This window comes from Terribium retamae (genome assembly GCF_022347545.1).
GTDB classification, from domain to species: domain Bacteria; phylum Pseudomonadota; class Alphaproteobacteria; order Rhizobiales; family Rhizobiaceae; genus Mesorhizobium; species Mesorhizobium retamae.
Map to the genome: position 1 here is coordinate 1 of NZ_JAKREW010000010.1, position 57,062 is coordinate 57,062.

Here is a 57,062-nt window from a genome sequence, read left to right on the forward strand (position 1 = left end):
CTTTCGACACCAATTTCGTGGCGCCGGTGACCAAGTAATCGATCTTGTCTGTTGCCCACATGACCAATGAGCCGGGGGGGGGGGGGCCAAAAGACAACCCCCCCCACCGGGGGCGGCGGCCCCGGGCGGCCGGGGCCGTGGTCGTCTCGCGGCGCCGCCGGCGCTTGCTCGAGGTGGGGCCGGCCTGGGGGCCGGCGGCGGGGCGGGCGCCGTTTTTTGGCGGGCCCCCCGCTTCTCGTAGGAATAAGACGCCTCGAAGGATGCGCCGTCGCCCTGGCTCCAGAAGCCGCGGAACCAGATGCACGGTTTTTGGCGGGTGCCGCCGCCGTAGAGGCGCACAGGACGGGTCTTCAGTCGGACGCCAAGAATCGCGCAGATCGCCACGAAATCCTCATAGACGAATTCGTGCCAGTCATCGGCGCAGGATGTCTCCCGATACCAGGTGCGGGCCTTGTCCTTCGCAGCGTCGGAAAGCTCGTGCAGTCTGTAAACGGTGGTTTCGATGATCTCAGACATTGGGATTGCCTCCGTCGAGGATTTCCGCGAGCCAGCCATCGGTATAGGTCCAGGCGACGGTCTCGCCCTTGGCAAGATCGAGGACATGCGCCCCGCCACCGAAACCGTCGAGGCGCGGCCGTGAGCAGGTGTTGGCGTATTGAAAACCCCAGCGGCCGGTCAGCCCGAACTCCTTCGCGCAAACTTTGACGAACTGGATGAGGCGTTCGGGATCGCCGGTGACGGCATCGCGCATCCAGAGCTGCGTGCCGCCATGCTCTGGCTGGATCGATAGGAGGAAACCGTCGGAAGGCGGATCTTCCGAGGCGCCATCTTCCGACAGGCGATTGTAGAGATCGAGCGCGCGGGCAGCATTGTCGGGCGTGCCGACATCGATAAGGCACGAGAAATGGGTGAAGTAGTCGGCCATGTCAGGCTCCTGAAATGAAAACGCCCGGCGCGACGGCCGGGCTTGAGTTGGGTGTGTGAATAAGTGCGGCGCGCGCGGGCGCGCGCCAGAAGCTGTCCACCAGCCGGCCTTCGAGGACACTGGCGCTGAAGTGCAGGTGTCTGGCCGCACCGCGGTTGTTCAGCCCAGCTTCGGCAAAGGCTCTGCCGCGCAGTCGGCTGGCCTCGGTGACGATCTTGCGGGCCTCGCCGTCGGACGCGACGGGCTCGCACCATCGTATGGCGCCCGTATCGACTTCCCCCGCGGCGGCGAGGCAACCATCGGCGTCTTGTATGACGATGAGACGCGGCGAGAAGGTCCAGGCGTCATTGCCGCCCGGGCCGAGATCATCAAACGCCATGTGGCGCGCCGCCTCGGCGATGGCGCCGTCGAGCGAGTCGCATTGGGCGAGATGAAGGGTGTGGTCGAATGAGATTGGCTCGGCGTCCTGGTCGTCGTCGATGAATGTGGCGATGCCGATGCAAGTGATGCGAAGAGGATATTTCCCTGCGCTGCGCAGATGCGGGATCAGTTGGTCAAACGGGAGCTTTGCGACAGCGATGGTGCTGGCATGCGGGGTAATGGTCATCGGGATCGTTCCTTGACGAACGGCGGGAGCCTCTCTCCCCCACCTCATCCCGTCATGGAATCCCGGCCTTCCTCTCGCTCTTCACGGGAGCGATCGACCGAAGCTGGCTTCGGTTGCGATGCGGTGGCGCTGACCGGGCGCGCAATCGAGGCCCGGATGCTTCTTGCTCCGGGCCGATCGCGGGAGGCGCTTGCGCCTCACTGCCAGGGATCGATTTCGAGTTCGACCATGTCCTCGTCGCCGTCGAATTCGCTCGACACCATGGCGCCGTGGGTGCCGTCTCCTGCCTGGAAGACGACGATTGAGACCATCAGCGTGGCGGCGAGGCTGGCGGCGAAGGCGGTGGCATCTGCGTAGGACATGGTTCCGGCTCCTGTCTTGAGAGGCGGAGGACCATCCCCCGCGCGACAGGCGTCCGAAGTGTCTGACCGGGGCTGCAATCACCGCGCGCGTTCGGGCATGTCCCGAATCCGCGCGGCGGCACGCTCGCGTAAGCCGACCCTTCATGGGTTGATTGATTAGGAACCGGATCAGACCAAGGTTTGCGAATGGAAGCGGGGGTGGTTCTTTGTATCTGACAGCGCGCCGGAAACCTCTTGCGGATGCGTCGCCGCGCCAGCCCCACCTCCTTGCCGGTCTCATCGGATAAACGGCTCGGGCCGGAAGCGGAATGCCTCCAGCCGTGGAAAGGAATGATGGCTGTAGGTGAAGCTGAAGGTCGAACCATGACCGACGCAAGGGGCGCGCAAATCCGCCAAACAAAAAAGCCCGACCACGAGGGCCGGGCGAGTTGCGGAAACGGAGCGGAATGCAGTCAGTAGCCGAAGCGCCAGGACGGCCAGGATTGCCCGTCGTTGGCGGCATTGACGGCGTCGGCGAGATAGTCTGCCTCACCTTCTACAAATACGGGGTCGCGGATCGGCGCCTCGTCAATGACGATGACATCGGAGACGATCCCGTTTTCGACCTCGAAGTGAACGGGTACGAAGTAGGAAAAGACGATGCTCCTGTGGCGTGGTATGATCTTCGGTCATGATGACATCCCGATGTTGAATGGATGCGGGGCGGCGGGTGCCGCCCCGCGAGAGGATCATTCCGCAGCAACGAGCTGCTGGCGTTCGTCGTCGTCCGCCTGGTGATCTTCATCCTCCTCGTCGGTGAGGAAGGCAGGCAGCGCCTCCACCCCAGCCTCGACGGCGGGTTCCGCGTCCTGGCCGAGATCGATCATGCGAAGCGGTTCGGGCAGCCAGCCGGTATCGGCCAGCAGGCGTTCGGCTTCCTTGGCCATGTCGCCCTTCTTCAGATGCTCGATCAGCGAGGCCGCGCGTTCGCCGGCGCCTTCGCGGACTGCCGTGAGGATCCGGAGCTTCGTCACGCGGCTAAGATAGTTGTCGACCGTCGGCCGGAAGCCGGCTTCGATCATGTCGAGGCCGGTGGCGCGCGCCAGTCGGTCGGCTTCGGCCATGCGCCGATCAGGGCTGTGCTGCGAGACGCCCGAGCCGCTGAATGGGTTCGGCCGCTCGTAGAGCGCGTTGACCCCGTAGCTGACACAATGAGCAAGCAGCGCGAGACGGCTGGCGTCGTCGAGCGCGTCGAGCCAGTCCCACAGCGCGTCATCGTCCCCCGGCAAGTCCGCCTCCCAGTCCTCGTGCCGCTGGGCGATCGACTTCGCATAGGGGCTCTCGGCGAGGTCCTTGCCCTGTTCGCGGAAGAAGACATGATTGACCGACGCCTGCAGACTCGCGCCCGATGTGCCCGCCCGCTGGAAGGTGTCGCGCACCAGCTTGTGCAGCAGCGCCGTGAGCGCGACCTGGGGATTGCCACCGACGGCATCGCGGAGCGCTAGCGTGCGATGGGCAGTCAGTTCCGCCACCAGCCTTTCCGGAAGAGGCTTGATGACGTCTTCCTCGTCGTCCTCCGGCTCGGTCGGCTGACCGCCGATGGTGATGACGGCGCGCTGGACCGAAGGAACGGCCTGCGTGCCCTCGGGATCACCACCGGCGTCGGCATCGGACTCGATCTTATCTCCTTCGATGGTTTCGGGCGCTTCGTCCTCGGGGCGAACATGGCCGCGATCGATGACAAGCTCGCCGTCGCGATCGATGCTGACGAAGGCTCCCGCGCGGGCGATCTCGACGGGATCGTAGATGACCGGGCGCTTCTCGAAGGCCTGGAGCTCGGCCTCAATCGCTCCGAGGCGCTGGTCGATCTCATCGGGCAGCTCATCGGTGCCGGCATATTCGACTTCGAGCCGCTCGTGCTCCTCGCGCAGCGCTTCGCGCGCGGCACGCTCCTCCTTGGTGAGGTCGACGAAGCTGCCGGTAAGCGCGCGCAAGCCGTGATCGTAGCCATAGGGCAGATCGACGTCGACCGTCAGCCACTTCCAGCCTTCATTGGCGATCTCGTCTGCGGTCGCCTTCAGCTTCTCGGACACGAGCCGGTCGAGCAGTGCGGGGTCCTGGAGCCAGCCTCCCTCATCGGCCTCGAACAGGTCGCGCAGCACGGTGCCTCCGGCCTGCTTGTAAGCCTCGACACCGACGAACAGGGCCCGCTTGTCGGAGGCCGGGATCGTCGTTTCGGTCAGCAACTGGCGGATATGCCAGGGCTGGCGGTTATAGGAGTGCTGGATCGCCTCCCATATCTGCTCCTGCCGCGCATGATCGGGATTGACGGTGAAGGCCATCAGCATTTCCAATGTCATGCCGTCGGCGGCATAGACGTCGAGCAACACCTGCGAGACAGACACCAGCCGAAGCCGCTGCTTGACGACCTGAACCGTGGTGAAGAAAGCAGATGCGATCTCCTCCTCGGTCATGCCCTTGTCCCGAAGGCGCATGAAAGCGCGGTACTGATCCAAAGGCAGGAGCGGCAAACGCTGGGTGTTCTCGGCCAGGCTGTCGTCCTCGGCGAGAATCTTGGTGGTGGGATCGCGCACGATGCACGGGACGAGACCGTCCTTGGGGAAGCGCTTCGCCTTCACCAGCCGCTCGAGCGCCCGGTAGCGGCGGCCGCCGGCGGGAATTTCGAACATTCCAGTCTCATTGCCATCGGCATCGAGGACAGGCCGGACGTTGAGGCCCTGCACGAGGTCCTCGCGGCGATCGATGTCCTGGGCGAGTTCTTCGATGGCGAGGTTCGCCTCGGTGCGCCGGACGTTCGCCTCCGATAGGACCAGCTTGTTGAAGGGAATGTCGCGCGAGCGCGAGAGGGTGATCTTCTTGGCAGCCTTGGCCATGTCGGTTTCTCCGCGACGGGCGCCGAGAGCCTCTCTCTCGACCCGAACCCGTCACAAAAATCCCATCCTCCCTCTCACTTTCGATCTTGCCGCACATACGATTCCGAATATCACGGGGCGGTCTCGCCCGATCGGCGGGGCGTTGCGGGGCGGCCAGCCCCGCAGAAGGGGTCGAACGAGACGCAAGGCTCGGGCGCAGGGGAAGGCTTTCCCCTCCAGGGCCAGTTTTCAGTAAAGACGTGAAACCGTATGATCGGGTTTTTACGAAACTGGATCGGGAAGATGTGCAAAGACTACGAACGACGCATTCTTTGCGCCGAATACTGAGAGCTTATGCAGAAGCTCGAACTCAGCATGCGTTGACGGTGGGCATGGAGACGATTGCCTGAAGTGGCCGCCGGAGGGGCCTGACTGATGTTGTATGCTTGGGTTAATGGTGAGAAGCGCGCGCCGCTGGCAAAGGGTGAACGCACGGCCTGCCGTGATTGCGGTGGCCTTCTCAGCGCGGTCATGCCGGTCGAAAACGTCCCGCATTGGCGGCACAAGGCCGGCGATTGCGATCCCTGGAGCGAACCCGAAGGACCGTGGCATCTCGGTTGGAAGGAGCTGTTCGATCTTTCGTGCCGTGAGATCGGCCTGGTCGACGGCGCTACGGGCGAACGTCACCGAGCAGATGTCTTATACGGTGCCGGCACGTCGAAGGCGACGGTGCTGGAGCTACAGCATTCTTCCATCTCAGAGGATGAACGAGCCTCAAGGGAGGCTTTCTACAAGCAAGGGCACCGGATGTTCTGGCTGGTTCACATCCACAGCGACAACTCGTTTCTCGGATTTAATTTCGGGATCTCGATGGATTTCACAAAGCGGCCTGTCGAGCTCGACGGGAAGACGTTCTCGGTGATGCGCTGGATGGGGCGCAGTGTTCAATTCATCGAGAAATGGAAGCGCGCCAACGCGCATGTATTTTTCGATTTTGGCGGCCACATTCTCTATCTTGCCAGTGAAACGGTCGCCCAGCGGCTGGGCGGACCATTTCAGCGGGGAGAGTTCGCGCTGTGCAGACTTACGCGCGATGAATTCATCCGTGCCGTCCACTGGGCCGATTGATCGGTGCTGGGGTCACGGTCGTCACTCGACCGTTGACGTTATGTTTCCGGTTTATGTCCCCGCAAGTTAGCGTCGCCTGGGTTAGCCAGATGCCTTCGATCTTGACGACGTCGCCTGGACGGATGTTGAGCCTTTCACGACCGACGGATCGTGCGCCCGGAGGATTGGGGCGCCTGGATACATCTCCCCAAGCCCGAGAAGGATCTGCTTCGTCCGTTGGCGAAAGGGGGCGGCCGATGTTGTCACGGTGCGAGAGGGCAGAGATTGACTCGGACCGGTTACATCAATCCTGTTCACTCGGAAGCACGTCTTGAAAGCCACCATTGCAAAAGCCCTGGTGGTCGGCGAGCGCGCTAAGCAGGACCGGCCGCCAGTGATTGCGATGGAAGGCCCGTCGTTCAACATTGGCCTGTCGGTTGAGGAAGGTACTGACGCTTTCTCCAGCCCCCGCCTCGAATGTCGTCGCAAGCATGACTGCATGGCTGGTCAGATAGGTATTGATCTCTCGTTGGTACCGCTGGTTCAACTTCAGCCGTTCAAGCTGGAATGACAGCCTTGCTCTCAAAATGTCGGGCAAGTCCGCTCCAGGATCGATGTCGTAGTCGATGGTCAACGCGCCGTTCCCGAGGGTCACGGTTGCACGAAGAAATTGAACGTCAGGAAGTTCCTCGAAATAGGGGTGAACGAACTGGTTTTCCGGCTGACCGGCCTCTTGCGTGCTCTTCGATTGATTGCAGTCGTGGCAGAGAGGAACGAGATTACGGACGTAGATGGCGAGCGGCCGGTAAGCCGACTGCGGTAGGTAATGGTCGAGTTCCCGCGGGCCTGTAATGCCGCAAATGGGGCAGTGCTCGACATCGCGCATCAGAATCACGCGGATCGGTTCGAGTTTCCCTCCAGCTTGAGTGAAGCGGTAACTGGCATGGATGGCCGCGTTTAGGTCCTCAGCGAACAGTGGGCCTTTGAGATCGTCGTTGGGCGACCCTCCTGCGACGTCGTAGGCATCGTAGAGCGCAATCAGGCTGTCGAGCTGTTCCGGGGAGACGGCATAGCCATACTGGACGCCCTTCCGTTGATAGATTTCGAGCGCCCGTTCTAATTGCGCCCGTACATCGTCGCGGTTCGGCCGCGGAAGCGACCTCACGATTTCTTTCCTTTCCGGGCGAGGCCGGCCATCACATAGGCGAGGGCTTGGCCGCTGAGTTCGGGGGAGAAGCATTGGTTGATCTCATCGAGGTTGTCGCAACCCTCGATGAGGAGGTCGAGCACATGATGAAAATCTGTCGCGGCCGAAGTCAGCCCGAATGTGCCCTGTGTCAGGATGCCGACATTCTCGCCGAATGTTTCCATCTTTGGGGCACTGATCTCGAAATGATCGCCAATCCTCGCGACAACTCTGACGTGACGGGCGAGTGTCTCCTGGAGGACGACTGGCGAATGCGTCGCGACAATCGCAAAGGCATTCTTTTCCTCAAGGACTATCCGGACGGCGTTCATAAGGGCTGCGGTCAGGGGCGGATGGAGGTGGGATTCAGGCTCGTCGAACAGGACGATGGCCTTTCGGGTCGCATGCGCCACGAGAGAGGTGAGCACATGCAATGCGATCTTGTGTCCAGTGCTCCACCCCATGAAGGCTTGGCGTGGATTGTCACCGAAGAGGTCGACGCGCGTTGATCCGTCCAGATCGATGAAAGACTGGTCGGCGAGCAGTGGCGCAAGCGCGGCATCGAGCAGAGGTCCGTCTCCCTGCCGGTCGATCTGCTCCACGAGTCGGGTAAACTCGTCCGCAAGCTGGTCGAGGGACTTGAGCTTCGTCGTGGTGCGGCGGTCCTCAATCGAGACGATTTGCCGATCCTCCATCGGCGCAGCCTTCGCGTCGACAGCGTCGGCATCGTCTCGAGCTTCGCGAACGACATCTCGAAGGCCGGCGTAGACATAGCGCCCGCTCCCTTTCTCCACATCGGCGGCGATCTGCCGAAGATCGGAATCGAACACGCCGGGGAGGATGAAATTGTCGAATGCGCTGTAGGAGATGGCGATGATGCGCATGAATCCGATCGAGGCCGGCTCAAACTCACCGATCGCTCGGACGGCATCCAATGTTCGCTCGGAGGGTGAGGCGAAAGCGACGCGCGCAATCCGCGAAAGCAGAGTGCTTTTCCCAGAGCCGTTTCTTCCGATGACGACGATGATGCGTCGCGGCAGGATGACACGCGTTCCGCTCGGACCAATGGGCCGTCGCGGACCCATGTAGAACAGTGGCTCTGGAGCATCGAAGTTCAGGATCAGGGGGGAGGTCCAACCGGCAGGCCGAAAGATGAGCGAACCGGAGAGGTCGGCGAGGGCAGCGTAGCTGTTGGAGAAGATGGCAGTCGCATCAGCAAGGAAGCCGTCGTGGTCGCTGTTCTCGCGAAACAGGGACACGCGCCAACCCTCTTCTTGGTTGAACTCATTTCGCAGTCCTGGCGCCGCGACCACATCGCGGAGCGCTGTGACGATGGTGTCTCGGTCCGACCGGGGAATTTCGCTGAGGCGTTGGTAATAATCGAGCGAGTTTCCCACCGAACAAAAGTCGGGCGACAGCTGCTCGAATGGCTGTTTGATCTGAATCGTATCTGAGGCGGCCTGTCCACGTCGTAGTATTTTGACAGGCCCGATCAAGGTCGCAGGTGTGGAGCCTTCCGGCTGATAATAGAGGTGGTAGAGCGTCTGGAAGCTGTAATCGTTCCAATTGTCCTGCTGGAGCGCGAATGTCGATCCGAGTTGTTCGAGTGACCCTCTCTTCGGTGGGAAAACATTGATGACCATCGCCTGAGCCCCTCGCGGTCGGATTGGTTATTGTTCTTTGTCGGCGAGCGAACCGACGCATCACGGCATCGATAAGCTTTGGATGCCCGCGTAGCCCGGCTCCGTGATGTGGAGGGGGAGCAAAGCTGTCCTATAATCAAGGTTCAGTTTCTCCAGAAAAGCCCATTTCCGAAAGGAAGCGGGAGGGGCCTTTCGACCAACCGCGATAGTTTGCTGCTCGGGACAAAATTAGGCGCTCCCGAGTCCGTGTTATTGCAACGAAACAATTGCGCCGTTCTTCTTCCATTTCTGGGGACTCGCCACCTTTGTTGACGCTCTGCCACGACGGCATGATGGATTCGGCGAGTCCCGCAACATAGACGATATCGAATTCCAGTCCCTTCGAGGCATGAACCGTCAGGAGGGTAACGGTCGAGGGATCACGCGGTGGTTCTTTGGAGCGCAGCGCCAGTCCTTGAATCAGCTCGTCCAGATCAATGTCGGCACCCTTTTCAGCCCGGATCTCCTTCACGCATATGTCCCACGCAGCCTTATCGTCTGCCGCGTCGCTCACGACGCCCTCCGCGCTGGTCGCTGAATCGACGAGCACGGGGATCGCTTCTCTAACGACCGGCCGCCACGCTGTACGGGATTGTGCCAGACGAACAGCGAAGGCACCGAGCTTCGCGCCAATCGTATTGCCCATCGCGACGCTGGTTTTTCCCCAATGTTCGAAATTCGATAGTCCTGCTGCCTCTGCCTCGGCGGCTAGGATCGCAGGGTCTAAATCCTGCCCGGCGACGCGGTTGGCCGCGTCCACAAGCACCTTAAATACACGGATGTCCGTCGGTCGCAGGGCCTGGTCGAGGCAGGCCTGCAGCCAAGTAAATTGCGGGGAAATGAAACGGTCTCGCCGTTGCGCGATTACTGCCTTGACACCCTTCGACTGCAAAGCCTGCTGAATGGGGACGAGGAGCGAGCGGGTTCGAGCGAGGACAGCGGTTTTCCCCCATCTCGACGGCTCAGTTTCGGATATCTCGGTCGCCAAACCCTCGCTTTCCGCACTGTCGGACTCGAATAGGCGCAGACTGATCGATTCCGACATCGCAGCTTTAGCTGCCACCAGGGGTTTCTTTCCCGGCGTACGAAAGGTGTTGTGAGCTACCAGAAGATTGGCTGCGCCGACGATCTCTGGCGGGCACCGATGGTTCTCAACAAGCTGAATCAGCTCGGGACGGAAATCGGCACGCATCTTTTCTATTTGCCGATAGCTTGCTCCCGCCCACTGGTAGATGATCTGATCATCGTCCGCCACGGCGAAAAGGTTCTTGAACCCGTCACCAGCGGCGAGCTGGATGAGGCGATACTGTGCTGGTGTTGTGTCTTGGAACTCATCGATCAGCCAGTAGGGGTATGTTCGTCTCGTCCGTTCCGCCACCCCGGGAACGTCTCGCAGAAGTCGACATGCGCCAAGGATCAGACCGTTAAAATCGATCGAATTGTGCTCACCCAGGGCTTGCTCATAAATTTGATAGACGCGCGCGATGGCTTCGCCGCTTCGCGTGTCTCGAAACTGAGACGCTGCTTTTTCTGGCACGACAAGGCGAGATTTCAACTGATCGATCGTTTTGAGCCAGCGAACATCATCTGGGTCGACTGCTTCGGTCTTTGCTGCGACGGCAAGGGCGTCGCTGAGCAGCGCCTCCCGATCCGCATCCTGATCAAAGATCGCGAAGTCGGGAGACATTCCGAGGTGTGAGCCGTGTTGGCGAAGCATTTGCGTGCAGAATGCATGGAAGGTTCCCATGAAGGCACGCTCGGTCAACCCGGGCACGAGTAGCTCAACGCGTTCTCGCATTTCCGCTGCCGCTTTGGTCGTGAAGGTCAGCGCGAGAATGCGGAAGTTCTTGCCACGGCTGTCATCAAGAATTTTGGCAATCCTGGAGGTAAGGACGCGGGTCTTCCCAGATCCAGGTCCGGCAAGCACGAGCACCGAACCATCTCCCCAAACCGCGGCCTCTTTCTGAATGGGACTGAGGCTTGCAAGGATTGCTTCGAGCTCGGGGGTCATTAGGCACCTCCTTTCAGAGATTGAACGAGGTCCACGAATGGTTTCGGCATTTTTAATGCTAGGTCGGCGTCGGTCTCGACTTGAAGCCCCAAGCGGCTCACGCAGGCGATCTTCTCATTCTTCAATCGCTTTAGAAATTCGTCCTGGGGACATGTGAGCGCAGAGTTAGTCGTAGCGTCAGCCAGAATCGTGCGCAGCCGTTCCTCGTGACCGTCAGCGATCAGTTGGCTCTCCAGGTCGTGTGGGGGTGGAAGCGTTGAGACACGCCCGTCGAGGTCGGCTTCCACAAAGCCGCGCTTAATGAGCTGCGCGCGAAATTTTACGGCTTCACCATCTCCGTCCGTAATCATCCACCACGGAATCGCGAACGATGTCGCAAGCGCCGGATAGATCGCGGCGTCTCCGTTGTTTTGAAAGTCGATGACTGCGACGCCGTGACGATCAAGGGGGTAGCCCAAGGCTCGGCCGATCGCGTGCAACAATACGTACTCGGATTGCCCTTCAACGAGGACCCAACGGCGCGCGAAGAAAATCTCGCCCCGGACGCGACGACCAAGGAAAGAAAGTTCGTGCTCCTCTTGCGGCGTCACAAGGCCGCGCGAGCGGTGGCGCAGGTCTGAAATCGCCCCAGCAATTACCGCTTGGTCGCCATTCGCTTTGAAGCAACCAGCCAGTTTCTCAGCAATCGTAGGATCGAACCATGCGGTAGCGTCAATCCTTCCTGTGGCAGGGTTTTTGACGAGCATCGTGCCTTGGTGAGCGGCGAACTGTGTAACGCCGTCGTTCCATGGCAAATCGGAGGCAACCGATCGAGGCATGAAGGCGAGTTCGGTTCGTCCATCTTGCAAACGGACGAGGCGAAGATTGTGCAAGGGCACGTTCTGAACGAAGTAGGGCGAATGGGTCGTGACGAGCTTCTGTCCAGGCAGCTCGCTGACCCGCTCCCACAGAGTCCGCGCGGCTTGCGGATGAAGATGCGCTTCCGGCTCTTCCAGGAGAAAGATAGGTTCGGTGCCAGGCTGTTCTTCTTCGAGTTGCTGAAACGCCGCAGCTTGGAACAGGAAAATGACCGACAGACTCTGAAGACCCTGACCATGGTGATCAAGAGGAAGCCAGGGGCGGAGTTCTTCGTTCTTCAGCACTACCGCAGCACGAGAGATCAGGTCCCAGGTGTTCATCGGCAGCATTCGTAGCCTTGCGTCGCCTTCGCTCTGACCAACGGCTATTTTGGCTGCCTGGCTGATTATCTTCGCGATATCAGCAAGTCGGGGGTCGGCAGCGAGTAGCTTGGTATCGAGACCGTCGAGGGTCGTCTGCACGTCAGCTTCGATGGCGGCCGGTATTCGAATGGACTTGAGCAGCCGTCCCCACAGCGCGGACCGAGGTCCAAACTCGTCGGCGGCGTCACGGAGGGCAGCCAAGTAGAACAAAGGAGCGTAAGCGAAGAAGCCCGACAGGTTCGTGGCGCGTTGGGATTTTTGCGTGAGGGGCTGGCCGGCGGCGTCAAGGAATTCCCAGGCTGGCTCGAAAGCCTCAGACTCCTGGTTCCATTCGCAAGTTACGCGCAGCGAAATCAAGTTGCGGCCAGCATCACTCAAGACGACCAGATCATCCAGGGCCGCGACCATGTCGGCATCCCAAGGTTCGGGCGCCTTTTCTTCCAGACGGAGAAGCACACGAACCGGGGGCGCCGTCTTGGGATCGTGCGTCTCGCCGGGCGAATGAACGTCGTGCTCGGTGAACCCCGTGCCGCGCCGTCCCCAGCGCCGGGATAGGGCGATCCGGACGGCTTCAAGTATCGCAGTCTTTCCGGTGTTGTTGGCGCCGATAAAAACCGTCGTGTCTTCTAGGTCCACGTCAAGGGCTTGAACACATCGAAAGTTTTCAATTCGGACCTGGCTTATTTTCACTATGCTCCCCCCGGAGGTCGATTAGCTGATCTCCAATTTCTATCGGTTTCATCTCTAGCAGCAAGAAACACGGGATCTGCCCAACGCAGCCGGCCGAGAGATTCAGCTGCCCTCGATCGCAAGCGGCTTGCCGCTGAAGACGATGAGGTTGTCCGGCTCAGATGCAAACCACGCGTAGCTGCCCCAGGCGAGGCTACTGACCGTCTTGCGGAAGGGCTGGCCAGCGCGATCAAGATAAGCGGTCACGAAGGCAACGTGCTCGGATGGAAAACCGGCACCCTCCGAAATCTGGAGCAGGGCGGCCTTACGTGCCTCGTTCACCGGTCCATCGGTGTGCACCACCTCAACGAAGACAAGCAGGGGATGGGCAGGACCAAGGTCAACAAGAACTATGTCTGGCAGACTCTTGTCGGCCGGGATCGCTAGGCCGATTGCCTTAGCCAGCTCGTCATCCCGCGCGACAACCTTGTTGCCGCTCTCGCTCAAGGCGATTACGCCGGGTTTTTTGAGGAACTTCGACGCGAAGACCTCGATAACGGCCTTTGAGATGTCTGCGCTGGGGCCAGTCGTCATCCGGCGGGTTTCGCCGTTCGGAAAAGTAACGAGCTCATATTCGCCACCGCCGGCCGCGCCCTTGCGAACGATGGCGATGCGGGCAAGCGCGCCTGCATTAAGGTGCTTTGCCCGCCAGGCGGCCGCCTTTGCGATGAATGTCGCCTCGTCAAGATCGGGTGTCAGCAGGGCCGCGAAGTCGGCCTGCAACGCGTATCGCCCCGCCGGCGATGTCGTTGACAGGCCAGGCCGCTCAATGACGGCGCCATTCTGGATCAACGCATATCGGATCGTGTCGTCGCGGATCGATTCCCGCGTGTTTACTGCGTACCAGCGGCCCGGGACGTCGGCCTTGCTCGGCCGGATCGACGCCTTCGCCCACTCCAGCCGCGCGTCGTCGCCGGTCTGGCCGGCCTGTTGGTCGGTCATGCGAGTGACCTGATCCGGACGTATCCAGCTGTCCGTTCCTTCTACAGCACCGGCGTAAATCATAACGAAGATGGTCTTCGCCGAAATCTCCCAAATCGAGCGATCGCGGTTGGCCGATCCCTCCGGAAAAATCACGGGTAGCCGGGCATGGATTTCGTTCCAAGGCAGAAGCGACGGGAGGCTCATGCCTTAAGTCCATAGGCGCCGCGCAGGGCCTTCTCTATTGCGGCTCGCGTCGCGCCCCGCTGGACTAATTGCTCGATCGGGGCCATGGCGGAAGCCGGGGGCAGAGGGATTGCTTCCAACTCGAAGGCGGAAACGGCGACGCTGCCGCTGATGCAGCGGAACACCTGATCAATCGTCTCGCTATTCAGCACCGCAGCGACGGCGGCCGGCGAGACCTTCGGCGCGCCCATCGCGCGCACCATATTGAGGTGGTTCTCGACGACAACGCCGCCATGCGTCTCGATAAATTCCTGTGACAGCTCGGCCGCGATGAGGCGGCGCAGCTGTTCCTTGGCGGTGGTGCGCTGGACCAACACACAGCTCCGGTCGACAATCAGCCACTCATCGCCCTTTTCCGGCTTGAAGAAGGGAGCGTGATTCTTCTTATCGGCGCGGAACACGAAACGGCCGTCCGCGGTCACGGCTTCCGCCCAAATGAGGGGATGAAGGCCTCGACCGGCTCTCGCGCGCATCTGTGGCTTGAAGCGATTCCATACGAGCGGGCCGGTCGATACTTCATAACCCCAATCGGCCAGCCGAGATGGAAGGTCTTCAGCCGCGGCTATCAGCGGCACGTGCGCCGGCTCCCGCGGCGCGAGCCAAGGCGCAGTCGCGTCGGCCGGTAGGCCCACCTTGCCGTTCTTAGTAAGCCGCGCCTGCCGCTCGCTATCGACGTTGAGATAATGAACTTGAAAACGGGTGCGGTCGCCGCCCTTCTGATAGAGGGCGAGGAGTGTTTCCTGGAGCACGTCTTCAAAGACGCCCTTGCGCGCATGGACGAAGTCGATGGCGACGGGCGGAGCTTCCTCGGCGAGTAAATGCCGGAGCGCTGCGTAATATTGCCCGCCCAACACGCTTGTCGGCGTGAGATAGGCGATGACACCGCCTGGGCGTGTCCATCGCAGCGCGATATCCGTAAACACGCCATAAAGATTGGCATGGCCGTAAAGGCTACGGGCATAGCGAATGCGCTGCGCCGCCGTCAGCCGTACCCGACCATAGGGCGGATTGCCGACGACGAGATCGTAGATCTCTTGTGGTTGCTCTTCGAGCGTGTCGCAGACCTTGACGAATACCGGCACCTCGCGGCCGCTGGCGCGTGCGAGATCGGCAAAGGCGATCTCCAAAGCCGCTTGAGAAAGAGAAGCTGCGTGCGGGTCCAATTCCATCCCGGAAAGCCGGTTGCCGAGTTGGGCGAGGATAAAGGCGGGCTCACTGCCTGCCAGGCTGGTGCGCATCCTGGCTGCCGCTTCCAGAAGGAAAGCGCCACCGCCGCTGGCGGGATCGAGTACCCGAGCCGTCTTCCAGTCAACGCCGCCCTCGGTCGCCAGGTCGAGGAGGCGCCGGGTCAATGCGGCAGGCGTGTAGAACGCGCCAAGGGAACTGCGCTCTTTGCCGGGCAGCAGCGTCGTGTAGAGGCTTGTGAGAGCATTGCAGCCCTCTGTTATAGGCAGGGCTGCCGCAAGGCGGCCCATGGAGTCGGCCAGTTGCTGCGCCGTGGCGTCCAGCTTGCCTCTCGCGATCACAAAAGGCGGACGTAAGTTTACCCCTGGCGCGACTTCGGCGGCGAATATCTCCAGGGCGGCTCGCGCGAATCGCGCGGCGTGGTCGGTACGACGTGGTTCGGGGATTGTTTCAGACCATGCGCGCGCCATGACCCGGGCACGGGCCAATTCAATGCGGACCGGCTCTAAGTCCGAAGCCTCAGGCTTGGTGCGCGTATTCGATTTCGACACGGCCACGTTCATGCTGCTTGGCCTCCCCGGGCATGTTGAACGTCGAGAGCACGATAGAGCGTTGATCGTCCGACCTGCAGCATGCGCGCGATATCCGCAGGGCGCTCGCCGGCCTCCAGCAATGCGCGAGCGCGCCTCAGCTGCTCAGCATTCATCGCCTTCCTGCGCCCGATACGAACCCCGCGCATGCGCGCCGCGGCCAGTCCAGCTTTGGTGCGCTCGGCGATCAGTGCCCGCTCAGCTTCGGCGAGGGAGCCCATGAGGTGAAACACAAAACGACCGCCCGCGGTCGTCGTGTCAATACCCTCGGAGAGGGATTGGAAGCCACAGCCCTTGCCCCCGAGCTCCTGAACAATGGTAATGAGGTGAGAAAGGGAGCGGCCGAGGCGGTCAAGCTTCCAGACTACGAGTATATCGTTTGGGCCGCACTCTTCCAGCGCCTCGTCGAGGCCCGGGCGCTTGGTCGATATCCTGGAGATCTGATCGTCGAAAATCTTCTTGCAGCCAGCGAGGCGCAAGGCGCGGCGCTGCTGATTCAGGTCCTCGTCGTTGGTCGACGCTCGCGCATATCCTATCTTCATGGGCTTGTTTTGGGACAGAGTTTCGGGACACGCAAGCATCTGATTCAATCCTTCCTGCAAACGGTCCCAAAATCAGCCCTTTTCGGGACGGTGTTGCCGTTTGGCAACTTATATTAGAACATAACATGAACATTAGAATAAATCGACGGCAGAGTTTGGCTGCTTTCGTCATGGAGCAGCTCAGGCAGGCCCTCAATTATGTGTTATAACCTCTGATATTGAGCTCTAAAGTCGAGGAAACGTCACGAGCTATGCCACCTGCTAACGCCCAGCGGCGTCGTGCGCTCGACCTTCTGAAGGCCAGAGGGATACTCCGGTTGAGGGATTTCAAGGCGGAAGGAATTGGACCGGAGACGCTGGCCCGCCTTGTCCGGGAGGAGACGGTGGTGCGCCGGGCACGAGGGGTCTATCAACTTCCCGACGCGTCGCTGGAGGCGGCCCACACACTCGCGGAGGCCTCAAGTGTCGTTCCGAAGGGCGTTGTATGCCTGATCTCTGCGCTGCAGTTTCACGAACTGACCCTACAGATGCCATCCGCCGTATGGATGGCGATCGAACGGACCGCCTGGCGACCAAGGATCGATTATCCGCGCATACGATTCGTACGCTTCGCAGAGGTGAGCTTGAACGAAGGCGTCACGCGGCATCGCATTGAGGGCGTAGAAGTGCCCATTACGGACCCGGCCAGAACTATTGTCGATTGCTTTAAATATCGGAACAAGATCGGCCTTGGCATTGCGATGGAGGGACTGCGCGAAGGCCTTCGTCATAGACGCTGCACGCCGGATGAGCTCTGGCGTCATGCGCAAGGGGCACGGATCTGGTCCGTGATGCGCCCTTATGTCGAAGCAATGGTATTCGATGACGCATAGGGTCGAGAACTGGGCTCGCCTGCGGCCAGATAGCATCGGCCTGCGATGCGTGATATGGATTAAGTGACGGTACTTTTCGACTTGAGTCCAGTGCGCTGCCGGGCACGGAAAATCGCGAAAATCATCCGACTGACCCCGATAGTTGGCGAAACCTCAAAAATATTTTTTCGGCGATTTTCCCTTTAAAATCAAAAGCGTAACTTTTTGACGGCCTCAGCGTCGGAATTTCTCCGTGGCCAGAAAATATTTGCCAGCAATTTCAAAGAGTTATATGCTGTTTAAACAATCGAGTGGGAGTGACCTAGCCGCTACTTATGGCACGGCGGCGATGCGCTCTGAGCGTTTTAGCGGGGCGCGACGTCTACATGGTGCACCCCGTGAGGCAGTGGCACACGTCCAAGGCTTTCGAGGGATGGTTTTTGTCCTTCGACGACGCGAAAGACTTCCAGGCCCGGGCCGGTCCTGGAGGTCGCTCCTTTATGTCCTTCGAATACGGTGACCAGCAGATGACTGCCTGACGGGGTAAAGCTTCCACCTTCGGGCAGGACACCCTCGAAGACATAGTCGCCGACCTTCTCGAGCCGGGACGATTCCGGGTCGAAGGTCAGTAGCGAGACCGAGGCCTCTCGTTTGTAGCGTGGCGACTGCGGTGGAAAATTCGTGTCTTGCATGTTGATCGTGGCAACCAACGTTCCAGATGGGCTGACAGCGATGCCTTCAGCCGAGATGCCGGTCTCGTGCGTCATTGCAACTTCGTGACGCGCGGTTGTTGCGCCTTGCTGCGCAAGGCGTATGACCGATAGGGTGGAAGGAGCTTCCGGAACCCGCCCTTCGAGGCTCTTCGCGTTGAAATCGCGTCCCCAATTCGAGGTGAGATAGTGGCGGCCATCCGGCGTAAAACGCCCTACGAATGGATCCTTTCCGACGTCCACGACGTTGTCCCAAAGCTCAGCGGCGAGCTTTCCACTTTCGTGGATCAGTTCAATGAAGGCCACCCTGTTCTGCGTCGTGATATTGACTGCAAGGTAGCGGCCGGAGGGATGCCACTGCACGTTCGTTGCGGTCACCCCGCCACGCGGAGCGTCGGCCGTTCCGGTGACACCGATTTCGGCCAGGTCGAAATGCTGGATTTCACCAAACACCCCGTCGGCGAACGCAACGATCTGCAGCAGGCTGGCTCGAGGTGAGTTGGAAACGATTGCAATCCGACGGCCGTCAGGGCTGACGGCAAGCGCTTCCGGATTGCTCCCGACTTCGGCCGTGTCGGCTAACCGCAGGTCATCGTCATCGGCAAGATCGATGGCGAACAGCCGATTTCCCGGCGGGAGGTCGGCGACTTTCATTCCGCCTGCAGGGCGCTCCCCCAGCCTCTCCGTGACGAAAGCGGTGCGGCCGTCTGGAGCGAGCTCCATAATCTCGGGTGCTGCCGTCACTGAATTCGAGACAGGCAATGCCCTTTGAGTGACTTTCCCGCGTTCGATCGACAGTACCGTCAGCATATCCCGATATCCCGCTTCGGGTGGAGACAGGATCGTATCGGCATAGGTGGAGGCAATGTAATCGCCGTCGGATATTGCGGCCACGTGGCCGGCGGAAACAGGACCGAGGATATCGGGCGACTGAGCCAAGGTGCTGTTGGCGGCGAAAGTCGCCGCGATCCCTGCCAGGCAGGCATGGTTTAGATATGTACGCACGCGTCTAACCTCATTGCTGCATCAACGGTTTTATCCGGCAACGCTAAGGTTGACTGTGATCGTAATCCAATCGGAATATTGTTCTCTGTGAAAGGGAAATATTATCAGGATTTGTCATGGACGTTCGTTCGATGGCTTGCTTCATCGCCGTGGCGGAAGAACTTCATTTCCGTCGCGCGGCAGAAAAGCTCAACCTGACCCAGCCCTCGCTCAGCCAGCGGATCCGTGTCCTAGAGAGCGAGATTGGAGCAACGCTGCTCCTACGTGACCGGCGGTCGGTCGCTTTGACGCCGGCCGGAGCCGCATTCTTGGAGCCGGCGCGCAGGGCTGTGGAGAATGCCAACCGTGCAATAGGCGAGGCCCGCCGTACCCTTGACGGCGAAGCCGGCCCGCTGCGGCTCGGCTTCACAGTGATCGCCTTCTACGGAATTCTCCCGGCCTGCGTTCAGGTTTTCCGCAAGCGGTACCCGAATGTCCGCATCGAGTTGGCGGAAATGAACTCGCCATCCCTCGAGAACGCGCTGCTTGCGGGCGCGCTCGATCTCGGAATCTTGCATCCCCCGCTCGAGCACCCTGAACTCTCGATGCAGCCCTTGCCGGAGGAGCGGCTGTTTCTTGCTATTCCATCGGATCATCCGCTCGCAGCCGAGCCGGTGGTTCCGGTATCGAAACTGGGTGGCGAGCCCTTTTTGATTGCCCCGCGCAAAATCGGTGCCAGTATCTTCGATCGTGTGATCGCGCTTTTCGAGTCCCAAGGGGTCACGCCCAGGATCGTGCAGGAGGTCACGCCCATGACGACCCTTGCAGCGCTCGTCGCTGCCGGCGTGGGGCTGGGCTTCGTGACCGAAGGCTTGTCACGTCTCGACCGTCCAGGAGTGGTTTTCCGCCCGGTCGAACCCGCTGCGCCTGCCTTGCCGGTTGCCGCTGCCTGGGTCGGCCCCGATCTCCTGCCCACTGCGAAACGTTTTCTGGATGTCGTTCTCGGCGTCAGGCGGAGCGGATGACAGGGAAGGCAGATGGCATACTGCGTTCAGGAATAGCTCGGGTGGTCAAGACCGATAGCCTGCTTCACGATAAGCCTGCCGGTAATATTCCTGGATCTGACGATCCTACGTTGGCCATTCTCGCGTGGTAGGAGCGTACAATGTTGCAAGGCCGACGCCCTTTGGTATAGCTTGATCCCTCGGACTGAACCGCAACGCGAGCAGGAAAGGAGTTGCCTCATGATTGTGCTTATCGCCAACGCGCTCCGCTGCGCCGCCGTTCGGCTGCCCTGACGACAGGGACTGATCCGCTTTCGGCTGGCGCCTGATATGGCATCCCGACCGAAAGATTCATCCAAATGTTTGAAACCTATGGCTGGAGCGAAACGCTCCAAAATGCATTCCTGCCGCATGCCGCGTCAGGACTCGTGCCTGGCCGCGTGATCGTCCAGCAACGCGGCCTTTATCGCCTGATCACCCCCTTTGGCGAATTGAACGCCGGTCTCGCCGGCCGCTTTGCCTTCACGGCGCGCGAGACGGAGCATCCTGTCGCCGGCGATTGGGTGGCGGCAGCGGCGCGCCCCGGCGAAGGGGCGGCAACGATCCACCATCTGCTGCCGCGCGCCACCTGTTTTCGGCGCAAGGCGGCCGGCACCGGCGAAACAGCCCAGGTCATCGCCGCCAATGTCGATCTGGCGCTGCTCGTTGCTTCGTTGAACGCCGATTTCAATCCGCGGCGGCTCGAGCGTTATGTTGCCGTGACCCGGGAGAGCGGCGCCACGCCGGTTATCGTCCTGACCAAGGCGGATGCCTGCGACGATCCCGCCGGTCCCATCGCCGCCGCCGAAGCCGTGGCACTCGGAGCCGAGGTGGTCGCCATGTCGTCGCTGACGGGGCAAGGGCTCGATACCGTGCGGCAGCTGATCCTTCCGGGGCGCACCGCGGTGCTGCTCGGCAGTTCCGGCGTGGGCAAGTCGACCCTCCTCAACGCACTCGCCGGCAAGGTTTTGATGGCGACCCAGGCCATTCGCGAGGACGATGCGCGCGGGCGGCATACCACCACCCATCGCGAACTCGTGCTGCTGCCGGGGGGAGGACTGGTACTGGACACGCCAGGCATGCGTGAGCTCGGGCTGTGGGATACAGGCGCTGGTCTATCGGCAACCTTTGCCGATATCGAAGAACTGGCGAGCCGATGCCGGTTCCGCGATTGCAGCCATGGCGGCGAGCCGGGCTGCGCCATCGACGCAGCCCTGCAGGACGGTAGCCTGGCCGAGGATCGCTGGCTGAGCTACGGCAAGCTGCAGCGCGAACTGGCCTATCTCGACCGCCGCGAAGATCCGGCGATGCAGAGCGAAGAACGCCGCAACTGGGTTCGCCGCAACAAGGACTACCGCAGCCGCAAGCGCGAGAAGGACAGAGGCTGGGGGGATGAGTAGGGTTCGTTCGCCCGAATGTGCTTGAGGAGAACTCAAGCAACCAGTTCGTTTAGCTACTGCCGGCGACACCGTGGCATTCGCGTTCTGTGACATCCATTGTGATGGTACCACCGCGGTGCCGCTAGACCTTCGTCTGACAGTTGGCTTCGTCAAGCACGAAAACGATTGGGTCATCACCCACGAACACCATTCGGTGCCGACCAAGGACGAGGTTCTGGTCGGCCCGGACGTCTGATCCGCCCAAGCCGCCGCGTGGTTGGTGGTGTCGCTCGCAATGGTACTTGTGTCATGTTCACCCCTAGAAATCCGTCGCGAGCGGCACGGGGCTAAAGTCGGTTTGCGGCGGTCTTGCCGCGTCTTGCCAGATGAATGATCTGGGCTGTCAGCCCGACCAGCAGAATGGCGAGCAGCCCGCCCTGAGCACCGAGCAGCAGCGGCGACTTCAGGTCGGTCACCAGCGGATGGCCGTCCGGAACGCGGCGCAGGATCTCGGTAACGGTCGGCACCATCAGAAGAAACGCACTCACGCTCAGGCAGATGGTTTCGATATATCGGGCGATACGCATCGGACCCAGCATGCGGTCGATTCCGTAACCTGCAAGCAGGAACAGGAGGGTCAGCGCCCCGATGGCGTAGCTGACCGGTTGATGCGCCACGAAGAAGGCCGTGATCGCACCGGCAAGCATGGAAACAAAATAGACCCCGCCCGCCGCGGATCGGGGGACGATCCGGCCATGGCGGGCAAACATGTATAAGGCCATGGGAATGGCCGGCAGGCTGCCGAGCGTATGGACCCAGCCGAGCGGAGAGATTCCAAACATGAGAGAGTGCCTTTCTTAAAAAGAGGCGGGGAGGGGGAGAATTCTATCTACTAGTTGGTAGGTAGTTAAGTCATGCATCGACATCCTGGAAACGTGTCAGTTTTCAGACGGCGATGCGATCCAGCAAAGGGTGAGTGATTGCGCCGAAGGTGCCGGGATTCCCGTAAGCGCGCGCAGAAAGCATCGCGCCATGCACCGTGGCCATGAACGTTTCAGCTTCCGCCCTGGCTGTCCCGGCCAGGATGAGGCGGCCTTGTGCAACGCCGCGTTCCAGGACGGAGGTGAGCCAGTCCGATAACCCACGAAAATGTGCGCGCACTTCAACAACGACCGCTTCGGGAAGAACCGGAAGCTCGCTGGCGAGCAAGGCGCAGACACAGAAGGGGTGCGTGGCGTCAGCGATACAGCCCTCCCAATAGCCCACATAGGCACGAAGCTGTTCAAGCGGGTCGGAGACATTGCGTTCGAGCTCGGCGAACCCGGCCTGAGCCTCTTCCCGGTATTGTGAGACCAGTGCGCAGACCAGATCTGATTTGCTTGGGAAATGGTGATGGATGCTCGCATTGCGAATGCCGACTACGCTGGAAATATCGGCGTAGCTGAAGCTGTTGTAGCCACCCCTGATGATCAGGGAGCGCGCGCAGGCGAGAATTTCATCGGCCCTAGCTTTTAAGTTTCCCATAGTTTTTCCTACCAACTAGTAGGTAGCCTGTCAATGCGGTCCGGCTCGTTCACAAAGAACGGTACGACGATGGAAGGTGATGATGATTGACGGGCTGGGCCCATTCCAATGAAGCGGTTCGCAAGGCTATCGGGAATTAACCGGTCAAATAGGATTGAGGTGAGCGCAGAGCGCTCACCCGTCGATAGACCTAGTCTCTGAGCAGGTCGAACATCAGCTTGAAGAAGCGATCCGCGTCGACTTCGTAGGCAATGCGCGCATTGTCCTTCTCGCCACGCTCGCCCCAGAAGTCGGCGACCGTCGCGCCGAAGGTGTGGGCGCCCTTGAGGTCCACGGCAATGTGGGCAGGGCGTGTCTTGACCAGGGTCGGATCGATCGCCAGCGCCAGCGCAAGCGGATCGTGCATGGCGCCCCCCACACCCATCGAGTTGCGATGGAGCTTCTCGTAAAACAGCAGCCAGTCGTTGACGAGCTTGCCGAGCGGCGTGTCTATCTTGGCGAGCTCGGCATATTGCGGCTCTTCGATCAGCACCTGCATGGTGACGTCCAGGCCGACCATTGTGATCGGGACGCCAGAATCAAGCACGATCTTCAGTGCCTCCGGATCGCAGAAGGCGTTGAACTCGGTCGGGGTTATGATCTCGCTCTTGCGGTAGAACACGCCTCCCATCCAGATCAATTCCTTGATCTTGGGCAGTACATGGGGGTGCTTGAGGATCATCAGGCCTATGTTGCAGAGAGGACCTGTCGCCACGACGAGCAACGGCTCTGGCGACGCGACCAGCTTTTCGGCCAGGAAGTCGACCGCGTGCTGGTCGACCGGCTTGATGCTTGCCTGTGGCAGATAGGGCGAACCTTCGAGGCCGCTCGGGCCGTCCGCCGTACCAAGCACCAGAGGGCGCGCCAGGGGACGATGGCAGCCAGCCGCGACCGGCACGTCGCTGGCGCCGATATATTCGAGAATGCGCAGTGCGTTGGTCGTCGTCTTTTCCAGTTCGGCATTGCCGCAGGTGGTGGTGACGCCCAGCAGTTCGATGGCGGGTGAGCGATGTGCCATGACCAGGGCGATGGCGTCGTCGTGGCCGGGATCACAGTCGAAAAGAATCGGAGTGGGCTTCATCATTGCACTCATCAGGCCGCCCGCTCGTAGCGCGCGATGGTTTGCTTGAACATTTCGAGGAAGCGGCGTCCGTTGAGATCGGTACCGATGCGTGTGGTCTTCGGGCCGCCGCCGGGCAGGATCTGGAAGCCTCGATAAGCCACTGTCTGGCCGCGCGCGACGTGGCCGTCGATCAGGACATCGACGAAAAGTGGATCGGTGAGCGTGGCAAGACCTGGGTCAAAGGCCAGCGCTACGGTGATGACGTCGTCGAGCGGAAAGCCGACGAGCCCGAAGAACTCACGCCAGATGTCGATATAGATCGGGAACACGTCGGCGATCATGTCGAGGACTGGGTTGTCCTTGGCACAACTCTGCATGTCGGCGATATCGTCGCGCGTCAGCATGGAGGTTGCGACGCGGTTGTCCTCGCAAATGTCGAGAGGCACCAGGATCTTGTCGACTTCGGCGTTGAGCACGATGCGCGACGCCTCGGGATCGGCCCAGACATTATATTCGGTTACCGGCGTGATGTTGCCGGGCGTCGTGAAGGTGCCCCCGAGAACGAGCAGGCGCTTCAGCGTCTTTGCAAGCCGCGGCTCCTGCAGCAGCGCCATGGCAGCGTTGGTCAGCGGCCCCGTGGTGACGAGGGTGATCTCGCCGGGGTTTGCCATCACGGTGTTGATGATGAAGTCGACGGCGTGGCCGGGGGTCGCTGCGCGCTTCGGCGTGGGGGCGGGCGGATTGAACTTCTTCAGTCGGTCGCCGAAGCGTGCCGTCAGTGTCTTTTCGAAATGCACCGGCGCTTCCATATCGGCCTTGGAATGGCCGACGATTGGGCGCCAGGCGCCCGCAAGCACCGGAATGTCGTCACGACCCGCGAGGGAGAGGATGTTGAGCACCACATTCGTGACCTGCTCGATGGCGCCGGCTGCCCCGGTAACTGTCGTCACCGCTTCGAGCTTCACATTCGGATTGGCGGCGGCGAAGAGCACGGCGAGAATATCGTCGCCGGCGGAATCGACGTCGAGAATTATGCGTTCCATTGTCTTGATGTGATCCTTCAGCGCGGGAGGTTGTTGCCGGTTTCGGCCGGCTTGGTCTCGACGGACAGCATCTTTTTCATGCTCTCCAGAGTTTCGCGGATGATCCTGGGCCGGCTTCGGTAGGACAGCGCAAAGAGTGCCACCAGCGCGACCAGATAGGGTACCGCCAGGATGAGATAGGACGGGAAGCCAAAGGTCTGGAGACGCAGTGAAAACGCGTCGGCAAAGCCGAACAGCAGGCAACCGGCGAGTACCTTGAGTGGATCGCCAGCCGAGAAAATCAGGATGGCGACGGCCATGAAGCCTCGGCCCGAGGACATGTTTTCCGTGAACATGGTGATGTAGCCGAGCGAGAGGTGCGCGCCGGCAAGACCGGCAAGCAGGCCGCACAACAGCGATGCCGTGTAGCGAACGCGGGTGATCGAGATGCCCAGGGCCTCGGCAGCCTCCGGCTTTTCGCCGACGACGCGAATATAGAGGCCGAGCCTGGTGCGCTTGTAGAACAGCACCAGAAAAGGGACGGCGACGAACGCGACATAGACCATGGGCGTGTAGCCGGAGACGAGCGGCGCCCAGGAACCAAGCAGATCGCGGGCACCGGGGATCTGGACCTTCGGCAACCCGACGATCTTCTGGCCGACGATCGAGCCGCGAGTTCCGAAGATCGCTTTCATCAGAGAGATCGTCATGCCGCCGGCAAGGATATTGAGCGCCAGGCCGACCACCACTTCGTTGGCCCGGAAGGAGACCACCAGCACTGCAAAGGCGAGTGCAAAGACCAGTGCGGCGACGACGCCGCAGGCAACGCCGATCAGCGCGGAACCGGACCAGATCGAGCCGAGCACGGCGAAGAAGGCGCCGACGAGCATCTGGCCTTCGAGGCCGATGTTGAAGATGCCGGCCTTGGTGGTGAAGGAGCCGCCCAAGGCCACCAGCAGGATCGGTGCAGTCGTGCGCAGCGTCGCTACCAGCAGGGCGACATTGAGGAGCTTATCTAGAATTTCCATCGACGCTCTCCTGCGGTGCTGTCGCCGCGGCGTTTCATCAGAACCTGCGCTGAGACGCTGAGGATGATCAGCGCCTGGATCACCGTGATGATCTCGCGCGATGCGCTGGTGTCGGTCTCAAGCAGCAGCGAACCGTTGCGCAACGCGCCGAAGAACAGTGCCGTGAAGATCGTGATGATCGGAGATCCGTTGGCGAGCAAAGCTGCGATCAGCCCGTCGAAACCAAATCCGGGAGCAAAGCCTTCCATGAAACGGTGGTGGATGCCGAGCGTCTCCACGCCGCCCGCGAGGCCGCCTACGGCGCCCGAAGCGAGCAGCACGAGGAAACCTTGGCGCTTGACGTCGATGCCGCCATATTCGGCGAATTTTGGCGCCGAACCGACCATCGAGATCGAATAGCCCTTGGCCGTCTGGCGGAAGAACCAGGCAACAAAAAACGCCAGCGCCAGACCGATGATCAGCCCCCAGTTAAGCCGGGAGAAGGAGAACAGCTCGGGCAGATATGCCGTCGGCAGGATCGGCGGTGTCTCGGACCAGCCGCCCGGCCGCTTGAACAGGAAAATCGTGAAATAGGAGGTGAGCAGCACCGCGACATAGTTCGACAGAATTGTCGAGACGACCTCGTTGGTGTTGTAGCGGGCGCGGAAATAGGCGGGAATGGCTACCCAGGCGGCACCGGCTAGCACTGCGGCCGCCATGCCGACCACCATATGCAAACCAGCCGGCAGTGGTAAGGCAAAACCGACCCAGGCCGCGGCAAAGCCTCCAAGAAAGAGCTGGCCCTCGATGCCGACATTGAACATGCCGCCGCGCAGGCCGATGCAGGCAGCTATGCCGCATATGAGAATGGGCGTTGTCTGCAGCAGCGTACCGGCGATCTTGGACTGGTCGCCGAACGCTCCCCTCACCAGTGTCATGAAGACATTGATGGGGCTTTCGTCGATCAGCACGATGATCAGGGCGCCCAGGGCAAGGGCGATCGCCAGGGCTATGATCTGCCCATAGAATGCACGCAACCCATCGCTCATGCCGCCACCTCGCTTGCTGCGGAAGCGTTCAAGCCTGCCATCATCATGCCGATCCTTTCACTGTCGGCGCTATCGCCCTCGACCTCACCCATGATCCGGCCGTTGAACATCACCAGGATGCGATCGGCCAAGGTGAGCAATTCGTCGAGTTGCACCGAAATGACCAGTACGGCGCGGCCGGCGGCGCGCTGGCGCATGATCTCGTCATGGATGGATTCCTGTGCGCCGATATCGACACCGCGCGTAGGCTGGTCGATGAGAAGGAAGTCAGCATCATTGGTGAATTCGCGGGCGAGCACCACTTTCTGGATATTGCCGCCCGACAGCCGCTTGACCGTGTCCTCCGGACCGCGCGCCCGGATATCGAAGCGCTTGATCATCTCGACGGCCTGTTTCGCAACCCCATCCCAGTCGAGGACGCCATTGCGGCTCCACGGAGCTTTGAACTGACGGCCCATCAGAAGGTTAGACGAGATCGAAGCACTGCCGTCGACCCCGCGCACCATGCGGTCGCCGGGAACGTGAGCGAAACCGGCATCGCGAATGGCTGCCGGCGTCAATGCCGTCAGGTCGCGTCCTTTCAGCATGGCTGATCCGTGACTTGCAGGCCGCAAGCCGGCGAGCACCTCGGCGAGCTCCGTCTGGCCATTTCCGGCAACACCGGCGATGCCGACAATCTCGCCAGCCCGCACCGTAAAACTTGCGTCACGCAGTGCCGGCAAACGTCGCTCGTCGCGTGCCCATAGGTTTTTGACGTCGAGCACGACCTCGCCGGCGGTTTTGGTGCGCCGGCGTCGGTCAAAGGAGACATTGCGGCCGACCATCATCCGCACCAGGTCGTCCTTGGTGAGTTCGGCTGTCGGACGCGTGGCGACGTGTTTGCCGTGACGCAGGACCGTTACCGTGTCGGAGACCTCCATCACTTCCTCGAGGTGGTGCGAGATGAAGATGACTGTCATGCCATCTGCAACAAAGCCGCGCAGGGTCTGAAACAATTCGCGGCTCTCCTGCGGGGTGAGCACTGCCGTCGGCTCATCGAGGATGATGGTGCGTGCGCCGCGTGCCAGAACCTTTAGGATTTCTATGCGCTGTTCGATGCCGACTGAAAGCAGCGACACCCGCTCCTGCGGTTCGACCTTGAGGCCGAAGCGCTCGGACAGTTCACGTGTCTTCTCGATCTGGGCGGCTTGATCGATCAGGCCATTGCGGCGGATCTCCATGCCGAGGAAAACGTTATCGGCGACTGACAGCGAGGGTACTAGCTTGAAGTGTTGATGAACCATGCCGAGGCCCGCATCGATCGCGGTTGCGGGATCGGTGACGATGGTCTCCCTGCCATTGAGCACGATTCTTCCCTCGTCGGGCTGCAACAGGCCGAACAGGATGTTCATCAATGTGGTCTTGCCGGCGCCGTTTTCGCCGATGATGGCGTGGATCTCACCCCGCTTGACACGAAGGTTCACGCGCTCATTGGCAACAAAAGCACCGAAGCGCTTGGTGATGTCGATCAATTCAACGGCGTTTTCAGCCGGTGATGTCGTTTCTTGTCTTTTGGCTGGCGACGTGTCCGACACGAGAGCCTCGCGAGTTGAGCCGATCAGCCCCTTGGCTGGGGCTGATCGAGTTCTATCTGAATTTCCAGGAAAGATCGCTCCGGAGGCCGATAGACCGGGCTCCGGAAGCAGAGATCTTTATTTGTGCCGTTCGACCTTGATCGAGCCGTCGGCAATGCCCTTCTTGATCTCATCGAGCTTGGCGGTCACGTCGGCTGGGATCGACGGCGCGATATCGTCGCAGATCTTAACCTCGACGCCACCGGAAGCCAGATCGAAGGTACGGGTACCCGGTGTGACCTTGCGACCTTCGACTTCGTCCTTGATCAGGCTGTAGACGGCGATATCGCCACGCTTGAGCATCGAGGCAAGCACGTTGCCTGGCGCCGAGGCGCACATGTCGACGTCGACGCCGATGGAATATTTGTCCACGGCAGCACTTGCCTGCATCACACCTTCGCCGGTCGGGCCAGCGACGTTGTAGACGATGTCGGTGCCTTGCCCGTAAAGCGCCTGCGCCAGCTCGCTACCTTTGGCCGGATCGTCGAACGTGCCGGCGAAGACGGAGTTAACCTTTACGTCGGGCGCGGCATATCTCGAGCCTTGCTCATAGCCGCCGAGGAAGTTGCGGATGACCGGGATGTCGCGGCCGCCGACAAAGCCGATAGACTTGCCGTCGCCGATCTTGTCGAAGGCGCTGCCCTTGTTCTCGATCATACCTGCAAGGGCGCCCGCGACGAAGGAACCCTGTTCCTCGGCGAAATTGGCGTAGATCATCTTGTCGCTATCGAGCACTCCGTCAATGAAGACGAAGCGCTGGTCCGGATAGGCGGCACTGGCTTTTTGCAGCGCGTCGACAAGTTCCCAGCCCATCACGAAGATCAGGTCGTACTGACCACCTTTTGCGAGATTGGCGAACTGCTCCTCATAGTCGAGCGCGCGGTTGCCGGTGTCGACGAGTTTGAGGTCGACCCCGAACTCGTCCTTAGCCTTGTTGAGGCCGTTGACGATCGAAACGCCGAAACCTTGCGCAAAATATCCGGAGATGGCCGCGACTGACACCTTGCCGTTGGCGGCGGCCGCTGAACCAAGCGATGTCGCCAAGGCCACACCGGCGATCAGGCATTTTTGGAATACGCTTTTCATCTCACTCCCCATTAAAGCTCCCGCCTCCAAAGCTTCGGGTTCGGTTTTTCGATATCCCAAACTTGTTGGTGGTCATATGACTTTATGGGTGGTCCGGCGAACTGTCAATCAGCGAGGATACGCTCGAAATCGTTGTGTGCTCCGCAGAGGTGACGCTTTTCGTCGCGCGGGTTGACAAAAATCACAGAACAATAATTGTTGATACTCTAACAAGTTTAATCGGGAGATTGGGGCAAGCGATGCCGGATGTGGTCGTCAGGAAAATGGTCGTGCAGGTCGAGGAGATATTTCACGAGGGAGGGCCCGTACGCAGCGAGCCGGTGAAGCGGGGTGTTGTTCTTGCGGTTATCGCGAACCCTTATGCAGGCCGTTATGTCGAGGACATCCAGCCATTCATGGAAGACCTGAAGCCCTTGGGGCTGGAAATGGCGCATAAGCTTGTCGACGCACTGGGTGGAGAAGCCAAGGCCGTGGAGGGTTACGGCAAGGGCGCGATCGTGGGTGGTGGTGGCGAACTCGAGCACGGAGCGCTCTGGCACAACCCAGGCGGCTACGCCATGCGTGAATTGCTTGGAGGCGCGAAGGCCATCGTTCCATCAGCGAAGAAGGTTGGTGGTCCGGGTGTGCGGATCGACATTCCGATCACCCATATCAACGCCTCTTATGTGCGCAGCCATTTCGATGCCATCGAGGCCGGCATCACCGATGCTCCGCGAAACAACGAGATGGTTCTGGTGCTCGCCATGACCACCGGATCCCGTGTGCATGCACGGGCCGGTGGTTTGCAGGTGCACGACATCAAGGGTGAGGACGGCCTGCGATGAGCGCCAAGATCCGCCGGATCATCACGGTCGTGGAAGAGGTCCGCACCGAAGGTTCTAGACGCGTCGACCCGCCGACCAGGCGCGCTGCAGCCATCGCCGTCATCCACAATCCTTACGCCGGTCAATATGTCGACGATCTCGCCGAACTCGTGGCTGTCGGCGAAGCTCTGGGGGACTTATTGCCGCGTCGCGCGATGGCCGCATTGGGCATTGCTGGCGATGAAGTCGAAAGTTTCGGCAAGGCCGCGGCAGTAGGCGCCGAGGGCGAGCTGGAACACGCGGCGGCGATCCTGCATCCGAAGCTCGGCGCTCCCTTTCGTGAAGTGCTCGGCAAGGGTGCCGCCCTCATTCCGTCATCCAAGAAACGCGGTGGCATGGGCACGCCGCTCGACATTCCGCTCGGCCACAAGGATGCAGCCAAAGTGCGCAGCCATTTCGATGGCATGGAAGTGCGCGTGCCGGATGCACCACGGGACGATGAAATCGTGGTGGCCATCGCGGTTACCGATTCCGGCCGACCTTTGCCACGGGTCGGCGGACTGACCAAAGACAAGATCGTCGGCAAAGACGGCGTGAACTGACAAACTGGAAAGGCGGCCGCCAGGCCGCCTTTTTCTCGTCGCGCCTTACGCGATCACTTCTGGTACCCGGATCGCGGGTGGCGTGTTGCGGCTGCGAGCCGTGCGCACGGCACCGTCGATCATGATCATGCCGATGCCGGGCAGATTGCCGAGCGCCAGACTTTCCAGAAACCCGTCGCCGATGCCGCCAGCCGCCTGATCCATGAAGACGAGGTCGGCGGCCCGGCCAATCTCGATCAAACCACGGTCGTGCAGGTTACGCACGCGGGCCGTATTGCCGGTCGCGAAGCAGAATGCCGTTTCGGTCGGAACCTCGCCCAGCGAGGCAAGGTGGCATATTGTGCGCAGTATACCGAGCGGCTGTACTCCCGAGCCGGCTGGTCCGTCAGTACCAAGGACGACGCGTCCGAGTTCATTGCGTTTCCTGGCGATATCGAGGACCAGCAGACCGGTACGCAAGTTGCCATTGTGCACGATTTCCAGGGCGCGGGTGCTTTCCTCGCAGATGCGGCGAATCTCGTCATCCGGCAATGCCGTCGGGCCACCGTTCACATGAGCGATCACGTCGGCGTCCACTTCGATCACGATGTCGGCGCCGATGCGTCCGGAGCCGGGTATGGAGGGGCCGCCGGTGTGGGTCATAGAGGTCATGCCGTATTTCCGTGCCCAGGTGATCATCTGTCGGCCGGTAGGTCCATCCTTGACGCCGCCGAGGCCAACCTCTCCGATCAATGTCACGCCGGCGTCGGCCAGTTCCTTGAAATCCGCTTCCGTCATGCCAGGCTCAAGCACGGGTGCACCGGCGATGATCTTCATGCCGCCAGGCCGGAAATTCGCAAATGCGCGCTGCGAGGCGATACCCAGCGCTTTGACGCCGACGATGTCTTTCGGCCGGCCGGGATAATGGGCTTCGCCGGCGGATACGATCGTGGTGACGCCGCCATGCAGGGTGGAATCGATCCAGCCGATTTGGTTTTGGCGCGGTGTCCAGTCACCTGCCGCCGGGTGAACGTGATTGTCGATCAGACCGGGCGCGACGACGCAGCCATGCGCGTCGATGATGGCCGCATTGCCACCGGCGCCAAGCTCTTCGGCCGTCCCGATGCCGGCGATCAACCCGTCTTCGACAAGAATTGCGGTCGCTTTCAATATCGGTTCCTCAATATTGCCGCTGAGCATGAGACCGACATTGCGGATGAGTGTTCTGCCGCCTTGGGTGGTGGTGTTTTGTAGGTCGTGCGACATGAACGGTTTCCCTGTCTGCTTGTTTCTTGTTTTGGGCGCGAACGACGGCACCCGCCGGCAGAGCCGGCGGCCGTTACAGCTGAAATGAGTGGCCGGCCGTCAGGTCAGAGGGTCATTTGACTTCCGGGCTGCCGGTTTCGTCCAGGCTGATGCGCTGCAACAGCCGTAGAAGTGTGATCTGTTCGGTGGCTGAAAGGGGGGAAAGCAGACGCCTTCCGACTTCGACACTGCGTTCCAGCCGGTCGAGCGTGTAACGGGTCCCTTCATCGGTAAGCGTGATGATCGATAGCCGTTGATCCGTCTCCGAGGGGTTGCGCTTGATCAAGCCCTGCTTGAGCAGCTTGCGAACCACAAGGCTGATCGTTGATGGATCCATAGCCGTCATCCGACCGAGATGATTCTGCGAGACTTCGCCGTATTTGAGAATGGTGGCCAGCGCAGCGAACTGCGTCGGCGACAGGTCTTCACCTGCCATGACTTGCTGAAAACAGAGCGTTGCGCGCTGATGTGCGCGGCGTACCACATGGGCGGGATGCACGTCGAGATCATAGCCTGTTTCGGCGTAGCGTATCACGGCCTCTTCGCGGCTGATCTTGTCGCCCTTGGATGAGCTGGATGTGTCGGCGTTATTGTCGAGGATCGTCACGGACTGCGTTACCCTTTGCCTGGACGCCCGAAACGGCAATGCCGCTTCAGGCCGCGATGTTCGCGTTTTCCACAAAAGCGCCTTCTGTGAGCGCCCGAACGACCATGTTGGAATCACTGACAATCCCGAAATGGGTGGAGATGTCGTAGAGTGTGCTTTCCTGTTCACGCGGCCCGGTCGCGGCGCAGCAGTCGGCCGGTACCACCACTTGATAGCCGTTGAAGAAGGCGTCATGAACCGTGGAGCGCACGCAGATATTGGTGACGACGCCGAAGATGATCAGCTGGTCGACCATCATATCCTTGAGGGTCAGGTCGAGATCCGTCTGAAAAAAAGCCGAGAAACGACGCTTGATAAGGTGGATCTCATCGGGCAAGGCGCCGAGTTCATCAATGATTTCGACACCCCAGGTGCCTTCGATGCAGTGCGGCGAACGCTTGAGAAATTCGCGATCGCGGCGCAGACCATGGCGGTGCGCGTCATGAACCCAGATCACCGGCGCGCCGATCTTGCGGGCCGTTTCAATGAGGCGCAACTGCGGTGGGATCAGAGTTTCGCACCCCGGCAGAACCATGGCACCGCCTTCCTTGCAGAAGTCGTTGACCATATCGACCACGATGACTGCGGCTCGGCTCGGATCGAGCGTCATTCCGCCTTCCTGTCGATGCGACGAGAAACTGTCCAACGCCATGTCCAATCCTCCCGGTACTTGCCGATTGTTGGTGGTCATACAAAAAACTGCTGCGGTTTCCAAGTCAATCCTTGCTTCTTTAATTCTGCTCCGAACCCTGGACAGCATTATGTAATCCGATGTTTGCAGCATTTTGAAGCTGTTTGGCAGGTGCATTGCAGGCATTGACAACGCTTCGGGATTGAGGTCTCCGATTGTTTGACCATCAATGATTTTTGTGCGTTCTATGTTGCATGGAGGAGGGCCGTCACATGAAAATCATCGTCACCGGATCGAGTGGGCTCCTCGGCCGTCATGTTGCCGGCGCGTTCGTGGCGGCGGGCCATGAGGTTCTCGGCATCGACACCATGGCGCCGAAGACGGATCACGGCTGGGTCCATGTCGACGCAGACCTTGCCGATCTCGGCCTTGCGCTGCAACTGATCCGCGAATGCGATGCCGTTGCACATATCGCAGCCATTCCGCGTCCAACCGGCAAAGCGCCGGCAGAGGTTTTCAAAACCAACATGGCCTTGGCCTATAACGTTGCCGAAGCGGCGGCATCGAATGGCGTGAAGCGTTTCATCTACGCGTCCTCCTTCAGCGTTCTGGGCTATCCGTTTGCCGAAAAACTACCGGCTCCTGCCTACCTTCCAATCGACGAAAACCATCCGATCGGTGCGCAAGATGCCTATGGCCTGTCGAAATGGCTGGGCGAGGAGATTGTCGAGGCCGCCGTGCGGCGTGGCGTATTTTCCGCGGTCAGCCTCCGCATGCCGTGGATCCAAACGCCGCAGGCTTTCTTCGAAACTGTTGTGCCGCGCCGCAGGCTCCAGGAATCTGCGCGGGATCTGTGGAGTTATCTCGACGCTCGCGATGCCGCTGATGCCTTTGTGAAAGCCCTGAACTGGAAGGGGGACGGGCATTTGCGCACGTTCCTAAGTGCTGCCGATACATATTCGGAAGAACCGACCGAAACACTGATCGCCAGGGCATATCCCACAACGCCGGTTTCCCCGGCTCTCCCAGGTTTCGCCACCGTTATCGACAACGGACATGCCCACGCCACACTGGGCTTCGCCCCTCGCCATTCCTGGCGGGACTACGAGAATTGAAGGAGTTCACCATGCAACGTTTCGAAGGCAAGGTCGCATTGGTGACCGGAGGAGGCGGCGCGATCGGCGGCGCGACGGCGCTTCGTTTTGCACAGGAAGGCGCCCGGGTGGCGATCGTCGATATTGACGCGCAGCGGGCCCGGGCGACAGCGGCTGCCCTCGGGGACAAGGCGATCGCGATCACCGCCGATGTCTCGGACGCGGCCGCGGCCGAGGAGGCGGTTGCCGCAACTCTGAAAGCCTTTGGCCGTCTTGATGTCGTGTTCAACAATGCCGGAATCTCCGGCAAAGTCGCGCCGGTCCACGAACTGCCGGTCGATGACTGGGATGCCATCGTACGCATCAATTTGCGCAGCATGTTTCTTGTGCTTCAGTCTTCGCTGCGCGCGATGATCGCAACAGGCATCGAAGGTGCGATCGTCAACATGGGATCGTCCATGGCTGGTTGGGACGTGCTCTCCGGAGGCGCCGGCTATGCGTCAACCAAGCATGGCGTGGTCGGTCTGACGCGTGTTGCAGCGCTCGACGTCGCACCTTACGGCATTCGGGTGAATGCGATCTGCCCCGGAGTCATCGAGACGACGTTGGGTGTACCGGCAGCCGACCGCGCCGGCTATCTTTCCGGAATACAGCGTTTCGCCGACCGCATTCCGCTTCGCCGCATCGGACAGCCGGAGGATGTTGCCGCCGCTGTTGCCTTCCTTGCTGCCGACGAAGCGCGCCACATCACCGGAGTGGACTGGTTGATCGACGGTGGTCAGACGCTGCAAAGCTGGGCAAATGCACCGGAGGCGAAGGCCTTTCCGGATCATCGTCGCAAGTGAGTTCATCGGCAGGTGTCTGCACAAGCTGGCTTTGTTGATCTCCTGACCTCGGCCATCTGCGCAGAAAGCTTTGTCGGCGAATTCCTTTCACTTTGCTGAAATCCACACAAACGCTGCCTAAATCGATTGCATCCGACAGCTTGGGGGGAGCCCAAGCCCGATGCCTTGACGATGATCGGGCGCCTGCTCAACCAGTAGCGCCGACGTCGGGATTTCGTGTAGAGCCATTCTGATGACGGGACGTCTGAGCCGGGTAGAACACCGACTGCTGCCCACCTTAGTCGTTGCCCGGATCGAGAATTGGATGCATACAGTTTGTAAGATTGGATAACAATATTTTGGATGACTCGCTTGCAGGGCAGACGACGCGCGGTGCCGGTAGCTCCGCTCACAGGTAGCGCCAAGGCGATGTTTCGCCTGCTTGCGGTCCGCGGCGCCTCGACGCGTCCGCAACTCGGCGAGGTGCTGGGCTTGTCACGCCCAACGCTGTCGGCGGCGATCGCCGAGCTGGAGGAGGGCGGCCTTGCAAGCAAGGTGGGCGAGCTTCAGGGTGCGCTGGGCCGCAAGGCTGCCGTCTATCGCCCCGGTCCGAACGCCGGTCACATTTTTGCGGTCGACGCCGGCTCCACACATATCCGGCTGCGCGTTTCGACAATCGATCGCAGGCTTCTGCATAGCCGTACCTATCGGCTGCCGTCGAGCCAGTTCTTCCTTGGCGAGGAAATCAGTCGGGCGGTTGCGGATGAGGTCGCAGCGGCGCTGACGGAATCGGACCCAGCTTGGGGACCGTTGCAGGCGATCGGGATAGCCTTGCCGTCGCGCGTGGTCGGCCCTCAGGGGGATACCACCGCAACGCGGCAGGAAGCCATTTTCAGCTGTTTCGATCCGCCGGCCGATATTCCCATCGTGCTGGAAAACAACGTGAATTGCGCCGCTGTTGCCGAGCATTCCAACGGCATCGCACGCGATCACGAGACTTTTGCCTATGTCCAGATAGGCTTCAAGATCGGCATGGGCATCATGCTCGACGGCAAGTTGCTGCGTGGGCGCAACGGCGCGGCCGGAGAGATCAGCCACCTTGCTTTTCCCATGGCAAATGGCGTGCGACCGGTTCCTGGAGAAATCGAGCGCTATATGGGTACGGAAGCGCTGATGCAGCGCGTCGCCAGGGAATGGCCGAGATCGGCCGGAAGCCCGCCCGAGGATGCGGCCGATCTCATGAAGCGTGCCGCCGATGGCGATGCAGCCGCGCTGGCCCATGTCGAGCGTCATGCTGAGGATATCGGCGCGATCGTCGCCAGTTGCGTCAGCATGGTCGATCCGGGGCTGGTCGTGTTGGGTGGCGGGTTGGGCGCCGATCCGCTGATCCTGCCGACGGTGCACGAGGTTGCGAACCGGCTGAGTTATCCGGTGGAAGTGCGCACGAGTTCGCTTGGCCAGGACGCAACCGTGCTGGGCATCGAGAGGCTGGCAACCGAACACGCCGTGAACCTGATCCTCGGCGAAGCCAAAGCCTGACATTTCGACAAGTTGGAATCGAGTTGCACGATTCCGGTTGCGCATCCGAAAAATTTTGTTAGGCTGCCTAACATAATAATGAGCCGGGGCAAGAACCGGCTTTGAGGGCTGTTCAACTGGGAGCGAAGAAATGATCTCATCCATGTGCCGCACCACCGTTCTGGCGGCTACGGCAACACTGTTCGGCACCGGCGCCCTTTCGGCGCAGGAATTGCAATACTGGGTCTATTCGGATTTCGCGCAGGGCGATGCACTGAAGCTCCAGCAGGAGTTCATTGCCGAGTTCGAGGCCGCAAATCCGGGTGTGAAGATCGTCATATCGGGTCGAGGCGACGACGATCTGACATCGGGGCAGATCGCCGGGGCTGCGTCAGGAACACTGCCGGACGTCTTCATGAATGGCCTCAATGTCGGAGCTCAGCTCGTCGAGGTCGGAGCGCTCGCCAACATCTATCCCGACTGGATGGCCATGCCTCAGGAATTCCGCGATCAGTTCGATGCCGACGCGATCAAGAGCTGCTCGCCGAAGCCGGAGACGATGTACTGCATCCCTTATACCGGCTTCGGCGAAATCATGTATCGCAACCTCACGGTCCTCCAGGCTGCTGGCGTCGACACTGCCACGCCTCCGGCGACCTGGGAGGAATGGCTGGGGCAGATGAAGAAGGTCAAGGAAAGCGGCAAATTCGCCGTTCCCGACCAGACCCAGGTATTCAACTCCGTCGCTTCGATGTTTGCCATCGCCGGCGACAAGGCGCAGTGGGGCATAGACTACGACAAGAAGCAGACCCTGATCCAGCCTGAGGCGGCGACGCGTGCCTTGCAGACCTTCGTCGACATGAAGCCGTTGCAAAGCGGAACCAGCCGCAATGACCAGGGCACCAAGGACCTGTTCATCACCAACCAGCTGGCGTTCCATGTCGTCGGCCCATGGGTCAATCCGAGCTACGAACAGGCCGCCAAGGAGTCGGGACTGAAATACGATTACGTGCTGGTGCCGGGTGGCAAGGCCGGCGACCACGGCGGCATCAAGAGCTACGAGTTCGTGGGCGTTGCGCCAGGCAAGAACCGGGAGATCGCTTGGAAGTTCGCATCCTATCTGACCGAGAAGAAACAGATGGCGCGATGGGCGAAGCTCTTGTCACGTTACAACGCCAACGCTGCGGCCATGCAAGATCCGGAAGTCACCGCCCTTCCGCTGATCGTGAAGTCGGTCGAGGCCGTGAAGTATGCCGTCGATGTCACGCCGCCTTACTTCGTCGCCACGATGCCGAACTGCTACCGTTCGATCATGACCGATACGGCTTCCGCCGTGGCCGATGGCGAATTCAGCGCCGAGGAAGGCGCAAAGGAGCTGATCGCCGAGCTGAATGACTGCCTTGCCAAATAAGGCATGCCAACAGGGCGCGGTCTGCGGCTGCGCCCGGCTCACTCAGAACATGCTGGATACGTCATGAATGCCAGACGACTTCTGCCGCATTATGCGATGGTGCTACCGTTCGCCCTGCTGTTTGCGGCCTTCTTCCTCTACCCCATCATCAGTGGCTTCTATTACAGCTTCCATGAGTGGAACGCCGCGACCGAGCCACATTTCATTGGCCTGGCCAACTATGAGGCCGTCCTGAAGTCACGCGACTTCTCGCGTGCCATGACCAACCTCGGCCTCTATATCGCCATCACCGTTCCTCTCGGCATCGCCGTGGCGCTGGCGCTGGCGCTTCTGGTCGATAGTTTCACCGGCTTCTGGGCGAATTTTTTCCGGAGCGCCTTCTTCCTGCCGGTCGTCCTGCCGGCATTCCTCGCGGCGACGATCTGGCGCTGGATGTATGCCCCCAATTTCGGCCTGGTGAACATGATCCTGGGCTGGTTCGGTGTGCCGTCCATCAACTTCCTGAACGATACCAGCACCATGCTGTATGCGCTGATTGCTGTGGACGTCTGGGTTTCGGCCGGCTTCAACATGGTCATCCTGCTGGCCGGGCTGAAGAACATCCCACAGGATCTTTACGAGGCCGCCCGGCTCGATGGTGCAAGCCGACTGCAGCAGGTGCGCTATGTCACCATCCCGATGCTGGCGCCGATCCTGTTCTTCGTCTTCACCTATGGGTTCATCTCGGCGCTTCAGGTCTTCGACGTGCCGTGGCTGCTCACCGGCTCGTCCTTCACCGCCTATGGCGGGCGCCGCAGCGCGCTGATGTTCCCGGTCATGGACATGATGGGGCGCGCCTTCGGTGCAGTCCGTTTCGGCGAGGCGACAGCTTACGGCTTCATCCTGACCTTCGTGATCATCCTGTTCACCGCTCTCATGTTCGGCCTTCGCGCCTGGAGGACGCCGAAATGAGTGCGGCCGCAGCCAATCGTGCGATTGCCGTGGAACTCCAGACCTGGCGTTTCCTCAAATGGGTGGTCGCGATCTGCGTGGCGATCGTGGCCGTATTCCCGATCTGGTGGATGGTGAATGTGGTCTTCGCCGATCCCGGAGTCCCGGTGTCGATCAATCCACGGCTCTATCCCACTTCGTTGGGCTCGGGTCTCTCCAAGATACAGACGATCCTGACCGAGACCGCCTATCTCAGGGCCTATTTCGTCACCATCGCTTATGCGCTGCTGACGATCATGGGCATGCTGCTGATAGGCTCGATGGCTGCCTTCGAGTTCGCGCTGTTCGATTTTCCCGGCAAACGCCTTCTGTTCGGCCTGGTGATGCTGTCGTTGATGGTGCCGACGGTCGTGACCATCATCCCCACCTATCTGCTGGTGGCGGATCTGGGCTGGCTGAACACGATGCAGGGGCTCCTGGTCCCCGGCCTCGCTTCCGCCTTCGGCCTTTTCCTGCTGGTGCAGTTCATGCGCACGCTTCCGCGGGAGATGATCGAGGCGGCGCGGCTCGATGGGGCCAGCCACTTCAAGATCTACTGGTACATTGCCTTGCCGTTGTCGCGCAACGCAATGGTGACCCTGGCGATCCTGACCTTCATGAAAACCTGGGGCAACTTCGCCTGGCCGCTGATCGTGGCTCCCAAGCCTGAGATCTACACGGTCGGGCAGGTGGTAGGCCTCTTCAATGCACCCTTCTCGCATCAGACCGTCGACGTGGTGATGACGGCCAATCTGCTGGCCGTGCTGCCGCCGCTGATCTTCTTCCTGATCTTCCAGCGCAAGATCGTCGAAGGCATCGCCATGTCGGGTTCCAAAGGCTGAAGGATACGATCATGGCTGAACTTGAAATCAAATCCGTCTCCAAGTCTTTCGGAGCCGTCGGGGTCCTGAGCGACATCAACCTGAAGATCGCCAGCGGCGAGTTCATTGTCTTTGTCGGTCCCTCCGGCTGCGGGAAGTCGACGCTACTGCGCACGATCACCGGGCTGGAAACCGAAACCGCAGGCGATATCTTCATCGACGGCCAGCGTGTCAACGATGTCGATCCCGCCCGGCGGGGAACCGCCATGGTCTTCCAGTCCTATGCGCTCTACCCGCATATGACTGTCGCGGAGAATATGGGTTTCGGGCTCAAGATGGCCGGCGAGCCGAAAGCCGTCATTCGGGAAAAGGTGACGCAGGCGGCAGCCATCCTGCGGCTGGAAAAGCTGCTCGAGCGCCGTCCCGGTCAACTGTCCGGCGGCCAGAAGCAACGTGTCGCCATCGGTCGGGCGATCGTGCGCAATCCCAAGGTCTTCCTGTTCGACGAGCCGCTGTCGAACCTCGACGCTGAACTGCGCGTCCAGATGCGGGCCGAATTGATCGACCTGCATCGCCGCCTCAACGCGACGATGATCTATGTCACCCATGATCAGGTCGAGGCGATGACCCTGGCCGACCGCATTGTGGTGTTGAACGGCGGTGTCGTGCAGCAGTTCGGCCGCCCCCTCGATCTCTATGACGACCCGGACAACCGCTTCGTCGCCGGCTTCATCGGTTCCCCAAAGATGAACTTTCTGGACGCGGCGGTGCTCGAGGCCGGGCCTGACCGCGTGACCCTCGGCAAGATAGGCGGCAGTGACCGCAGCCTCAGCCTGCCGTTCCGTGGTCTCAATCCGGCTATCAAACAGGTGGTGTTGGGCATCCGTTCAGAGCATGCGCGGCTGAGCGAAAGCGGTGGCGATCGCGTGCCGGTCACCGTCAGTTTTGCCGAGGAACTGGGCGACGTCACTTATCTCCACGGCAAGACGCCCGGTGGCAGCCCGATGATCATCCGTAGCGACAAGGGACGCTTCGGCGGTCAGACCGACTGCCATGTCGTCTTGGATCCTGGCGGTATTCGACTGTTCGACGGTGACGGTCGTCGTTTGCGCGCGGACGGGAACTGAACACGATGTCGCTTGCACAAGTGGAACCGCTGGCTCCGCAAGCCAGCGTGGTCGGTGTCGATATCGGCGGGACCAAGACACATCTGCGGCTGCGTCATGACAGCGTGGAGCGCGACCTCGTGTTGCACACCAGCGACTGGCGCTGCCGTGAGTGGCAGCGCGATGCCGACACTCTCATCGAACTGGTCGAGCGTTTTGTCGATGGCGTGCCGATCGCGGCGATCGGCATCGGTGCGCATGGTTGCGACGACAAGCTCGAATGCGAGGCCTTCGAAGCCGCATTCCGGGTCGCGACATCCATTCCGGTTCGCGTCGTCAACGACGCCGAGCTCATGCCCGCAGCGTTCGGGTTCGAACGGCAGATCGGCGTCGTGTCGGGCACCGGCTCGATTGCGGTCTGCCGCACTGACGAAGGCGACATGCTTGTCGCCGGTGGCTGGGGCTGGATCATCGGCGACGAAGGGGGTGCTGCGAGCCTTGTACGTGAGGCCGCGCGCATGGTCGCACTGCATCTCGACCGCGGTGGGCCACAAGACGATCCCCTGGTTCGTCACCTTTTCCAGGAGCTTGGCATCCCTTCGGCCGCCCGCATCGGCAGCCGGCTTGCCGCGCTGGGAACCGCAAAGGAAGTTGGTCAGCATGCATCGCTGATCTTCAACGCTGCCGACGAGGGGTCGGCACTTGCCGAGACGGTGATCCTGGAGGGCGGATTTGCCCTGGCCGATCTGGTCGCGCGTCTGCGGCTGCGCGGCTCGAAGGCAGACGCTGTCGTCGCCGGCGGAAGCGTGATCGCTTCGCAACCGCGGCTCTGGAAAGCCTTCCAGGCGGGAGTCGAGGCGACCTGCGGCCCGACGATCGCATTACATCTCCATCGAGGGCCGCCGGTCGAAGGCGCGATGGTGCTGGCCGACAGGCTGGCCGCCGAACAACGCATGAAGCAGATTCCAGAAAGGACCTTGAAATGAGTTACCGTTCCACCGTCGCGCGGCAGCCCGAGTCCCTTGGCGATACCTTAGCCGCAGCCAAGGCGGAGCTGGCCAGCAAGGATTTGAAAGCACTGGGTTCGGGGCTGACCGTCGTTACCGGTGTTGGCGCGAGCTATGCGGCAGCCGTCGTCGTGGCAGCGGAGCTGCAGCGCCGTGGTCGCCGCGCTTTCGCCGTGCGGTCCGGCGAAATGATGGCTGGCTATGACATTGCTGATACCGTCATTGCGCTCTCCCATCGCGGTCGCAGCATCGAGACCGTCGAAGCCTTGCAGCAATTGCCAAAGGCAAAAAGTCTTGCCATCACCAACAATCCGGAGAGTCCGCTCGCCAAGGCGGCCTCTCACCACATCCGCCTCGACAACGGCTCGGATGCGACGCCATCGAGCACAGGCTATACCGCTACGCTTCTTGCCGCTGGGCTCGCGATCGATGCCATTCTTGGCGACAGCGGTACCGACTGGACGGCTCTTCCCGAAATCACCGCCGAGGTCCAGCGCCGGGCAGCGGAAAAGATGCCGCGTCTGGCGGAACTCTTCCGCGAACGTCGCGCCATCGATTGCGTTGGCGCCGGCGCTTCCATCGGTACAGCTGACGGAGCCTCGCTTTTGCTGCGCGAAGCAGCTCGGATTCCTGCGTCCGGCTACGAGACGCGCCACTATCTGCATGGACCGATGGAGTCGATGGATGCCGCGACCGGCGTTGTTCTGTTCGGTGACGGGCGGGAGCTGGCGCTTGCCGAAAATCTCGATGCGATCGGATGCCCGGCGGCGTTGGTCACCAGCAAGACGGACCTTAATGATAAAGGCAAGCTGACTGTCATCAACGTTCCGGCCGGCGAGAATCTCATCCTGCGCGGTATCATCGACATCTTCCCCGCTCAGATCCTAGCCGCCGAGTTGTCGGACGCCGCGGGGCTGACCGACGTGAAGTTCCGTTACACACAGAGCGATACCAAGATCGCCGCTTGAGGATCATCCGCGCACTGCAGATCGAGCGCCAGCCCCGCAGCATTCGCCAAGATCGGGTCGTGAATGCTAGATGTGGTGCTGGTGCTCATCCATCCCGCTGCTAGAAGTGTATCGCGGGCGTCGCCGATACGCCGCCAGCGGTCGATGCAGGGCTGAGTTGCGGGAGCGAGAGCCATGGATACGCCGACAAATAGAGAAACTCTGCCGGTCAACGCGCAGGTCACCTTCCTCTATTACAAGGACCTTGCAGCGCCTGAGCATTTTTACGGAGAGCAGCTGGGGTTCGAAAAGACCTTTGACCAGGGCTGGGTCAAGTTCTTCCGCATAACCGACCACTCTTATGTCGGTCTCGTCGACGAGGCGAAGGGCCACCACAGGGCTTCCGGCGCCAAGGCAGTTATGGTCAGTATGGAGACGCCAAAGCTCGAGGCTTGGTACGAGCGCATGAAAGACAGTGGCGCCGAGATCGTCGTCCATTACGAGCCCGCCAAGGCATCGGAACAGATGGTCTCCACCTTCCTGATGCGTGACCCGGGTGGCTATAGCATCGAGTTCTTTCGCTTCAACAAACGCGACTGAGCACTCGCAACCGGTGCCTGGAGCATTTGTAGCCAGGTGGAATCACTTGACGTTACAAGAATGCGGCGAAAACAAAAACCTGGAGCGTTTCCGCGTTTCCGTGAAGAACGGAAACGCTCTAAGGGGCGCCGCGATTTTTTATCGTAAAACGGCTGCACACCTCGCGCGACATGCTTCAGCCGACAACAGCTTCGGCTTCGATCTCGACCTCGTAGTCGCCGATGAGATCACCGGCGGCGATCATGGTGTTGGCTGGTTTGATCTCGCCGAAGAACCGGCCATGCGCCTGTGACGCCGGCTCCCATTGCGATGCATCGCGAAGGTAGATGCGTGTGCGCACGACATCCTCGGCACGCCCGCCGAGTGCTGCGATCGAAGCCAGGATCTTGTCGAGGATGTAGGTGGTCTGCGCGCCCGCGTCGCCGGGCGCAACGCAGCGGTCGGCGCCGTGGGTGGCAGTCGTGCCGGAAACGCGGATCGTGTCCTTCACCCGCACCGCGCGGCTGAAACCTGCGATGGGTTCCCAGATACTGCCGGAGGAAACGCGCGTGCGCTCCGGCCGCCCGGGAACAGGCTCGGCAACATAGATCGAAGGCAGGGCGTCGAGATGATGGCTGAGATCGCCGGAGGCCGTGAGATAGGGCGGCCGGCGGTACTCGTCGCCGCAATCGCCGGGGATCGGTTGTGTTCCGGCAAAGGCGGCTTCGAGCCGGGCTTTGTCTTCTTCATCGAGCGCAAAGGAGAAGACTTTCAGATTGTCGTCGCGGTGTTCGCTTTCGCCGAGCCGCGCGCCGATGATGGCGGCGGCGATCGCCTGGTGTTGCAGCACCCAGCGTGTCGCGACATTGGAGATCGAGACCTTGTGCTTGCTCGCGATTTCTCCCGCTGCAGCAAGCAGGCCCCGGAAGGCTCCCCAGCCGCCTGCGGCGTCGATGAAGCGCTTGTATTTCGAGCGGCTCCAGTCCGGGATTGATGTCGGCTCCGGGGCACCCAGCCATTTGTCGGCTAGGAAGCCGCCGCACAGCGTTCCGTAGGCAAACAGCCTGACACCACTGCGCGAACAGACTTCGGAAAGCGCCCCGGCAGCTCGGCGGTCGATCAGGGAGAAGGAGACCTGGTTGGAGGCAAGCGGAATGCCGTCGGCGAGTGCCAGGGCCAGATGGGCTGCATCGAAATTGGTGACGCCGATTGCTCCAATCAGGCCTTCCTGCCTGAGCCGCGCCATTTCGTGGAGCGCATCCAGCCAGGCCGGGTGCTCGAAGCTCCACCAATGGAACTGCAGCAGATCGACCCTGTCGACGCGGAGGCGGTCGAGCCGTTCCTGGACGCCCTTTCGCACGACATCCGCCGTCATCGGGCCGGGTTCCGGGCACCATTTGGTGAAAGCCAGCGGTCGCTTGCCCGTCGGGTAGCGAGCCAAGAGGCGACCGGTGATGATCTCCGCGCTGCCATAGTGGTCAGCCATGTCGAACGTGTCGAAGCCGGCTTTGGCATAGGCCTGCAAGGCGTCGGCACCGCGTTCGGGGTCGAGCGTTTCTCCCCCTTTCTCCAGATCGGCGACTTGCCATAGTCCGCATAACAGCCGGCTTATGTCGAGCCCGGCCAGCGTCGTGCGCTCAGGAGTGATTGGCATCTTGGCCTCGCTCAGGATTCGGGAAGAGTGGGTTTAGAGGCTGCCCGGCGCGTCGGCCTCAGGCGAGCGAGATGGCGCGAAACCACCCGCTCTTCGCCGAGGATGCCGCGGGGCCGCAGCAGCAGGATTGCGCACAGACCAACGCCGATCAGCACGATACGCAGCGCCGCGGCGCGCGCCTGCTGCTCAGGTGGGAACAGCGAAGCGATGGCACCGGCCGACGCTGCCCAGATGGCCCACACCAGGATTGCACCGAGGATGGCACCGCGGTTGTTGCCAGAGCCGCCGACGATCAGCATGGCCCAGACCTGGAAAGTGAGCAGCGGCACATAATTGTCTGGCGCGATGAAGCCGACGAAATGAGCCTGGGCCGCACCGGCCAGACCCATGATCGCGCCACCGATCGCGAAAGCCTGCAGGCGGAAGCGGGTTGCGTTCTTGCCGAGCGCCAGCGCTGCCGTCTCGTCTTCCCGGATGGCGCGCAGCACGCGTCCCCATGGACTGCGCAACAAATGTTCGAGTGCGAGATAAAGCAGGACGACCACGACAATCAGCACGCCGAGATTGAGCAGGCTGAAAGCCAGTGGGTCGCCGGCCAGGTTGGTGAACGGCCTGGGAATGAAACCGATGCCGAAGGGGCCGCCGGTGACGCTTTGCAGGTTGAGCGCCACAAGCTGCACCGTTACAGCCACGCCGAAGGTGGCAATGGCGAGATAGTCAGCGCGCAGCCGGATCGTCAGCCAGCCGACGAGAAACGAAGCGAGTCCTGTGGCAAGCGCCGCGCCCAGCCAGCCGACCAGGATAGGCAGGCCGAAGCCGCCAAAACGGTCGGGTGCGTCGGGCGTGGTCAGCAGCGCCGAGACATAGGCACCGATGGCCACAAAGCCGGCGACGCCGACGTTGAACAAGCCCGTCTGTCCCCACTGCACGTTGAGGCCCAGGCACATGACAGCGTAGGTCAGGGCCATGGTCAGGAAGAACGCGATGTAAGCGACGAGTTCGACGCTCATTCAGCCCTCCCGAACAGGCCTTGCGGGCGCAGCAGCAAGACGAAGACAAGGATCATGAAGGCGACGGCCGCCCGCCATTCCGCGCCGATCAGCTGCACCCCGAGCGCTTCCGCAAGTCCGACAATCAGACCCGCCAGCATCGCGCCGGGCACGCTGCCGATGCCGCCGAGGATCGCAGCGGCGAACAGCGGCAGCAAAAGGTCGAAACCCATATACGGACGGATCTGCACCAGCAGACCGGCCATGACGCCGGCAATGCAGGCAAGCCCAGCGCCCAGCACCCAGACGGTGCGGATCACCTTGCGCACATCGATGCCGGCGACGCCGGCCAGCTGCAGGTTCTCGCTCACGGCACGCATGGATCGTCCGATCGCCGTGTGGGTGAGCAGGATGTGAACGGCAACGACGAGAAGCGCGGCGATGGTCAATGACAGAAGCTGGTCGGGCGTAGCCCGCAAGCCGCCACCGAGCGGAAGCGCGATCTGCAAGGCCTTCGAGAAGTAGACCGGTTTCGAGGTGAAGATGAATTCGAGCAAGCTGCGCAGGGCCAGGGAGGCGCCGAAGCTTGCCATCACCATGATGATGATGGCGCTGCGCCGTTTGCGCAACGGACCGAACAGCAGCGCATCGACAAACAGCGCCAGTGCTGCCGTCAACGCTACGGCAGCGAACACCGCAAGCGGCAGCGACCAGCCGAAAGAGAATGGTCCGATCGGCTTGAGCAGAGCTCCCGACAGCGAGCCGAGCAGACCGCTCGTTGCAAGCGCAAGATAGGCACCCCAACTGATCATTTCGCCATGGGCGAAATTGGCGAAGCGCAGGATCGAATAGGTGAGCGTGATACCGATGGCGCCGAGCCCGATCATCGCACCGGCAATCAGGCCATCCATGATCAGTTGCGGGTTCATGACGTGACCGCCTTTCCCGCATGGCGCGCACCGAGATAGAGCTCGGCGACGATCGGATCTTCGGCGAGTGTGGCTGCCGGCCCCTCGTGGCGCAGTTGCCCTTCCACCAGGATCGCCGCGCGATCCGCGATGGCAAGTGCTGCCTTCACGTTCTGTTCGACAAGGATGATTGTGACGCCTGTTTCGTTGATCGCCTTCAAATGCGCGAACACCTCCTGCACGATCTTGGGGGAAAGACCCGCCGAGGGTTCGTCCAGGATGAGCACGCTCGGTTCGACGATCAGAGCGCGCGCCACCGCCAGCATCTGGCGCTGCCCGCCTGAAAGTTGGCCAGCACGTAACGAAGGCCGCGCTGCGAGATCGGGGAACATCGCGTAAAGGTCGGCCACGCGGCGGCTGCGTTTTTCCTTGGGCAGCACGTTCGCGGCCAGGAGCAGATTGTCGTGGATCGACATGGTTGCGAAGATATTCTCGGTCTGCGGCACGAAGGCCAGGCCGTGGCGGATCTTCTCATGTGTCGGCACGGCGGTGATGTCGAAATCGCCGAGTATGGTGGCGCCTGAGTGGATCGGCACCAGCCCGGCGATCGCCTTGACGAAGGTGGATTTGCCGGCGCCGTTGGGTCCGAGGACGATGACGAGTTCGCCGCTGCGGATCGAAAAGTCGACGCCACGCACGATCGGCAGGTCGGGATCGTAACCGGCGACAAGAGCCTGCGTGGAAAGTGCGACGGTCTGCGAGTTGCTCATGCCGCGACCTCGCCCAGATAGGCCTCGATTACCGTGCGATTGCGCGACACTTCGTCGGGCGTACCTTCCGTCAGCAACTTTCCCGCAGCCATGACGACGACGCGGCCGCACAGCCGGGCGACCATATCCATATTGTGCTCGATCAGCAGAATCGATTTGCCCTGGCGGTTGAGCTCCAGCACGCGATCGCTGATGAGCTCCAGCAGCGTCGGGTTGACGCCGGCCGCCGGCTCGTCGAGCAGGATGGTCTCCGGGTCTGCCATCAGAACGCGTGCCAGCTCGAGCAGCTTGCGTTGCCCGCCCGACAGCACCCGCGCGGGTTCCGCCTCCAGCCCGGACAGTTTGACGAAGTCCAACAAAGTTCGCGCTTTGTCGACGGCCTGGCGTTCTTCGGCGGCGACACGGCTCGGCTGGAGGAAGTTCATCCAGATGCGTTCGCCGGACTGCCGCTGGCTGCCGGTCAGGACATTCTCCAGCACCGTCATCTCGGCGAAGGGGCGGGGGATCTGAAATGTGCGGCCGATGCCGCGTTCGATACGCCGTTCCGGTCGCTCCTGTGCAACCTCGGCGCCGCCGATGCGGATCGAGCCGGATGTCGGCTTCAGGCTGCCTGCGATGAGATTGAAGAGTGTGGTCTTGCCGGCGCCGTTCGGGCCGATCAGCCCGACCATCTCGCCGCGACGCAAGGTGATCGACATATGGTCGACCGCGCGCAGGCCGCCGAACTGCTTGACCAGGTCACGCGCCTCGACCAGCGGGCCGCTGGCGTGGGTTGAACCGGATAGGGCTTCTGCGACAGGCTGCATCGTGGCCGATCGATTATTTTTGATCTGTGATGTTTGATCAAACTTTACATCGACGCAAATTGCAACTACGAAAATGTGTAATGGCTTTAGGTGTCCGACTTCCAATGGTGGACGAAATGCCTGACCGCGACATCCATGGGATATGCCCGAAGCATCGTGCGAGGGCCGCAGCATGAGCCGCCGCGGCGCACTTTCACCGGTTGTGCGTGAGACGTTGCACGATCGCGTCTATGCCGAACTGCGCCGCTCGCTGATCCATGGCATGTTCGACGCGGGCGAGATGATGCGGATCGTCGACCTCGCTGAAACGCTGGAGACCAGCACCATGCCGGTGCGCGAGGCGCTCGGTCGCCTGGTTTCCGAGCAGGCGCTGGAAGCGCTGCCCAACCGATCCGTGCGGGTGCCCTTGATCACGCGCGAACGATTGGAGGATCTTGCCCGGGCGCGTTGCCTCATCGAAGGCCAGATCACCGCGCTTGCCTTGCCCAATCTGGCTGCTGCCGATTTCGTCGAGCTCAGGCGGCTGACCGCCGCCTGCGAGGCGGCTTTTGCCAGCAACGACCGTGACAAGGCGCACAAGACGTCCGAACTCAATCACGCCTTTCATTTCTATATCTACCGGGCTGCCGGCTCGGCAGTACTGATCCCGATCGTCGAAAGCCTGTGGCTGCAGTCTGGGCCATATGTCCGCACGGCGGCCCAGATCCATGACGAGAATCGCGATATCCCGGCCACCCATCATCACTGGGCACTGATCGAAGCCCTTGAGCGCCGTGATGTTGCCGGCTCGGTCAAGGCGCTGACCGACGACATCACCCGTTCGTTCAACCTGATCCGTGGCCGTCTCGACGACGAAGAGGCCGACGCGCGGGAACAGCGGCATGGCTGAAGAGCAAGACGATTCCTTCGAGCTCTATGATCTGCGCGTCGAAGTGACTGCGCCCGAGGGCGGGGCGATCTATTGCGGAGCCAAGATCGGCGACTATTTCGAGATGCGCGGCGAGATGCTGCATCTTCCGCCAGGGCAGGGCTTCTCGATCTATTCGCTGGCGGCGCTCTTGCCGCTTCTGCCGGCCAAGCAGCGTCCGACCCACAAGAATGACTGGATGACGACCGATGCGGAGGTCGCTTGTCCGGACCCCAATTGCAGTTCGCGCTTCCGCATCACCCGAACCGGCCTGCGCCGCTTCAGTCATGCCGAAACGACGGCCGTGCCGCTGAAAGAGGATTGAGGCGACAAGCATGCAAAGAACAAAGCTGGCACCAGATTACGAGATCTCGCGGGTCATCCGCGGTGGCTGGCAGATGGCCAGCGGCCATGGTGCGGCGTCGAGCGACGATCCCATCGCCGATATGATCGCTTTTGCCGATGCCGGCATCACCACCTTCGATTGCGCCGACATCTATACAGGTGTCGAGGAACTGATCGGCCGTTTTCGGCTGCGTTACAGGGATGCGCGCGGGCAGGGGGCGCTCGATCGTATCAAGGTCCACACCAAATTCGTGCCCGATCTCGATGTCCTGCCGCGCATCACCAAGGGTTATGTCGAAAGCGTCATCGACCAGTCGTTACGGCGGCTCAATCTCGATCGGCTCGACCTGGTGCAGTTCCACTGGTGGGACTACGAGGCACCACACTGGCTGGAGACCGCGGGCTGGCTGAACGAGTTGCGGCAAGCCGGCAAGATCGATCGCATTGGCGGCACCAACTTCGACACCGACCACGTCGAAGCGATCGTCGCGGCAGGTGTGCCGGTGACCTCGATGCAGGTGCAATATTCGCTGCTCGATACACGGCCTGCGAAACGCATGGGCGCCCTCGCGTCAGAAAAGGGCATCGCGTTCTTGTGCTACGGCACCGTTGCCGGTGGGTTCCTCGGCGACCGCTGGCTTGGCGCGGCAGAGCCCAACGAGCCCTATGAGAACCGCTCGCTGGTCAAATACAAACTGATCATCGACGATTTCGGTGGCTGGGATCTGTTCCAGGAGTTGCTGCGGGCGCTGCGTGCAGTCGCCGACCGCCACGATGCCGACATAGCCACGATCGCCAGCACCGCCATGCTGTCGCGGCCCTCGGTAGCAGCAGTCATCGTCGGCGCGCGCAGCCGCGCACATTTGGCTTCGAACCTCGCCATTTCGGACATCGAATTGACCGATCAGGATCAGAAACAGATTGCCGCGGTGCTGGCTGAGGCAAAAGAGATCGAGGGCGATGTCTACACGCTCGAGCGTGACCGCCACGGCCGTCATGGTTCGATCATGAAATACAACCTCAACAAGGGAGCCGCCTGATCGAGGGCTGCCCAGACCTCTTCGCAACCAACAAGATCGTGTCGGGAGCACGGTCATAACAAAGGGGAAGTGACATGAAGAAACATCTTTTGGCCACCACCATGCTGGCGGCGCTAGCCGCTTCGGCCGCACCGGCGCTTGCTGCCGATTGCGACATCACCGTCGGGTTGGTCATGGAACTGACAGGACCTGCCGGCGAATATGGCCAGGCCGGTGCGAAATCCGTCGAAATGGCGTTCCGCGACTTCAACGAAGCCGGAGGTGTCGGCGGCTGCAAGCTCGTGACCGATACACGCGACAGCCAGAGCCAGGGCAATGTTGCCGTCGATCAGGCGACGCAGTTGGTCAACATCAAGAAGGTGCCGGTCATCATCGGCGGCATCATCTCGTCGGTGTCGATCCCGATCCTGACCTCGGTGACCGCGCCGGCTGGTATCGTGCAGGTGTCGCCGGCTTCGTCGTCGCCGACGCTGACCGCGCTCGGCAAGGACGGCAAGACCAACGGTGTCTTCTTCCGCACCATCACTTCGGATGCACTGCAAGGCACCGCCGCCGCCAAATACGCCATCGACCAGGGCCTGAAGAAACTCGCCATCATCCACGTCAACAACGACTTCGGCGTCAACATGGTCAAGGAGTTCGCCGACGCCTACAAGAAACTTGGCGGCACCATTACCTCGACCACGCCTTACAACGAAAAGCAGGCGAGCTATTCAGCCGAGGCGAGTGCCGCGATGGCCGGTGAACCCGAGGCGCTTTACCTGGTCAGCTATCCGGTCGACGGCGCGACGATCGCGCGGGCCTGGATCTCAGGCGGCGGTGCCCAGAAATTCCTGCTCAATGATGGCATGAACTCTGCCGAGTTCATCGATGCGGTCGGCGCGCAATATCTCAGCGAAGCCTATGGCACCTCGTCGGGAACCAGCAAGACGGCGTCGACCGACTATTTCTATGGCGCCTATGAAGCCTTCTCCGGCGGCATCAAGCCGGATGCGCCGGCCGCCGACCGTTCCTACGATGCGGGTGCGATCGTGGCGCTGGCCATTGCCAAGGCCGGCAAGGGGGATGCCGCCGCGATCAAGGCGGCGATCCCGGAAGTGGTCTCAGCCAAGGGCGAGCCGGTCCATGCCGGCAAGGAGGAATTCGCCAAGGCGCTGGCATTGATAAAGGAAGGCAAGCCGGTGAAGTACGAAGGTGTCATCGGCCCGGTCTCATTCGACCAGTATGGCGACATCACCGGCCCGTTCCGTCTGTGGAAGATCAAGGACGGCAAGGTCGAGACGGTGGGTGAGATGAGCGCCGATGATGTAGCCAAGGCCAAAGGCGAAATCCAGAAATAGGTGGGTCTGGATGCAGTCAGTCCATTTCTCGGTCGGTCGACGAATGTCGGCTGACCGGGTTGATCTGGCGCTTACGATAGGCTCGCATCAAGAGCGAGGCGCGCTTTGCACAGGCCTTCAAGCGCGCGCTGCGTCGGATTCCGGCCGGCCGCGCAAATCTCTCAGGATGCCCCAGGCGATAGCCAGCAGCATGCCGAGGACAAAACCAGCCGCAGCGCCCAGGACGATCATGATAGGGAGACTGGGCGGCCATGCGCGACCGTTCGGGGGAACGGCAGTGGAAATGACCTGCACGTTGGTCGTGTCGATCTGCTCGCGTTCAGTGATCTGACGCGCGCGTGACAGGAAGCTTTCATAGATTGCCGTCTTCGACGCAGCATCGCGCAGAAGTTCGCGCAACGCGACTTCGGACTCGTTGTCGGCGAAGACCCTACTCTTCAGATCATTCATCTTGGCGTTGAGGGAAGCCAACGACGCTTTGGCCCTGTTGAGATTGACCTTCGCCTGGTCGACGGTGCGTGCAAACTCGGCTTTGAGCTGCGTATCGACGGTTCCGAGCTCGGTCTTGAGACGGACAATCGTCGGGTGGCGGGGGCCAAACGTCATGGCCTGGGAGTCGATTTGCTGGCGCAGGCTGTTTGCCCTCTCGCGCAATGCGGCAAGCGTTTCCGAAATCTCGGGGGTGGAGCGGGTTCCATTAGCGCCCGAAGCCACCAAGGCATCGTAATTGGATTGGGCCGCGACGACGCGCGACTGCTCTTCGAGGATCTGGCCGTTCAGTTGGGTCATTGTCTGAGAGCTGACAAGCTGGCCATTGCTGGAGGCCAGGCTGTGGCTGCGCCGGTAAGCTTCGACTTTTTCTTCCGCGGCCTGCACGTCGCTCTTGAGCTGTCCGAGTCTCTCTTCGAGAGCAGATGCGGCGCGCTTTGCATCGGAAGCTTCGGCGTTTGCCAGCTCCTCCCGGAAGGTCTTGACGATGGTTTGCGAAATCAGCACGGCTTTGTCTGCGGTCTCCGCAGACACGGACAGCGTCGTGGCAAACGACTTGTCGTCTGCTGTCGACTTGACCTGCTTCGCCAAGTTTTTCAAGGCAGTGAGTTTTGGGTCAGCCTTTTCCGCGCCGCCGCGCGATGGGTCGAAGAATTCCGGATCGTTGTAGAGCTCAAGTTCATTCACGACACGGGAAAGCACGCTGCCGGACGTCAGGATGCGTTGTTTGCTCCGTGCACTGAGGATCTGGCCGTCGATCTGGCCCGATTGCGGATAGAGATCGTTCTGTACGACTTGCAGGTTGGCCGGGTTGACCAGGATATCCGTGGTGACCGTGTAACGCTGCTTGCTCAGCATCGAATACGCGCCGCCGACGACCCCGCCGACGATCGCCAGCAGACATGCCAGGATGAGGCCCGCACGCAGCCAGACGAAAAGGCGACGAAAATCAAGTTCGAGAAATGTCCCGATCTTGTCCAACGTCACCGTTGCCACGGGTTCGGACGGGGTCGACGCCGTGCGCTCCGGCGCTGTGGGAGACGTAAGCGCGCTTGCAGCAGTCGAATGCCCTTGCTGCAATCGCGCAGCGCTGGCCCGCCGCGCGTTTTCAATCCGCTGATAAGGGCTGATACCGGCGTCCGCCGCAGAGATAGGAGGGCGGGAACCCGCGGACATTATGCTAAACCCTTGCTATTCTTCACGCGTAGTCTGATTAACGAAACATCGTTAATATTTTATTTTCCATGTTTGTACATGAGTTGGTAGCCAACCGGCATGCTGCGCACAGCGTTAGTCCTATGCGCCGAGCAACGCTTCGTATCGATCGCCGATCTTTTTGACGTCGAAATCAGCGGCCCTGCTTTTCAAGGTTGCGGCAGAGATCGGCTGGTCCAATGTTTCGGACATCGCCTTTGCCAACGCTGCGGCATCGCCAACCGGCACCAGAGTGCCGTAACGGCCGTTCTCGAGAATCTCACGCGGTCCATGTGGTGCGTCTGTCGAAACCACGGGAACGCCTGCGGCCATTGCTTCAATCAATACGTTGCCAAAGCCCTCGCTTGTGGACGAGAGGACAAACAGATCGGCTGCTGCATAACAGGCGGCGGGATCGTTGACGTAACCGGCAAACAGCACATCGGCGCCGACACCGGTTTCTTCGGCGTATGCATGGAGATCCTCGCTCAGCGGACCTTCGCCGAAGATGACCAGTCGAGCCGGGCGTTTGGCGCGCAGGATCGCGAAGGCCTGCAATAAGGTCCGATGGTCCTTGACCGGCACAAGGCGGCCGGCAGTGGCAATGACGGGGCCATTGCCCATCGCTGCCAGTTTTTCCTGCCAGGCATAGGAATGTCGTTGCGAAGTCGTCGCCAGCGGCAGCGGGTTGTTGATGACGACGACCTTGGATTTGGGGAACCCGCGAGCCATGATGTCATGGCCGACACCCGCCGAAACGGCGATGACTTTCGTCGTGCGCATCGCAGCTAGTCTAGAAAGCCAGGAAGTCGCAATCCTGGCGCCACGCGTGCTGGCCGGCAGCGACGCCGCTGCATGGAAGCTCGGAAAGAACATCGCGCGGCTCCGCGCCAGCAGCAGTGCCATCGTCATGACCAGATTGGCGAATTCGGGCCCGCAGTAAACCGCATCCGGATCGAGACGTCTGAACAGCCGGGCGCTTCGCACGATACCTTTCAGCGTTGCGAACTTGCCGTAACGATCGTTTCTTACGGGAAGGCCAAAGTTGATGAGATGCACGGTGGGAGAACGCAGCGCTGCGTTAGGCCCTTCCGCGTTCCAGGTGAAAAGTGTGACGTCGTGACCGCGGGCCGCCAGTTCGTTTGCCATGAGGACAAAGACACGCTCTGCGCCGCCGCCCGTCAGGCTTGCTATGTGAAAAACGATACGCTTCCCCACGGATTATGCCCCTGCTGCCGGTCTGTATACGCCCTGGCTAGTTTCGGCCGCTCGGTTGCGGCTTCGGCATGCTCGCCAGCTTGATGCGGCCCCTGATGTCGAAATCCGCCCGCCAAAACATGGTGCCTACTCGTTAAAATTCACTAAGTGGCGTCAGCCCCGACGATCGCTTGTTAATACTTCATTCGCCATGTTTGTTTATCTTGTTGCATTGTATCCTAGTGCGTTTTGCGGAGACTGACTTGGTCTCGTTGGCCAGGATGCCCTGTTGGTTGTCTCCACGTGGATAGGTCATGAGCTCTCTCGCCGGCGGATCGGAAAGATTGGCGACCAGCCAGGCGCGCCGTCAGAATGCGCTATCCATCCTGTTGCTGTTCTGTGCAGCGTCGGCATTTCTGCTTCGCTTCACGATGTCGGTGCAGACGATGAACAGGTTCGTTCCCTACACGACCGACGGGGGACCCTTTTACGCCAAATTGCATTTCGGCACTTATGCGATTTTCCTGCTGCTTGTTCTCGTCCTCTTCAGCAGACCCTTCTTGTTGCATCGCGACGAAGTCGGGCTCTTCAAAGCCCTGCTGTTCTTCTCGGCTTCCACGGTCGTCCTGGTGGCCTATCTGTTCATCGCCGGCCACGCGAATGCATCGGGCTTTGTCATTGACGCATATACGGTAGCCAGCGCGGCAGGTCTGGTGATGCTGGGTCTTAATACAGACACGCGGCGGAGGCTGGGCGACGCCGTGTTGGCGATGCTGATATTAAGCGCTTCGATTGGCATCGTCGAAGCAGTGACCCAGCATCGCTTCATGCCCTATTCAGAAGCCGAACTGGCTTTCAGGCCCATCGGCCTGTCGTCGCATCCGCTGTCTCTTGGGGGTATCTCTGCTACAGCCATCGGCTTCGTGGCGATGACGAACTGGCGCATGTGGGTGCGGTTGAGCGCTATCTTCATACTATACGTTGGTTGTGCCGCATCCGGAGCTCGTACCGCGCTGATCCTCGCTTCCGGCGAAATTCTCGTTCTGCTGCTTTTCGTGCGCTGGCCACGCCTGTCGCCCAAGCATGAGCGCCAAGCCAAGTTTATCGTGTTGTTGTTTACTCTAGCAGCCGGCGCAGCGCTGGTGGCTGTGATGTTCGCAGGCGGTCTGCTCGTTCGTTTCGGCGACACGCTCTTTGACGCGAATTTCATGTCACGCATCACGATCTACCAGGTCTTCAGCTATGTCAGCTGGAAAGACATCTTTCTTGGTATGGATGGTGGCGAGCTCCTGAAGATCGTCAACGAGAAGCTGAACCTGCCCTTTATCGAGAGCGCGCCGGTCGTGATCATCATGATGTTCGGCTTGCCCGCCGGTTTGCTTTTTATGGCGCTGATACTCTGGTTTATTTTTCGGCTGCTGCGTGGTGCTGCGATGCCGGCATGGATAGCTACCATCACATATCTGCTTGCTTCGCTGTCGAACAATGCGCTGACGTCAAAAGCGCCGGATATCGGGATGCTCGTGGTGTTGCTGCTGGCCTATCGAAATCCGCTGGAGCGGAGGTCGTCGACCGCTTCTGTATCCGAGCGAAACTCAGATCCGAGGCCGCAGTCTCGGTAAGTTCAAATCAACCGGCGCTATCCA

Annotated in this window: 53 protein-coding genes and 2 pseudogenes (1 of these 55 running past the window's edge); 23 read left to right on the forward strand and 32 right to left on the reverse strand. The window is 61.0% G+C overall.

The genetic code is table 11. The annotated features are described in order from the left end of the window. Positions 1–228 precede the first annotated feature (228 nt). From L4923_RS12485 to L4923_RS12500, 4 genes and pseudogenes are all read right to left on the reverse strand, one after another. Positions 229–516 (reverse strand): annotated as a pseudogene (locus tag L4923_RS12485) (antitoxin of toxin-antitoxin stability system); the annotation flags it as partial. Next, entirely contained in the window at positions 509–925 is a 417-nt protein-coding gene (locus L4923_RS12490; RefSeq protein WP_239365380.1) for a hypothetical protein, read from the reverse strand. The gene L4923_RS12490 and the pseudogene L4923_RS12485, both read right to left, overlap by 8 nt. A gap of 1 nt (position 926) precedes the next feature. Further along, positions 927–1,532 (reverse strand): hypothetical protein, encoded by a 606-nt coding sequence (locus tag L4923_RS12495; RefSeq protein ID WP_239365381.1) that lies wholly within the window; start codon positions 1,530–1,532, stop codon positions 927–929. 197 nt (positions 1,533–1,729) lie between these two features. Continuing rightward, entirely contained in the window at positions 1,730–1,894 is a 165-nt protein-coding gene (locus L4923_RS12500; RefSeq protein ID WP_239365382.1) for a hypothetical protein, read from the reverse strand. Positions 1,895–2,340: 446 nt separating this feature from the next. Here L4923_RS12500 and L4923_RS12505 point away from each other — a divergent pair, with 446 nt between their 5' ends. Further along, positions 2,341–2,568 (forward strand): hypothetical protein, encoded by a 228-nt coding sequence (locus L4923_RS12505; RefSeq protein WP_239365383.1) that lies wholly within the window; start codon positions 2,341–2,343, stop codon positions 2,566–2,568. Positions 2,569–2,622: 54 nt separating this feature from the next. Here the strand turns inward: L4923_RS12505 and L4923_RS12510 are convergent, their stop codons facing one another. Beyond that, positions 2,623–4,767, reverse strand: a complete 2,145-nt coding sequence (locus tag L4923_RS12510; protein WP_239365385.1) for a ParB/RepB/Spo0J family partition protein — start codon at positions 4,765–4,767, stop codon at positions 2,623–2,625. 510 nt (positions 4,768–5,277) lie between these two features. Here L4923_RS12510 and L4923_RS12515 point away from each other — a divergent pair. Then, positions 5,278–5,874: a competence protein CoiA gene (locus L4923_RS12515; RefSeq protein ID WP_239365387.1), complete on the forward strand. Its 597-nt coding sequence runs from the start codon at positions 5,278–5,280 to the stop codon at positions 5,872–5,874. Positions 5,875–6,157: 283 nt separating this feature from the next. Here L4923_RS12515 and L4923_RS12520 read toward each other — a convergent pair whose 3' ends face one another. The 7 genes from L4923_RS12520 to L4923_RS12550 form a co-directional block, all read right to left on the reverse strand. Further along, positions 6,158–7,018, reverse strand: coding sequence for an HNH endonuclease (locus L4923_RS12520; RefSeq protein WP_239365390.1), 861 nt, complete (start codon positions 7,016–7,018; stop codon positions 6,158–6,160). Beyond that, positions 7,015–8,682 (reverse strand): AAA family ATPase, encoded by a 1,668-nt coding sequence (locus L4923_RS12525; protein ID WP_239365393.1) that lies wholly within the window; start codon positions 8,680–8,682, stop codon positions 7,015–7,017. Before L4923_RS12525 ends, L4923_RS12520 begins: the two co-directional genes overlap by 4 nt. 136 nt (positions 8,683–8,818) lie before the next feature. Next, positions 8,819–10,732 carry an ATP-dependent helicase gene (locus L4923_RS12530; protein ID WP_239365396.1) on the reverse strand — a complete coding sequence of 638 codons (1,914 nt, stop codon included), beginning with the start codon at positions 10,730–10,732 and terminating at the stop codon, positions 8,819–8,821. Continuing rightward, positions 10,732–12,642, reverse strand: coding sequence for an ATP-dependent nuclease (locus L4923_RS12535; RefSeq protein WP_239365399.1), 1,911 nt, complete (start codon positions 12,640–12,642; stop codon positions 10,732–10,734). Before L4923_RS12535 ends, L4923_RS12530 begins: the two co-directional genes overlap by 1 nt. A 102-nt stretch (positions 12,643–12,744) precedes the next feature. After that, positions 12,745–13,809 carry a BsuBI/PstI family type II restriction endonuclease gene (locus L4923_RS12540; RefSeq protein ID WP_239365402.1) on the reverse strand — a complete coding sequence of 355 codons (1,065 nt, stop codon included), beginning with the start codon at positions 13,807–13,809 and terminating at the stop codon, positions 12,745–12,747. Further along, positions 13,806–15,596 carry an HsdM family class I SAM-dependent methyltransferase gene (locus tag L4923_RS12545; RefSeq protein WP_239365404.1) on the reverse strand — a complete coding sequence of 597 codons (1,791 nt, stop codon included), beginning with the start codon at positions 15,594–15,596 and terminating at the stop codon, positions 13,806–13,808. The genes L4923_RS12540 and L4923_RS12545 overlap by 4 nt, the downstream gene beginning before the upstream one ends. Continuing rightward, entirely contained in the window at positions 15,593–16,204 is a 612-nt protein-coding gene (locus L4923_RS12550) for a recombinase family protein (protein ID WP_275448393.1), read from the reverse strand. The genes L4923_RS12545 and L4923_RS12550 overlap by 4 nt, the downstream gene beginning before the upstream one ends. 212 nt (positions 16,205–16,416) lie before the next feature. Between L4923_RS12550 and L4923_RS12555 the strand changes: the two genes are divergently transcribed. Next, positions 16,417–17,037 (forward strand): type IV toxin-antitoxin system AbiEi family antitoxin domain-containing protein, encoded by a 621-nt coding sequence (locus tag L4923_RS12555; RefSeq protein ID WP_239365406.1) that lies wholly within the window; start codon positions 16,417–16,419, stop codon positions 17,035–17,037. A 344-nt stretch (positions 17,038–17,381) separates the two neighbouring features. Here the strand turns inward: L4923_RS12555 and L4923_RS12560 are convergent, their stop codons facing one another. After that, entirely contained in the window at positions 17,382–18,731 is a 1,350-nt protein-coding gene (locus L4923_RS12560) for a hypothetical protein (protein WP_239365409.1), read from the reverse strand. Positions 18,732–18,847: 116 nt separating this feature from the next. Here L4923_RS12560 and L4923_RS12565 point away from each other — a divergent pair, with 116 nt between their 5' ends. The 3 genes and pseudogenes from L4923_RS12565 to L4923_RS12575 all read left to right on the forward strand — a co-directional run. Continuing rightward, a complete protein-coding gene (locus L4923_RS12565) occupies positions 18,848–19,735 on the forward strand; it encodes a LysR family transcriptional regulator (protein ID WP_239365412.1) in 888 nt (295 codons plus the stop codon). Positions 19,736–20,073: 338 nt separating this feature from the next. Further along, on the forward strand, positions 20,074–21,153 hold the full coding sequence (gene rsgA / locus L4923_RS12570) for a ribosome small subunit-dependent GTPase A (RefSeq protein ID WP_239365415.1): 1,080 nt from the start codon (positions 20,074–20,076) through the stop codon (positions 21,151–21,153). A 64-nt stretch (positions 21,154–21,217) separates the two neighbouring features. Beyond that, positions 21,218–21,388: pseudogene (locus L4923_RS12575) on the forward strand (nuclear transport factor 2 family protein); the annotation flags it as partial. Positions 21,389–21,479: 91 nt separating this feature from the next. Here the strand turns inward: L4923_RS12575 and L4923_RS12580 are convergent. The 8 genes from L4923_RS12580 to L4923_RS12615 form a co-directional block, all read right to left on the reverse strand. After that, the gene (locus tag L4923_RS12580; RefSeq protein ID WP_239365418.1) at positions 21,480–21,974 is read right to left on the reverse strand and encodes a hypothetical protein; all 495 of its coding nucleotides are present in this window, start codon (positions 21,972–21,974) and stop codon (positions 21,480–21,482) included. Between the two features lie 103 nt (positions 21,975–22,077). Further along, on the reverse strand, positions 22,078–22,656 hold the full coding sequence (locus L4923_RS12585; RefSeq protein ID WP_239365721.1) for a TetR/AcrR family transcriptional regulator: 579 nt from the start codon (positions 22,654–22,656) through the stop codon (positions 22,078–22,080). A 190-nt stretch (positions 22,657–22,846) separates the two neighbouring features. After that, on the reverse strand, positions 22,847–23,779 hold the full coding sequence (locus L4923_RS12590; RefSeq protein WP_239365419.1) for a nucleoside hydrolase: 933 nt from the start codon (positions 23,777–23,779) through the stop codon (positions 22,847–22,849). An 8-nt stretch (positions 23,780–23,787) separates the two neighbouring features. Then, positions 23,788–24,801 (reverse strand): nucleoside hydrolase, encoded by a 1,014-nt coding sequence (locus tag L4923_RS12595; RefSeq protein WP_239365420.1) that lies wholly within the window; start codon positions 24,799–24,801, stop codon positions 23,788–23,790. A 17-nt stretch (positions 24,802–24,818) separates the two neighbouring features. Then, positions 24,819–25,808, reverse strand: a complete 990-nt coding sequence (locus L4923_RS12600; protein WP_239365421.1) for an ABC transporter permease — start codon at positions 25,806–25,808, stop codon at positions 24,819–24,821. After that, a complete protein-coding gene (locus tag L4923_RS12605; RefSeq protein ID WP_239365422.1) occupies positions 25,796–26,836 on the reverse strand; it encodes an ABC transporter permease in 1,041 nt (346 codons plus the stop codon). The genes L4923_RS12600 and L4923_RS12605 overlap by 13 nt, the downstream gene beginning before the upstream one ends. After that, a complete protein-coding gene (locus L4923_RS12610; protein ID WP_239365423.1) occupies positions 26,833–28,410 on the reverse strand; it encodes an ABC transporter ATP-binding protein in 1,578 nt (525 codons plus the stop codon). Before L4923_RS12610 ends, L4923_RS12605 begins: the two co-directional genes overlap by 4 nt. A 117-nt stretch (positions 28,411–28,527) precedes the next feature. Next, complete coding sequence (locus L4923_RS12615) at positions 28,528–29,535, reverse strand: BMP family lipoprotein (RefSeq protein WP_239365425.1); 1,008 nt, start codon at positions 29,533–29,535, stop codon at positions 28,528–28,530. A 239-nt stretch (positions 29,536–29,774) separates the two neighbouring features. Here L4923_RS12615 and L4923_RS12620 point away from each other — a divergent pair, with 239 nt between their 5' ends. Together L4923_RS12620 and L4923_RS12625 are read left to right on the forward strand one after the other, a co-directional pair. Further along, complete coding sequence (locus tag L4923_RS12620) at positions 29,775–30,359, forward strand: amino acid synthesis family protein (RefSeq protein ID WP_239365428.1); 585 nt, start codon at positions 29,775–29,777, stop codon at positions 30,357–30,359. Beyond that, positions 30,356–30,940: an amino acid synthesis family protein gene (locus tag L4923_RS12625; RefSeq protein WP_239365431.1), complete on the forward strand. Its 585-nt coding sequence runs from the start codon at positions 30,356–30,358 to the stop codon at positions 30,938–30,940. Before L4923_RS12620 ends, L4923_RS12625 begins: the two co-directional genes overlap by 4 nt. Positions 30,941–30,985: 45 nt before the next feature. Here L4923_RS12625 and L4923_RS12630 read toward each other — a convergent pair whose 3' ends face one another. The 3 genes from L4923_RS12630 to L4923_RS12640 form a co-directional block, all read right to left on the reverse strand. Continuing rightward, a complete protein-coding gene (locus L4923_RS12630; protein ID WP_239365433.1) occupies positions 30,986–32,185 on the reverse strand; it encodes an amidohydrolase family protein in 1,200 nt (399 codons plus the stop codon). A 112-nt stretch (positions 32,186–32,297) separates the two neighbouring features. Beyond that, positions 32,298–32,831, reverse strand: coding sequence for a MarR family winged helix-turn-helix transcriptional regulator (locus L4923_RS12635; RefSeq protein WP_239365435.1), 534 nt, complete (start codon positions 32,829–32,831; stop codon positions 32,298–32,300). A 46-nt stretch (positions 32,832–32,877) separates the two neighbouring features. Next, a complete protein-coding gene (locus L4923_RS12640; RefSeq protein WP_343303156.1) occupies positions 32,878–33,687 on the reverse strand; it encodes a cysteine hydrolase family protein in 810 nt (269 codons plus the stop codon). Positions 33,688–33,773: 86 nt separating this feature from the next. On the opposite strand from L4923_RS12640, the gene L4923_RS12645 reads away from it, so the two are divergent. From L4923_RS12645 to L4923_RS12690, 10 genes are all read left to right on the forward strand, one after another. Further along, entirely contained in the window at positions 33,774–34,616 is an 843-nt protein-coding gene (locus tag L4923_RS12645) for an NAD-dependent epimerase/dehydratase family protein (RefSeq protein WP_239365437.1), read from the forward strand. An 11-nt stretch (positions 34,617–34,627) separates the two neighbouring features. Beyond that, positions 34,628–35,440, forward strand: a complete 813-nt coding sequence (locus L4923_RS12650; RefSeq protein WP_239365439.1) for an SDR family NAD(P)-dependent oxidoreductase — start codon at positions 34,628–34,630, stop codon at positions 35,438–35,440. A 342-nt stretch (positions 35,441–35,782) separates the two neighbouring features. Beyond that, positions 35,783–36,958: an ROK family transcriptional regulator gene (locus L4923_RS12655; protein ID WP_239365441.1), complete on the forward strand. Its 1,176-nt coding sequence runs from the start codon at positions 35,783–35,785 to the stop codon at positions 36,956–36,958. A gap of 130 nt (positions 36,959–37,088) precedes the next feature. Next, a complete protein-coding gene (locus L4923_RS12660) occupies positions 37,089–38,348 on the forward strand; it encodes an extracellular solute-binding protein (RefSeq protein WP_239365443.1) in 1,260 nt (419 codons plus the stop codon). A 63-nt stretch (positions 38,349–38,411) separates the two neighbouring features. After that, the gene (locus tag L4923_RS12665) at positions 38,412–39,299 is read left to right on the forward strand and encodes a carbohydrate ABC transporter permease (protein WP_239365446.1); all 888 of its coding nucleotides are present in this window, start codon (positions 38,412–38,414) and stop codon (positions 39,297–39,299) included. Further along, on the forward strand, positions 39,296–40,159 hold the full coding sequence (locus L4923_RS12670) for a carbohydrate ABC transporter permease (protein ID WP_239365449.1): 864 nt from the start codon (positions 39,296–39,298) through the stop codon (positions 40,157–40,159). Before L4923_RS12665 ends, L4923_RS12670 begins: the two co-directional genes overlap by 4 nt. A gap of 11 nt (positions 40,160–40,170) precedes the next feature. Continuing rightward, complete coding sequence (locus tag L4923_RS12675; RefSeq protein WP_239365451.1) at positions 40,171–41,265, forward strand: ABC transporter ATP-binding protein; 1,095 nt, start codon at positions 40,171–40,173, stop codon at positions 41,263–41,265. A 5-nt stretch (positions 41,266–41,270) separates the two neighbouring features. Continuing rightward, a complete protein-coding gene (locus L4923_RS12680; protein WP_239365453.1) occupies positions 41,271–42,230 on the forward strand; it encodes an N-acetylglucosamine kinase in 960 nt (319 codons plus the stop codon). Beyond that, positions 42,227–43,219: an SIS domain-containing protein gene (locus L4923_RS12685; protein ID WP_239365455.1), complete on the forward strand. Its 993-nt coding sequence runs from the start codon at positions 42,227–42,229 to the stop codon at positions 43,217–43,219. The genes L4923_RS12680 and L4923_RS12685 overlap by 4 nt, the downstream gene beginning before the upstream one ends. Positions 43,220–43,393: 174 nt before the next feature. Beyond that, a complete protein-coding gene (locus L4923_RS12690; RefSeq protein WP_239365458.1) occupies positions 43,394–43,798 on the forward strand; it encodes a VOC family protein in 405 nt (134 codons plus the stop codon). Between the two features lie 175 nt (positions 43,799–43,973). Here the strand turns inward: L4923_RS12690 and L4923_RS12695 are convergent, their stop codons facing one another. The 5 genes from L4923_RS12695 to L4923_RS12715 are packed head-to-tail and all read right to left on the reverse strand — an operon-like array spanning position 43,974 to position 48,904. Continuing rightward, on the reverse strand, positions 43,974–45,431 hold the full coding sequence (locus tag L4923_RS12695; protein ID WP_239365461.1) for an aldo/keto reductase: 1,458 nt from the start codon (positions 45,429–45,431) through the stop codon (positions 43,974–43,976). A gap of 11 nt (positions 45,432–45,442) precedes the next feature. Continuing rightward, the gene (locus L4923_RS12700; protein ID WP_239365464.1) at positions 45,443–46,441 is read right to left on the reverse strand and encodes a branched-chain amino acid ABC transporter permease; all 999 of its coding nucleotides are present in this window, start codon (positions 46,439–46,441) and stop codon (positions 45,443–45,445) included. After that, on the reverse strand, positions 46,438–47,349 hold the full coding sequence (locus L4923_RS12705) for a branched-chain amino acid ABC transporter permease (RefSeq protein WP_239365466.1): 912 nt from the start codon (positions 47,347–47,349) through the stop codon (positions 46,438–46,440). The genes L4923_RS12700 and L4923_RS12705 overlap by 4 nt, the downstream gene beginning before the upstream one ends. Beyond that, positions 47,346–48,098 (reverse strand): branched-chain amino acid ABC transporter ATP-binding protein, encoded by a 753-nt coding sequence (locus L4923_RS12710; RefSeq protein WP_239365468.1) that lies wholly within the window; start codon positions 48,096–48,098, stop codon positions 47,346–47,348. Before L4923_RS12710 ends, L4923_RS12705 begins: the two co-directional genes overlap by 4 nt. Further along, positions 48,095–48,904: an ABC transporter ATP-binding protein gene (locus tag L4923_RS12715; RefSeq protein ID WP_239365470.1), complete on the reverse strand. Its 810-nt coding sequence runs from the start codon at positions 48,902–48,904 to the stop codon at positions 48,095–48,097. Before L4923_RS12715 ends, L4923_RS12710 begins: the two co-directional genes overlap by 4 nt. Positions 48,905–49,076: 172 nt before the next feature. Between L4923_RS12715 and L4923_RS12720 the strand changes: the two genes are divergently transcribed. The 4 genes from L4923_RS12720 to L4923_RS12735 all read left to right on the forward strand — a co-directional run bounded on the left by L4923_RS12720 (position 49,077) and on the right by L4923_RS12735 (position 52,536). Further along, entirely contained in the window at positions 49,077–49,793 is a 717-nt protein-coding gene (locus L4923_RS12720; protein ID WP_239365472.1) for a GntR family transcriptional regulator, read from the forward strand. After that, positions 49,786–50,136 carry a TIGR04076 family protein gene (locus tag L4923_RS12725; protein ID WP_239365474.1) on the forward strand — a complete coding sequence of 117 codons (351 nt, stop codon included), beginning with the start codon at positions 49,786–49,788 and terminating at the stop codon, positions 50,134–50,136. Before L4923_RS12720 ends, L4923_RS12725 begins: the two co-directional genes overlap by 8 nt. Positions 50,137–50,146: 10 nt before the next feature. Next, complete coding sequence (locus L4923_RS12730) at positions 50,147–51,196, forward strand: aldo/keto reductase (protein WP_239365476.1); 1,050 nt, start codon at positions 50,147–50,149, stop codon at positions 51,194–51,196. 74 nt (positions 51,197–51,270) lie between these two features. After that, positions 51,271–52,536, forward strand: coding sequence for an ABC transporter substrate-binding protein (locus L4923_RS12735; protein WP_239365477.1), 1,266 nt, complete (start codon positions 51,271–51,273; stop codon positions 52,534–52,536). 117 nt (positions 52,537–52,653) lie between these two features. Here L4923_RS12735 and L4923_RS12740 read toward each other — a convergent pair whose 3' ends face one another. After that, entirely contained in the window at positions 52,654–54,012 is a 1,359-nt protein-coding gene (locus tag L4923_RS12740) for a GumC family protein (protein ID WP_239365478.1), read from the reverse strand. Between the two features lie 309 nt (positions 54,013–54,321). Then, on the reverse strand, positions 54,322–55,437 hold the full coding sequence (locus tag L4923_RS12745) for a glycosyltransferase (protein ID WP_239365480.1): 1,116 nt from the start codon (positions 55,435–55,437) through the stop codon (positions 54,322–54,324). A gap of 323 nt (positions 55,438–55,760) precedes the next feature. Here L4923_RS12745 and L4923_RS12750 point away from each other — a divergent pair, with 323 nt between their 5' ends. Then, complete coding sequence (locus L4923_RS12750) at positions 55,761–57,038, forward strand: VpsF family polysaccharide biosynthesis protein (protein ID WP_239365482.1); 1,278 nt, start codon at positions 55,761–55,763, stop codon at positions 57,036–57,038. Positions 57,039–57,045: 7 nt separating this feature from the next. On the opposite strand, the gene L4923_RS12755 is transcribed toward L4923_RS12750, so the two are convergent. After that, a protein-coding gene (locus L4923_RS12755) for a glucosamine inositolphosphorylceramide transferase family protein (protein ID WP_275448386.1) crosses the window boundary here: on the reverse strand, positions 57,046–57,062 show its 3' portion. Its footprint extends 1,147 nt past the window's final position; the window shows 17 of its 1,164 coding nt (coding positions 1,148–1,164); the start codon falls outside the window, past its right edge; its stop codon occupies positions 57,046–57,048.

Bases quoted from the DNA above. Each gene is read 5' to 3' on its own strand.
- L4923_RS12540 (WP_239365402.1), bottom strand. From the start codon at position 13,809: ATGAGCCTCCCGTCGCTTCTGCCTTGGAACGAAATCCATGCCCGGCTA.
- L4923_RS12580 (WP_239365418.1), bottom strand. From the start codon at position 21,974: ATGTTTGGAATCTCTCCGCTCGGCTGGGTCCATACGCTCGGCAGCCTG.
- L4923_RS12500 (WP_239365382.1), bottom strand. From the start codon at position 1,894: ATGTCCTACGCAGATGCCACCGCCTTCGCCGCCAGCCTCGCCGCCACG.
- L4923_RS12495 (WP_239365381.1), bottom strand. From the start codon at position 1,532: ATGACCATTACCCCGCATGCCAGCACCATCGCTGTCGCAAAGCTCCCG.
- rsgA (WP_239365415.1), top strand. From the start codon at position 20,074: ATGTTTGAAACCTATGGCTGGAGCGAAACGCTCCAAAATGCATTCCTG.
- L4923_RS12670 (WP_239365449.1), top strand. From the start codon at position 39,296: ATGAGTGCGGCCGCAGCCAATCGTGCGATTGCCGTGGAACTCCAGACC.
- L4923_RS12525 (WP_239365393.1), bottom strand. From the start codon at position 8,682: ATGGTCATCAATGTTTTCCCACCGAAGAGAGGGTCACTCGAACAACTC.
- L4923_RS12710 (WP_239365468.1), bottom strand. From the start codon at position 48,098: ATGAGCAACTCGCAGACCGTCGCACTTTCCACGCAGGCTCTTGTCGCC.
- L4923_RS12595 (WP_239365420.1), bottom strand. From the start codon at position 24,801: ATGGAACGCATAATTCTCGACGTCGATTCCGCCGGCGACGATATTCTC.
- L4923_RS12515 (WP_239365387.1), top strand. From the start codon at position 5,278: ATGCCGGTCGAAAACGTCCCGCATTGGCGGCACAAGGCCGGCGATTGC.
- L4923_RS12545 (WP_239365404.1), bottom strand. From the start codon at position 15,596: ATGAACGTGGCCGTGTCGAAATCGAATACGCGCACCAAGCCTGAGGCT.
- L4923_RS12660 (WP_239365443.1), top strand. From the start codon at position 37,089: ATGATCTCATCCATGTGCCGCACCACCGTTCTGGCGGCTACGGCAACA.
- L4923_RS12620 (WP_239365428.1), top strand. From the start codon at position 29,775: ATGCCGGATGTGGTCGTCAGGAAAATGGTCGTGCAGGTCGAGGAGATA.
- L4923_RS12490 (WP_239365380.1), bottom strand. From the start codon at position 925: ATGGCCGACTACTTCACCCATTTCTCGTGCCTTATCGATGTCGGCACG.
- L4923_RS12625 (WP_239365431.1), top strand. From the start codon at position 30,356: ATGAGCGCCAAGATCCGCCGGATCATCACGGTCGTGGAAGAGGTCCGC.
- L4923_RS12630 (WP_239365433.1), bottom strand. From the start codon at position 32,185: ATGTCGCACGACCTACAAAACACCACCACCCAAGGCGGCAGAACACTC.
- L4923_RS12600 (WP_239365421.1), bottom strand. From the start codon at position 25,808: ATGGAAATTCTAGATAAGCTCCTCAATGTCGCCCTGCTGGTAGCGACG.
- L4923_RS12590 (WP_239365419.1), bottom strand. From the start codon at position 23,779: ATGATGAAGCCCACTCCGATTCTTTTCGACTGTGATCCCGGCCACGAC.
- L4923_RS12615 (WP_239365425.1), bottom strand. From the start codon at position 29,535: ATGAAAAGCGTATTCCAAAAATGCCTGATCGCCGGTGTGGCCTTGGCG.
- L4923_RS12735 (WP_239365477.1), top strand. From the start codon at position 51,271: ATGAAGAAACATCTTTTGGCCACCACCATGCTGGCGGCGCTAGCCGCT.
- L4923_RS12725 (WP_239365474.1), top strand. From the start codon at position 49,786: ATGGCTGAAGAGCAAGACGATTCCTTCGAGCTCTATGATCTGCGCGTC.
- L4923_RS12700 (WP_239365464.1), bottom strand. From the start codon at position 46,441: ATGAGCGTCGAACTCGTCGCTTACATCGCGTTCTTCCTGACCATGGCC.
- L4923_RS12715 (WP_239365470.1), bottom strand. From the start codon at position 48,904: ATGCAGCCTGTCGCAGAAGCCCTATCCGGTTCAACCCACGCCAGCGGC.
- L4923_RS12655 (WP_239365441.1), top strand. From the start codon at position 35,783: ATGACTCGCTTGCAGGGCAGACGACGCGCGGTGCCGGTAGCTCCGCTC.
- L4923_RS12505 (WP_239365383.1), top strand. From the start codon at position 2,341: ATGCAGTCAGTAGCCGAAGCGCCAGGACGGCCAGGATTGCCCGTCGTT.
- L4923_RS12665 (WP_239365446.1), top strand. From the start codon at position 38,412: ATGAATGCCAGACGACTTCTGCCGCATTATGCGATGGTGCTACCGTTC.
- L4923_RS12605 (WP_239365422.1), bottom strand. From the start codon at position 26,836: ATGAGCGATGGGTTGCGTGCATTCTATGGGCAGATCATAGCCCTGGCG.
- L4923_RS12690 (WP_239365458.1), top strand. From the start codon at position 43,394: ATGGATACGCCGACAAATAGAGAAACTCTGCCGGTCAACGCGCAGGTC.
- L4923_RS12510 (WP_239365385.1), bottom strand. From the start codon at position 4,767: ATGGCCAAGGCTGCCAAGAAGATCACCCTCTCGCGCTCGCGCGACATT.
- L4923_RS12730 (WP_239365476.1), top strand. From the start codon at position 50,147: ATGCAAAGAACAAAGCTGGCACCAGATTACGAGATCTCGCGGGTCATC.
- L4923_RS12640 (WP_343303156.1), bottom strand. From the start codon at position 33,687: ATGCCTGCAATGCACCTGCCAAACAGCTTCAAAATGCTGCAAACATCG.
- L4923_RS12645 (WP_239365437.1), top strand. From the start codon at position 33,774: ATGAAAATCATCGTCACCGGATCGAGTGGGCTCCTCGGCCGTCATGTT.
- L4923_RS12685 (WP_239365455.1), top strand. From the start codon at position 42,227: ATGAGTTACCGTTCCACCGTCGCGCGGCAGCCCGAGTCCCTTGGCGAT.
- L4923_RS12720 (WP_239365472.1), top strand. From the start codon at position 49,077: ATGAGCCGCCGCGGCGCACTTTCACCGGTTGTGCGTGAGACGTTGCAC.
- L4923_RS12530 (WP_239365396.1), bottom strand. From the start codon at position 10,732: ATGACCCCCGAGCTCGAAGCAATCCTTGCAAGCCTCAGTCCCATTCAG.
- L4923_RS12585 (WP_239365721.1), bottom strand. From the start codon at position 22,656: ATGGGAAACTTAAAAGCTAGGGCCGATGAAATTCTCGCCTGCGCGCGC.
- L4923_RS12555 (WP_239365406.1), top strand. From the start codon at position 16,417: ATGCCACCTGCTAACGCCCAGCGGCGTCGTGCGCTCGACCTTCTGAAG.
- L4923_RS12705 (WP_239365466.1), bottom strand. From the start codon at position 47,349: ATGAACCCGCAACTGATCATGGATGGCCTGATTGCCGGTGCGATGATC.
- L4923_RS12680 (WP_239365453.1), top strand. From the start codon at position 41,271: ATGTCGCTTGCACAAGTGGAACCGCTGGCTCCGCAAGCCAGCGTGGTC.
- L4923_RS12565 (WP_239365412.1), top strand. From the start codon at position 18,848: ATGGACGTTCGTTCGATGGCTTGCTTCATCGCCGTGGCGGAAGAACTT.
- L4923_RS12695 (WP_239365461.1), bottom strand. From the start codon at position 45,431: ATGCCAATCACTCCTGAGCGCACGACGCTGGCCGGGCTCGACATAAGC.
- L4923_RS12550 (WP_275448393.1), bottom strand. From the start codon at position 16,204: ATGCTTGCGTGTCCCGAAACTCTGTCCCAAAACAAGCCCATGAAGATA.
- L4923_RS12675 (WP_239365451.1), top strand. From the start codon at position 40,171: ATGGCTGAACTTGAAATCAAATCCGTCTCCAAGTCTTTCGGAGCCGTC.
- L4923_RS12650 (WP_239365439.1), top strand. From the start codon at position 34,628: ATGCAACGTTTCGAAGGCAAGGTCGCATTGGTGACCGGAGGAGGCGGC.